The organism is Candidatus Saccharimonadales bacterium, assembly GCA_035945435.1.
In the GTDB taxonomy this organism is placed as follows: Bacteria; Patescibacteriota; Saccharimonadia; order Saccharimonadales; family DASZAF01; genus DASZAF01.
This window is the reverse complement of sequence record DASZAF010000026.1, coordinates 1-56,620: the sequence shown is the minus strand read 5'-3', so window position 1 is coordinate 56,620 and position 56,620 is coordinate 1. Positions and strand designations below refer to the sequence as shown.

Genomic DNA, 56,620 nt, shown 5'->3' with positions numbered 1-56,620 from the left:
CATACCAGCACCAGGCGCCACCCCAATAGCTATGACGTTTGGGGTTGGGTTACTTGGCTCAACAAGCCCAACAGCACAACGAACCGTCGTTGTACCTATATCTAATCCAACGGCATAGCGCCCTGATTCTTGCATATGCTAAAGTATAGCGCTTAGGTTGACGTCGTGGCAAGGGAGCCCGAGTCTAGGTCTTAGTCAGAATTTCTGAACCCTTTTTTGTCACTAAGACGGTGTGTTCAAACTGAGCAGCCAAGCTTCCATCTCTAGTGCGAAAGGTCCACTGGTCACGATCCAGAAAGACTTTATGAGTGCCAAGTGTCGCCATTGGCTCGATTGCAATGGTCATACCCTCCTTAAGAATGTCGCCAGTTCCAGCATCGCCATAGTTCGGAATAAACGGGTCTTCATGGACATAATGGCCGACTCCATGGCCCCCTAAATCTCGAACAATTCCATAACCATCTTTATCTAGCACAGCTTGAATAGCGGCTGAGATATCACCAATATGAGCGCCGTCTTTGACGGCAGCGATGCCAGCATAAAGCGACTTTTCGGTCATCTCGAGTAGCTTCATGGCCTTACCAGTGGATTCACCACCGACCGCCATTGTAAAAGCACTGTCAGTAATAAACCCATCATAGCCGACGCAGTAGTCAAAACCGACAAGATCACCTTTCTTAAAGGGGTTATCATCAGGGATACCGTGAACAATAGCATCGTTGATCGAGATGCAAATAACATCAGGGAAGCCTTCGTAACCAAGTAAGACCGTCTTGCCACCAAGTGCCTTCGTCTCACGGCGAACAAGGTCGGAGATGTCATGACCGGTACAACCCGGCTCAACAAAGTCACGAATCTCGCTAAAGACGCGGGCCAGAATCTGCCCACTCTTTCGCATCAGCTCAGCCTCGTGGGCATTCATTGCTTTTGCATACATCGCTTCAGTTCTTCGTTGATTACGTGATGGACCTCTTCAGGGCTACCAGAACCGTTTATTTCGACAACTGGTACGTGCCGAGACTTGAGATAGTCGATGATACTGCCGTTTCTACCCTCAAATTCATAGTAACGCTTCTCGACGACATCGCGCTCGTCATCAAAGCGACCGCGAACTTTTAAGCGGCGCTGTGATTCCTCGAGTGGCACATTCAGAATGATGGCAGCCTGAATCGATCGATTGTGGTCAGGCAATGCAGCCAGTAGCCATTCAGCCTGTTCAAGATCTCTTGGAAAGCCATCAATAATAACATGCTCAACGCTCTTTGATTTGTTAAGCGCCTCGATCAAAATCCGGTAGACAGTCTTGTAGTCGACGCCCTTGCCTTCTTGCATCTGGACGTTGGCCTCCTTGTCGTGAGCATCTCTCAGAAGCTGGCCGACGGATAGCCATCGCCAGTTATTGTGGGCAGCCAGTAGTTGCCCCTGCATACTCTTGCCAGCACCGGGTGGGCCAAAAAGTAGAATCATCTTTGTTTTCTCCTTACTGTGTCAGTTTTGCCTTGACCATTTGGGCAATGCGACCCCCATCAGCCTTACCTTCTGTCTCTGCACGCACCTGTTGGATAATCTTACCCATAGCCTGGGGGGTTAACTTACCTTGTGAAGCCACAATCTTGTCAACAACTGCTTGGAGTTCCTCATCGCTCATCTGCTCAGGAAGATATTCTTCTATAATCTTCTTTTCGGCTAGTTCGATGTCACGACGATCAGGAGCATTGCCTTTCTCGTAGAGATCAGCACTCTCCTGCCGCTTCTTGGCCTCTTTAGCCAGAACAGCCTGTACTTCCTCGTCAGTAAGTGGTTCTTTCTTATCGAGAGCAGCATACTGCAGAGTACTCTTAAGCATGCTAAGGACACTGCTCCGCTGCTTATCCTGGCTGAGGAGCGCCTGTTTCAGATCACTCTCAATACGTGCCTGAAGCATTATTTAGCGAATCCCAAGACGGGCTCGCTTAGCCTTATCGGCCTTGCGGGCACGGCGGAGAATAGCGTTACGTCGACGTTCAACCTTGCTTATCGGTTTGCTGTAGCGCTGGTTGGCTTTTGCGTGCGCAAGTACACCCGACTGTTGGACTTTGCGGTTAAACCGGCGGATCAGGTTTTCGAGTGCTTCCTTTTGATCTTTACGGGTCACTTGAATCATGGCTATATTCTATATCAACAGAGAGAAATCTGCAACAGATCAGGCTGGCATAATTTCCAGTAGTTGCACCTCGACTTTACGCCGGCCCATCCACTCGTTGATCATGAGATGAACAACGGCACTGATCGAGTCATTTTCTCTAGCTTTAGACTCACCCATCGAGAAGCCGATCCCGTCAAAAGGTTGACCCAAGCTATCGAGTAGACTTACCTTCAAATGTTGCCCGTCACTACCAACTCGTCTAAGCGAACGAATCGTCACTCCGTCTATCTTGAAGATTGGTTGTGGGTTACCGTGGCCAAATGGCTCGAGGTGAGCAAGCTGCTCCATGAATGACATGTCGAGTCCGTCAAAAGTTGGGCAACTCAGGTCGATCACCGGCTCCAAGTACTGCTCTTGATCGTGTAGCTTCAGACTATGGTAATAATCGTTAAGAGCTTTCCTAAAAGCCGGGATATTACCGACTTTCAGGGTTACACCTGCTGCATATTTATGACCGCCACCCTTTTCGAGAAGTGACATAGTCGAGTTGATTGCATCAACGGCGCTAAAGTCTCCGAATGAACGGGCCGAGCCTTTGGCCGTTTCACCAAGTTCCTGAAGAACAAAGGTTGGTTTCTTCGTCTTCTCCAAGATATTAGCGGCTACGATGCCGACAATGCCATGCGACCAATCACTATGTGATAGGAGTAGGACCGGGTCTTTCTCATAATCAGCCGCCTGGGCGGTAGCCTCTTTGTAGATCTTCTTCTGCATAGTCTGGCGCTCACGATTGGAACGATGCAGTTCGTTGGCTACCTCCTCGGCATGTCGCATATCTCTAGTCGTCAGTAGTTCCAGGCTGAGCATGGCCGTCTTGAGACGACCCGAGGCGTTAAGATGAGGACCTATGATAAAGCCAAGGCGACCTGAGTTAAGTTTATCGAGCTGGAGTCCAGTCACCTCAGCAAGTGCTTTAAGCCCAACTCGCCTACTCTTATGCAGGACTTGGATCCCCCAGAAAACGTTAGCCCTATTCTCATCAACCAGGCCGACTACATCGCAGACTGTACCCAGTGCAACGAGATCTAGCAACCACTTCTCCTGGCCAGGTTCTAGCCCTCTCATCTCGCTCTGCATGGCTCTCACTAACTTGAAAGCAACACCCACCCCGGCTAGGTCGCGAAACGGGTAGACATGATCGAGCCGCTTCGGGTTTATAACGGCTACAGCCGGTGGCATCACTTCGGCTACAGTGTGATGGTCAGTCACAATGACATCCATCTTCAAACTATTCGCCTTTTTGATTTCCTTGTCTGAGAGACTGCCACAGTCGACCGTGACCACCAATTTATAGCCATCCCCTGCCAGCTGTTCGATCGCTTTTTCAGACAAACCGTAACCCTCGATAAATCTGTTCGGAATAAACGTTGAGACATTGATCCCGAATGATTCGAACGCGTCTTTAAGAAGTGCCGTGGCCGTTAGCCCATCGACATCATAATCTCCATAGATAACGATTCGTTCACCCTTCTCTTGAGCTTTCTTCAGGCGATCGACTGCCGGTCGCATATCCGGGAGCAACCACGGGTCGTGATTAGCCCCATCGTAGTCAGGCTCAAGAAATAGTTCGCGAGCCTTTGCGTCTGTGAGGCCCCGTTTCTTAAGTAACTCTTCGAAGAGTGTATTCGAGTTACTCATAGCCAAGAGATCCTTACGGCTTCACTTTTGCTTGCTGATGACGCTGCGTCTTAAGAACAATGCTTTGTAGCTCTTTGAAGAAGAGAAACTGCTTATTGGTCGAGTAGATCTTGGTGTTTCCCTGCCTTTCGGAGTGCAGGAAACCAACCTTTTCGAGACGCTTAAGCTCGCGCTGAATGTTACCTGGGTCTTCTTTAATAAGTTTGGCGAGACCTCGAACGTGTGTCTTAAAAGCCGGATATTTGGCGTATACGACAACTATTTTTCGTCGGACTCTTGATGTGATGAATACGTCGAGCATTGTATATCTAATTATACCTCGCTTTTACAGCGCCTACTTTGAGTCATTGTACAGTCAACCCGCACGCTGCTCAAGCATAGCTTTGTTACTATTTCCAATTCAGGACACTCTGGCGTATCTTTGCCAGGATCTGTTTGTGATTGGGTAATTTATTGTTGTCATAGTAGTGATTGGTGTCGAGATAGTTATCGACGACGTTTAGACAGTGCAGTTCGTCTGCCAAAACGTGCATACGGTCGACGGCACCGACCGAAGCCAGCGGCGTGGCAATCACTAGCCTATGAAGACGGATTGGTTTGAGGAACTCGGCAGCCGCGTCGAGAGTAGCCCCAGTCTTTAAGCCGTCCGACACCAAGATTACATCGTGATCCTGAAGCATAGCTGGATCGACGGCCCCACCGTCGGTAACAAGACGATTTAGTTTCTGGAAGACTCGCAGCTTTTCTTCTTCGATGTAGTTGAAGAACTCGGTCTTATACTCATCCATCTCACCTTCGCTGATCTCAGAGTTTTCGGCATAGCCACCGTCTTGGTTAACGGTACCAACATACTGGTGCTCGCCGGGTATCTCGACTTGCTCCGCCAGTAGCATCGCCAGAGTGGCATGTAGATAGTGAGCAATCGGCTCAGCGACTAAGACTGCTCCATCTGTCAGCGCAACAACGACACAATTTTTATAACGGTAATCCTGCAGTTCCTCGGTGAGGGCTTCACCCGCCTGCGCGCGATTCGTAAAGTACATACGCTTATAGTGTAACAAAAATAGCCGTATAATAGAGGCAGCAATGTATTTTTACCAAGTCGCTGTCGCCTCACTCGCTCATAGCAAGACCGCCATCTTCACCTACCATAGCAATGAAAAGTTAAAGACCGGAACGATTGTCCACGTGCCCCTTGGGAAGAAGTGGGCAAATGGCTTTACGTTAGGCGAAGTCGATAAGCCACCGTTTGAGACCAGACCACTCGAGGTTCTCTACGGGGGCACTATTCTGCCAAAGGAACTGATTAGTTTAAGCCTCTGGTTGCGGGATTACTACATCGCTCACATCGGCACCGTTATCCAAACCGTCTTGCCGTCCGGCATCCACAAGAAACGACGAGGCTCGAAAGCACGGCAGCTTGTCGTGAAGCGGCCGAAGCAAAAGATTGAAGCCACAGACTCCCAGAAGCACGCGATAAAAATTATCAACAACACCATGGAAGGTGCATATCTTCTCAGAGGAGTGCCCGGATCAGGCAAGACACACGTCTACATCGAAGCCGCAAAGCATGTCATCGAAGAGGGGCGCTCGGTAATCATTCTCATACCCGAGATCGCCTTGACCAGCCAGCTCATCGCCGACTTCTCTCTCTATTTTGAGAACGTTCACGTAACCCACTCTTCAATGACGGAGGCCGAGCGACATCAAACCTGGGAAACATTACTTCTATCAGACAAGCCAGCAGTAGTGATCGGACCTCGTTCAGCCCTCTTCAGCCCGCTTAAGAACGTCGGTTTGGTGGTCGTGGACGAATGTCATGAACCCTCATTTAAGCAGGACCGTTCGCCGCGATATAACGCGCTCTATGCGGCTAGCGTGTTAACTAGACTACACCAAGCAAAACTGATCATGGGCAGTGCGACCCCGAATGTCACCGAGCTCTATCTGGCCCAGCAGAAGAAACTAAAGTTGCTGGAACTACCCGAGGCCATCTTCAGGCACCAGGATAACGAGATACTGATCATCAACCACCACGATAAAGACGCCTTTACCAAGCATCGCTTTCTATCGAACCAGCTCCTGGCTGCCATTGAGACCTCGCTCCAGAAAAAACAGCAGGTCCTACTCTTTCATAACCGACGTGGGACTGCTCCGGTCGTTATCTGCGAAGAGTGTGGCTGGCGAGCAGAGTGTCCGGTCTGTCATCTTCCGTTGACGTTCCATGCAGACTCATCGGAACTTAAGTGCCACTCGTGCAACTATCGGCAACCCCTCACCTATACCTGTCCCATCTGTCATCACCCGACCATCATCTTCAGGGGCATCGGCACCAAACTGATCACCCAAGAAATCAGTCGTCTATTCCCGAAAGCTAAAGTCGCCCGCTTTGATACCGATAACACCGACGACGAGAAGCTACACATCCGCTATCAGGAACTCTACGATAACAAGATCGACATCCTGGTCGGTACCCAAGTAGTAGCCAAGGGGCTTGATCTTCCCAAGATCACAACGGTTGGCGTCGTCCAAGCTGACGCCGGTCTCCACCTGCCAGACTATTCTGCAAGCGAGCGGACTTTCCAACTGCTCTACCAAGTTAGTGGTCGAACCGGTCGAAGCAAAGAACGTGGCACCGTTATCTTTCAAACCTATCTGCCCGATCACCCCATCATTCTTTGGGCGGCCGAGCGCAATGTCGAAGCTTTCACCGAGGCAGAGCTAACCAACCGCCAGAAAACTCGCTACCCCCCCTTCCGCTACCTACTCAAGCTCAACTTTGGGGCAAAGACCGAGGCAACTACCATCCGCACAATGGGTAAGACTGCCGACGATATTCGTACTCGTTTCCCTGACGTCGAAGTTTTGGGCCCAAGTCCTTCATTTTACGAGTATACAGGGGGTCAGTATAACTGGCAGCTAATCATAAAGAGTAAATCTCGTCAGGTTCTGCAGAAGATTGCTGGCGACTTGCCGACCACCTGGCAAATCGACATTGACCCCATCACTCTTCTCTAGTGACTCCCCAAAATAGGGATGTTCATCTATACTTAGCGCAGATGAAAACCCGTCACCACATCATTGCATTACCTAATCCGCATCTCCGCAAGTCTTCGAAAACGATCGAAAAGGTCACGCCCACGATTAAGAAACTGATCGCCGATATGGAATCGGCCACGCTTGATTGGGAAGATAGCCGACCTCATGAAGTTGGCGTTGCCTTGGCGGCCGTGCAGATCGACGAACTTGAGCGAGTTGTCATTATCCGAAATGACTTCGACAACAAGAAGGACCGCACCTTCTCAATACTTATCAACCCGAAAATCGTTAAGGCTTGGGGTAACATCACCTACGACTACGAAGGTTGCCTCAGCGTCAAAGACATTTACGGTTTCGTGCCGAGATATAACAAGGTTAAAGTGAAAGCTATGTCAGTCAAAGGTACTGAAGTAAGTCTGACTGCTGAAGGGTTTCTGGCTAGGATCTTGCAGCACGAGATCGACCACACTAACGGTATTATGTTTATAGACTACATTAAAGATAAGGATGCCTTTTACAGGTTGAATGAAGATGGTAAGCTCGCCAAGCTCGAACCCAAAGATATCAACGCCGCTCGTCTATTTCGGGACTGACGAATTAAGCCCGATAATTCTCAGTCAGCTGATCGAAGGCAGCTGGAATATTAAGGCTGTTGTCACCAAACCGGATGCCCCCAAGGGACGTACCCTCGAGATGTCTGAACCGGCGGTTAAGCAAATCGCAAAAGCCCACAACATTAAGGTTTTTCAGCCCGAAAAGCTACGTGACATCGAACCAGAACTAAAGGATCTACAAGCTCCAATCGGAGTTCTGGTCGCGTACGGAAAGATAATCCCTGAGTCTATTCTCAACCTCTTTCCGTATGGCATCATCAATGTTCACCCCTCCCTACTCCCCAAGTACAGAGGATCAAGCCCGATCGAACAGGCACTTCTGCACGGAGATTCAGAAACGGGTGTCACCATCATTCGGCTCATAAAAGAGATGGATGCCGGGCCAATCTACGCGACTGAGAAGTTCAAGTTGAGTGATGAAGACACCCAGCAGAACGTCTACCCGAGAATCGGCAAAGTCGGTGGCGAACTGCTCATCAAGACACTGCCGCGTATTCTGAGTGGCGAACTAGAGCCGTCTGAGCAAGATGAGAAAAGTGTCTCGTTAGCCCCGCTTATCAACAAACAGGATAGCCACATCGATTGGGCTAACGAGACAGCTGATGAGATTGCTCGAAAGGTACGTGCTTTCAACCGATGGCCACAATCCCGAGCCACCATCACTCTTCCCGAAGACCAATCTTTAGATGTAGTCATCACTTTAGCGAAGACACATAAGGGGACGGCTACGAGGAACTCATCTCCTGGCAGAGTTAGCTACTCAGATAAGCGCTTGCTTATCGAAGCTAAAGACGGTTTCGTTGAGATCCTTTCACTTAAGGTTCCGGGCAAGAAAGAGATTAGTGGGCAAGAGTTCGCAGCCGGCTACATTCCTAAAGTATGAGCATCAATAATAAAACCCCGGCTTCCGTAGTAGCCGGGGTTTTGGTGACCTCGCTGACTCGATCTACTCGGCAGGAGCAGCGCCAAGGATCTTATCTTTGTTTGCGCGAAGTTCGGTGGCCAGTTTCTCAAGCTCTTGCTGGACAACTTCCTTGTAATCTGGGCAGTTAGTCTCCAGCCAAGTAAAGGCAGCTTCCTCGTCACCTCGGTTGGTGATCTCTTCAAATTCTGCGAGCTGGGCGTCAGTCAGGTTCTCTGAGAGGCGCATGCCTACGCGAAGTTCAAGCTCACTGTAGAGGTGCTGGAGCAGTGATTGGGCGTCATCAGTGCTCAGTCCGGTAATACCTTGCTGGCTAAGCCATTTCTCGTCGAGTTGTATCATGATCTAAAGTTCCTTTTGTTGTATATATCTTTATTTAGTCTACACCATTATTGGCCGGCGAGAGGCCATTCTAGTCATGCTGAGCGCTTTACGGATGGCGTCGTGCGTGAGCATCTGCGGCGTGTCGAGCAGCTTCATCAACAGAGGCACCACCGTATGCACGCCGTAGGGCGCGTCGGCCAAGGCGGACGTGGCGGCGGCGAGCCTCAGGATTAACTCGTCTACCTTCTCCACCGAACATGACGCCGACAGCTTGGAGCATCTGGCGCTGTTCGTTGGTAAGCGCACCAGGATTGGCTCGGTAGACACCGAAAGCCTGGTTGAGTCTCCACGGGTCAGGAGTACTATCAAACTGACTCACGCGCTCGGCATCGGTCCTGAGACCGCCCCAGACGATTCGATCACGAACGTTCTCTTGCATGTACTCGAACCAGCGTTCAACAGTAGCGACTTCGGCATCGGTCAGACCAGATTCGGCTCGGCTCATTCGAGCCAGCCGTACGGCATCGACGAAGCTAAGCTGGTTGGCAGCTGCTTCAGTCGGGTTAGTGCTTCGTGAACGACGGTACATGGCAACAAGGTCAGCCCTATCGGTCGCGTCGGTCGGAGCATTAAAGAGACCAGCATCAATCTCGATTCGCGAACCAAGCGCATCATGGACTCCTGAGCGTCGAAGCTCAACCCTGGCTTGATCAGGAGTCATGTAGCCGGCGTGAACCATAGCCATGACCTCAGACTGGGTTAGTGGGTTGCCATCTGCCTTCTGGCGTCGTGCGTGAGCAAGCTTCTCGGTGTGCACTTCGATCATGCCGAAGTCCTGAGTACGACCAGCCTCTGCAGCTGCAGCAGCAGGATCACCCTCTGAGCTAGCGCCAATAAGAGCTTCACGGGCACGAGCGTTAACAGCCTGGCGTAGTACCATGCGGTGCTCTTCCTTTGCGTAGAGGCCGGTGCGAGTTCCATCAGCCTGTTCGATAGCATCAAAGCCTTGAATCTTAGCGCGTAGATCGTCTCTCTCTTGCCACAGTGTCTCTGCGTCAGCCATAAGAGTTGTGCGTCGGGTAACCTCTGCCTGATAAGCCTTGTAGCCAGCCTTACCCTTAGCAACTTTCTTGACCTTGCCAAAGCCGTGAGCACGACCACCTTCAACGACCTGATCGAGATCGTATCTAAGGTCAGTAATCTCAAGCTTAAGTGCGGCCATTCTGTCGCGGTCAGCAGCAGGGAAGCTGCCTGGGGCGGCTTTCTTAAGAGCTCTTAGTCGAGCAAGTTCAGCTTTCTTGTCCATCCAGCTACCGAATTCAGGTACCTGGCTGAATGGTGAAGCCTCGTATTTCTTACTTACCTTACGATACTTGTCAGCATCGTCAAGCATCTCACCGAAGATTGCATCTTTCTTAGCGGCTCGAGTTGCAAAGTCTTCGACGGCTCTCTCGCCAGTAGCGAGTGAAGCTGTGTAATAGGCCTGTGTAATACGTTCTGGGCGGCTTAAGACTCGGCGCATAGCTGCTCGTGCTAGCAGTCGAGCTGGATGGTTCTCGTCAGTGCGGTATGATTCGTACCGACCTGCATGAGGCATAGCCTCGTCGCCAAGCTGTTCTAGTGATGGTCTTGCCATTGTTGTAGGTGCTCCTTATGAAGAAATTGATTTATTTTATTTTTATTTTGTAAACATACATATTAATAGCAAATTATTGCGCTAATGTCAATATGTATTTCGCTTTAGCTTTATGAATACCGCGATATATTCGCGATACCTTTATATATAGCGATTAGATCATGTATGAGATCAACTGTTGGCTTACAGGGTCCGAGTCTGCATCTCACGCTTGAAGAACTCGATACGATCCCCTTCTTGAATAAGCAGCTTGCCGTGTGTCTTAAGCTGCAGACCGCACATCTCGCCTTCAAAGACCTCTTTGGCTTCTTGCATCTGTCGTTGGACACTAACGACATCTACTTCGGCAATCTGCTCTTTATCACGCAGGACTCTACCCAAAACGCCAGGTTCTGCTTTGCCCTTGGTAACTTCTCCGCCGCATATAATAGTATCTTTGGTGCTGCGAAAGACCCCTCTCACAATAAGACTACCCACCTCTGTTTCGACGACCTTTGGCGCCAGGAGAGCCGTCATAACTTCCTTAACGTCATCGAGTAGCTCATAGATAACTTTAAAGACCCTGATTGAGACACCCTCTCTGGCCGCCAAACGCTTGATATTGCTAGAGACTTCTATATTAAAGCCGTAGATGACAGCTTCACTGCCTGAAGCCAGTCGGACATCGTTCTCAGAGATATTACCAACTCCTGAGCCGATTACCCTGACTTCAACCTCTTTTGTGTTAACCATCTGGAGGCTATCAACTAGCGAGGTTAAAGAACCCTGGACATCTGCCTTGAGTACGACGTTTAGGAAGCTGACCTCTGCTTTCTTACTGATCATCTGTAGTAACTGAGCACTGGTCACATTCATATTAGCGCTATTACCGCTGCCTGCTCGTTGAGCGGTCTCAGCCTGAAACTTGGCATCTTTTTCGCTCTTAACGGCTGAGAAGTGGTCACCAAAACCAGGCATCTCCTTAAAGCCAGTTATAACGACAGGGGTAGAAGGGCCAGCATCTTTAATAGCATCACCTCTATAGTCACCGAGGGTTCGTATCTTACCATAGACCTTACCGGCCACTACATACTGACCAGGGCTCAGATGCCCGTGCTCGACCAAGAGAGAGGCCACCGGGCCACGCCCCAGTTCCATATGCGATTCAATAACTAGCCCTTCGGCTGGAACATCAACTTCAGCTTTTAGTTCATCAATGTCAGCAACCAGCAGAACCATATCGAGAAGCTTATCAATGTTCTCCTTGGTCTTAGCTGACACCTCCACCATGACAGTGTCGCCGCCCCACTCCTCTGGCATTAACTGCTGCTCAGAGAGTTCTTGTTTGACCCGGTTCACATCAGCCCCAGGTTTATCTATCTTATTAATAGCCACGACGATATGAGCATTGGCCTGTCTCGCAAATTTAATAGCCTCGATGGTTTGGGGCTTTACTCCGTCATCAGCAGCTACCACTATCAAGGCGACATCTGTTAGAGCCGCTCCATGCTGTCTGAGAGCACTGAAAGCCTCGTGACCAGGCGTATCAAGGAATGTAACCACCCTGTCCTTATGAGTCGCCTGGTAGGCCGAGATATGCTGTGTAATTCCACCTGACTCTCCGCTGGCTACCTTAGTATCTAAGATGGCGTCAAGAAGAGACGTCTTGCCGTGGTCAACGTGGCCCATAACAGCGACGATAGGTGGCCGCGTAACCGCCTTATCGCTCAAGGTACGCTCTTTGCGGCTTTCTATAGCCTCTGGAACCGTCTCGTCCTTCTCCTGAAGCTCAATGTCCTCAAGACCAAGCTCATCCACTATAATCTGAGCCGTATCGAAGTCGATCTTTTGGTTAACAGTAGCCGCAATACCGTTCTTAAAGAGCTCGCCAATTAGACGAGTAACAGGGATATCGAGCTGTGCGGCAAGCTCGCCGACAGTGATCGTTGCAGAAATAACGACGATTTTCTGTGCCATCGATACAGCTCCTTCCTTGACGCCACCTCGCGCCCCTTATTTACCTATAGCTTAGGCCTATTTCTTCTTTAAGCCAAGCGATATCTTGCGGTTCTCTTTGTCAATCTCTAAGATCACAAACTGCTTCTTCTCGTTCAGCTTGAAGATCTTCTCTGGATCAACACCGTTACTGCCACCTTCTCCAAGCTCGGTAACATGCACGAGAGCTTCGACGGCCGGGCTCAGCTGGATAAAGGCACCGAACGGCGTAATCCGGGTGACAGTCCCTTCGACAGACTCGCCTTTCTTGAAGTTATCAACCTCTTTCAGCCAGGGATCTTCTTGGAGTTGTTTGATCGACAATGAAAGTCGATCCTTATCGATAGCGATAATCTTAGCCTTAATCTTCTCGCCTATCTTGACGTAGTCTGATGGGTTGTTGACTCGCTCCCAAGAGATCTCAGAGATATGGACCAATCCTTCTATGCCGTCGACGTTGACGAAGGCACCGAAGTCAACGACCCCAGTTACCGTTCCCTCAACTTCGTCACCAACCTTGAGTTGCTCGAAGCGCTCTTTCATGTCCTCACGGATAGCCTCCTTCTCTGAGAAGATAAGCTTGTTCTCCTTGCGGTTGGCGTCGAGGACACGAACCTTAAGTGGCTTGTTAACCAGAGAGTGCAGGCGCTGCAGGATCTCATCCTTGTCGGCACCGGCTACCCGGGGGTAGTGCTCGGCAGAGAGCTGACTGACTGGCAGAAAGCCGCGAATACCTTCGAGTTCTATCAAGAGACCACCTCTGTTGGCATCATAGGCCGATACCTCGATCGTCTCTCCCGCTTCACAGATGCGGACAATCTCATCCCAACCCCGATCCTTAACTGCCTTGCGAAGACTGAGGAGGGCGTAGCCATCCTCAAACTCAGGATCGATGATGCTAACGGCGATCTTCTCGCCTTCCTTGATGTCCCGTGCCAGGCCGATCTCCCGACGAGGGATCATTCCCACTCCGTTCACCCCGAGATCTACCCAGATCTCGTGCTTGCGTACCGTTAAGATGGTACCTTCGGTGACCTCACCAGGGACAAACTTCGGAGCTGTCTCCTCCTGAAGTAAGTCATCCATAGAGATGCGTTGCTTAACCATTAATAATATTGGCTCCTTTCGATGGTCGTACTTTGGGCACACCTTAACTACCAGATGCACACAATGTTGCTCTTATTTAAGCTTATTCGTCTCCGATTGTAAAGAGGTCACTACCTGTTGGCTACTGGTACTGACGTTGCTGGCGAAGGCGTTCTACCAAATAGACAGCTGTTCCGACGGCGAAGAAGCCGAGGACAGCACTTCCTACATTAAAGCCAGTCGTCGGCAAGATAGTCTGATTTGACTGAGCGCCAGTCTGAGGCTGTGATGAGGATGGAGCAGGCGTCGGAGTCGACTGTTTGGACGTCTGAGAGCTACTAGGAGCCTTTTGAGTAGGAGTTGACGACTTGGGCTGCGTCTTGGCTGTTCTCGTTGATGTTGTCGACTTAGGCGAAGTCTGCTGAGGAGTCTTTGTGCTTGTCGAGGCAACCTGTTTACTTGTCTTCGATGACGGCGTTATCGTCTTTGAGGTGTTCGTGTGGTGAAATTCTGTAAAGTAGACGACATTGGCAATGACGAGAGCAAGCAGGATCAATAACCCCAAACGAAGAACTATCGGATTTGTCCTATTAAGTAATCTTGAAATAAATTCACGCACTATAGTTGTCCCCCAGTCTAGATTTCATTTTAACTAATATAAGCGCCGAGCACAATGAATATCTAACTGGGTATATGCTACACTACCTTACATATGGTGATTGCTGTCGATACCGGAGGGACTAAGACTCTGGTCGCTCTCTTTAGCGACACGGGTGAGATTATCAAGTCCGAAAAAATTCCGACCAATCCCGACCTCGATACTTTCCTGAGCGAGCTAACATCATTCATCGAAGAGAAGTTTTGGAGTGACAAGGTTAAGCAGATTGTCATGGCCGTACCAGGGGTAGTTAATCTTGAGACCCAGGAAGTCTTTCGGTTTGGCAACCTCCCCTGGGAGAACGTGCCGTTCGGCCATCTTATGAGCCAGAAGTTTAACGTGCCGATTACCATTGAAAATGATGCTAAGGTGGCCGCTTTCTCAGAGGCACGACTACTTGAATCAGCGGCTCCACTTGTGCTCTACCTCACAATTGGTACTGGTATTGGTACCGGTCTTGTCTTCAAAGGCGAACCGGATCTCGCCCTTAACAGAAGTGAGGCTGGCAAGCTGATACTCTGGCACGATGGAAGTTATCAGGCATGGGAGGATATCGCTTCGGGTCGCGCTATCCTACGTGACTATAAGAAGTATGCTCATGACATCCACGAAGACGCTACCTGGAAAGAGATTGCCCACAAGCTATCTCTTGGTCTGCTGGCCATCATACCCACTTTTTACCCTGACGTTATCATCTTCGGTGGTAGCATCGGTGCATACTTCGAAAGCTATAGTCGTTATGTATCCGAGGAGGTGTCGTCTCACTTGGCCCCAATTGTTAAGATGCCACGGTTGTTAAAAGCTCATCATCCTGAAGAGGCAGTAATCTACGGTTGTTATGAAATTGCTACAAATAACCCCCACCCTCATTCACATTCAAGCTGACTACCCGAGCATAAAGTTCTCCGAAGGAGACGACTTTATGTGGAGCCCTAAAAAAGGGGTGGTCTATCTTGGAGATGAATCTGTTGACGAAGAAGGTGCCCATTTCCTTCTCCATGAAGTCAGCCACGCCATCCTTGGTCACAAAGACTACGGGCTAGATGTTGATCTCCTGAGAATGGAAACTGAGGCATGGGACAAGACGGCCGAGATAGCCCCAAGGTACGGCATCGATTATAACGATCGTTACGCCTTAGAGGCCGTCAGGACATATAAGGAGTGGCTCCACGCTCGAAGCCGCTGCCCACAATGCACCCGATTAGGTCTCCAGAAAGCCAAAAACACCTACAACTGCTTTAACTGCGGGTGTTCTTGGCGTGTACCGAGATCTACTGAATGTATGATTCGTCGATACGTCGTGTGAGAAGACTACTACTTACTCGGCGTTCTTGGTAGAACGTCGGCGGCTCTTCTTGCCACCTTTTGCACCAGCGATACGTGCTAGGTCGCGGTTCACAGCAAATCCCTTAAGACCCGTTGCTTTACCGCCCTTAGCGCCAATGCGAGCGTAGAAGTTGTCACCGTACTTTGCTTTGTTGGTAGCCGCTGCGCGGCGACCGCCTTTAACTGTTCCAGGCATATAACTCACCTCTTCTGTTACATGTTGCTTATGTAAATATTGTATCATTTAGTACAATATACGTCAACGTTTACATAAAGTTTAATAGATTTTGACGTATTGTTTTGCTTATTTACAGATAGATAAACCCCCTCGCGTTAACGAGGGGGCCTATATAAAACGGCACCGTGCTATCTTCCCACTTGCGTAGTATTATCGCCGCTGCTGGGCTTAACTTCCGTGTTCGGGATGGGAACGGGTGTTTCCCCAGCGCCATGGGCACCGAGTAAGCTCTATCTGCAGAGGTAGGGCCATCTCGATGTCCAGACATCGTTGCTTAAGACTCTGATAAGGTAAAGGTCTGTAACTCCCACACACGAATTACTAGTCGAACATTATCCCATCCATAGCTTAGTGTCAAGCACTGAGCTTGGATGAGAGCATAAAAAGTCAATGGACCTATTAGTATACTTCGGCTCAGTATATTACTACACTTTCACCTTGCACCTATCAACCTGATCGTCTTTCAGGGGTCTCATAGAGAAATCTAATCTTGAAGTCAGTTTCGCGCTTAATATGCTTTCAGCGCTTATCTGGTCCATACGTAGCTACCCGGCCATGCTGTTGGTACAACAACCGGTACACCAGAGGTATGTTCATCCCGGTCCTCTCGTACTAGGGACAAATCTTCTCAAATTTCTTTGCGTCCACACCGGATATAAACCGAACTGTCTCACGACGTTCTGAACCCAGCTCGCGTACCACTTTAATCGGCGAACAGCCGAACCCTTGGGAGATGCTCCTCCCCCAGGATGTGATGAGCCGACATCGAGGTGCCAAACAGCGCCGTCTATGTGAACTATTGGGCGCTATAAGCCTGTTATCCCCGGGGTAACTTTTATCCGTTTGCGTCGTCGATCCCACGTTCATGTACAAAAGTACGAACGACGGGTCACTAACTCCCACTTTCGTGCCTGCTTGGATTGTAATCCTCACAGTCAAGCTGGCTTATGCGTTTGCACTATCACTTCGATTTCCATCCGAAGTTAGCCAACCTTTGAACGCCTCCGCTACTCTTTAGGAGGCAACCGCCCCAGTTAAACTACCCACCAGACACGGTCCACTGACCGGATAACGGCCAATGTAAGAATAAGATTACAACAAGGGTGGTATTTCACCGGCGGCTCCACAAATACTAGCGTATCTGCTTCAAAGCCTCCCACCTATGCTACACGTGTTATAACCCGATTCAATGTCAAGCTGTAGTAAAGCTCCACGGGGTCTTCTCGTCCTGGTGCGGACAGACGGCATCTTTACCGCCAATGCACTTTCACCGAGTCCTTCCTAGAGACAGTGTCCAGATCGTTGCGCCATTCGTGCAGGTCAGAACTTACCTGACAAGGAATTTCGCTTAGTGTCAAATGACAACGCTCTGTTAATATGCAGCACGCTTTCACTGCTCTCTATGTCGCCATAGAGCTCGGACTATATCTTCACTGAAGTTAATTCAGAGTTTGGCGTGTAGTCTCTGAGGATTCTAATCAATTCTTCTCTGGGTTTTTGGCGATTCATCGTCTGCGCGATTTTTGCAATTTCGATCAAGCCATCCCTAGTGAGATGCCTGCCCTCATTCACAATAGTCACACATGCCACAAACTTCTTAAAGTCGTTATCTTTAGAGGTTCTTAGCGCATATTGCTCAAAGAACGGAATGATAATTGTTAACAGATCACTTCGTTTTCTCACAACATACCGATATAGATGCTCTTTATGATTATCGTAACGTCGGTTGATTATCAGCTGTCCGACACCAAAAAATCTCTGAAGATCTTCTAGCGCCGCCAAACTCTTTTCACCTTGCGTTACGGCAAATTCATGAGCAACTTGATAGCCAGTCTTGTATCCTGTGCGCTTATCTCGATCTGGTTGTTTGATAAACCCTATCGAGAAGCAGCCCTCACCATCAACAAAACCTAGGACCCAACCTAAATTAATTAGCCTTTCCTGCTGATTGTCCGCATCTGGCACATTATCACCATGCTGGTACATAAGCTAATGCTTATTATACAACAGTACGGTAGTGCAGAATTCTACAGCCCTTTAAGGCACGGGGTTTCCAGCATTTAGCCAAATTTTCTTCTTAAACCTCTCGGCAGAGGGAAACAGAAGGGAGTCTCTCACTCCACTAAGGCAGCAATCCTACCTTAGGACGGTTATAGTTACCGCCGCCGTTCACCGGGGCTTCAGTTCGGAACGTAAATTCCTCCCCTTAACCTTCCGGCACCGGGCAGGCGTCAGCCCCTATACTTCCACTTTCGTGTTAGCAGAGACCTGTGTTTTTGGTAAACAGTCGCCTGGACTCTTTCGCTGCGGCCTTCCTGTGCGAGCACAGGCGAGGCAGACCTTATCCCGAAGTTACGGTCGCTGTATTGCCGAGTTCCTTTAGGAAGGTTCTCTCGTACGCCTTGGTCTACTCGACCTGAGTACCTGTGTTGGTTTGCGGTACGGGCGGCTATACCCACATGTTCACTTGCTTTTCTCGCCAGCTTGGGTCACTCGACTCGCTCCAAAAGGAGCTCGCATTCGCGCTTCACCAGCCAAAAGGCTGGCTAGACGCTTAGACGGATATAACCAAGAATCCGCTCAAGCTACCATGCCGTGCACAGTGTACAAAGATATAACCGGTACGGGAATATTAACCCGTTGTCCATCGCCTACGCTACGCGCCTCGGCTTAGGCCCGACTAACCCTAAGATGATTACCATGGCTTAGGAAACCTCACTCTTTCGGCGGACAGGATTCTCACCTGTCTTATGGTTACTCATTCCAGCATTCTCACTTCCTCACGCTCCACCAGACCTTACGATCTGACTTCACCGCAGAGAGGAACGCTCCTCTACCGCTGCAGTAAACTGCAGCCCATGTCTTCGGTAGTATGCTTAGCCCCGTTACATTTTCCACGCAAGATCTCTTGACGAGTGAGCTGTTACGCACTCTTTAAATGAATGGCTGCTTCCAAGCCAACATCCTCGCTGTTTAAGAAACCTCACCTTGTTTCCCACTGAGCATACATTTTGGGACCTTAGACGATGATCTGGGCTTTTTCCCTTTCGAGCGCCGAGCTTAGCCCCGACGTTCTAACTGCCGTGATACCACGACCGGTATTCGTAGTTTGTTAAGGGTGGGTACCGTTGCCAGCCCCAGTCCTTTACAGAGCTCTACCCCCGATCGCTATCACACGACGCTAGCCCTAAAGCTATTTCGAGGAGAACCAGCTATCTCCGAGTTCGATTAGCATTTCACCACTAACCACAGCTCATCCAAACATGTTGCAGAATGTCCTGGTGCGGCCCTCCACGTGGTTTTACCCACGCTTCAGCCTGGCCATGGTTAGGTCACTCGGTTTCGGGTCTACTCAGCAGTACTAAACGCCCTATTCAGGCTCGCTTTCACTATGGCTCCGCCAGATGGCTTAACCTTGCACTGCAAAGTAACTCGCTGGATCGTTCTACAAAAAGCACGCCGTCACCGGTAAACCGGCTCCGACTCCTTGTAAGCATGCGATTTCAGGGTCTATTTCACTCCCCTCCCGGGGTTCTTTTCACCTTTCCCTCACGGTACTAGTACGCTATCGATCACGCAGTGTATTTAGCCTTGGAAGGTGGTCCTCCCAGATTCAGACAGGGTTTCACGTGTCCCGTCCTACTCGAGAAAAAAATATAAGGCTAGCTTCGCTTTCGCGTACGAGACTATCACTCTCTGTGGTGCAGATTTCCAACTGCTTCTGCTAGCAAAGCTTCTTGTCGACCTTATGAGATGTTGACAGCAATCTCTCGCATATAAGAGTACTTGATAAATCAAGGCCTCTTATATGGTCGTTTTCTTCTCACAACCCCTTATAGATATTCGCCTGTCAGCTTATCTCGCGTGAGTTAACACGCAAAAAACCTAAAAGGTTTGGGCTGTTCCCATTTCGCTCGCCACTACTCTGAGAATCACTTGTTGTTTTCTATTCATCACCCTACTAAGATGTTTCAGTTCGGGCACTTGCCTCCTGACAGCCTATGAATTCAGCTGACGGCAACATGATATGACTCATGCTAGGTTTCCCCATTCGGAGATCTCCGGATCAAAGCTTGTAGACAGCTCCCCGAAGCTTATCGCAGTCTTCCACGTCCTTCTTAGGCACTACGTGTCAAGGCATCCATCGCATGCTCTTGAGTAACTTTTTATGCATTTGTATCGACTAGTAATTAGTATGCACTAATTACATGTCTGTCCTTTACCTTACCAAATTGTTAAGTTGCAAAACTCCCTTGAGAGTTACACAGAAATGAACCGTAGAAAACAACGATTAACTCGTGTGTATTCTCAAGATCCTTCATTCCTTCCTGAGTATAAAAGGAACAGGACATCCACCAAGATAGGCTTCGTGTCAGAGGTTAATCGGCTCCTTTGATGATGTGCTCGATTAACGATGACCTCACTAGCCTTAATTTTAGCACTTCTTACCCGTCAGTGCAATAAAAATAATGGAACAAAAAGGGCACCTATACGGTGTCCTTCTCTGCCACAGATGAGATAAACGATAAAACTCACTGCCGACAGATGACAGTGAGTTTATCATGCGATTCTGGTGGGCTTACCTGGACTCGAACCAGGGACCTCGTCATTATCAGTGACGCGCTCTGACCAGCTGAGCTATAAGCCCATATTCTCACCTATTATAACTATAAGTAAGAGAATCTTGGTGGAGCATGTGGGACTCGAACCCACGACCTCCTGCTTGCAAAGCAGGCGCTCTAGCCAGCTGAGCTAATGCCCCACATCTCAACGAGACAGGGGTATTGTACCTTATTAGGTTGTTATCAGACAAGTTATATCTTACTATGTGACTAAAGATAACCGGAAAACCTACATGTCTATAAAAGGCTTTATCATCGGCTTGATACTTATCGCCATCGGTACTCTCGGAGTCAAGTTCAATTATCAGATCTCCAACAACTTAGGCTCAATGCCAAGCTTAGAGGGTTTTCTGGGACCAGGACGACAGTATGCTATCTACAAGCTCCTTGCAGTTATTCTTATCATCTTCGGCTTCTTCGTTATGTTCGGCGTATTTCATGACGTTGCCAACTTCTTGCTCTCTCCCCTTCAAGGGATCTTCGGTGGCCACGGTTCACAACCCTAATGCTTGCCTGTTCTTTATCTGAATGATACGGTTGACTTCATTATGAGTGAAGCCGCAGACATTCTCTATGTCCACAACATGGGTGGAGCCCGTCCCTACGATCGTCTAAACGCCGCTTTGAAAGTTGAGGCTGCAAGGCGTGGCCAACGATTGGAAGACCCGATATTATACGGAGATCCTAGGGGTGATGGCAGTCTCGTGGTCGTTAGAACTCTCGGTCGCGAAGCCGCTATCCTCCAAGCCTCCCTTGCCAACCTCAGTGACACGGGGACTATAGTCACAAACTCTCGCGGCCTTCGTTCACTCGCTGAGTGTGGCTCAGGCAGTCTCAACCCCGGCGGACAACGAAAGATCCGTGCCTATGCCCCCGCATTCAAGGGGCTCGACCAGCGAACTAATCTGATTGCCGGTCTACAACCGGCCACAGATGAGGAAGAAGAGGCAGCCCAAGAGGACGGTGGTGCTCACGGTGTTCTGAGGATCCCGACGGGGAAAGATAGTCATATGTCCATTGTCATCTCACACGATGCCTGGCAGGAAGGGCTGGTTAGTGCCGACCCTCTCTATGAGGCTATCGTGACCCTAGACCAATTTGGTGATGCGATCGTCTATCAACCTGAGGCTGACACCTGGTTAGGCCCCCAAGAGGACGAATACGCGGTACTCCGACACACCAGCTCAGCAATAGTAGAGACGGTCCCGAGCACAGGCCACGTCTTATTGGGTAAGTTCCCGGCACTTATAGCAGACGCCGCACTCTCTGGGGTACAAATCGGGCCATTAGTGTCAGCAGGTCTAAGGGTCAATACGTAGAGTCTCTCCGCAACGAAAATTGATGTAATAAAAATAACAAGACCCCGTACAGAGACGGGGTCTTTCTTAACAATCTGGTAGTGCAAGCCAAGCGTCTGTCGATTTAAAGGTGACCTTGTCATGTCTCCGAAGAGACTAAAGTTGTTCAGCAGATCTAACTAAACAATATGACCGACCTCGCTATTGAATAGATCACTCTATTCAAGGCGTAAACTCCCTAGAAAGGAGGTAATCCATCCGCACCTTCCGGTACGGATACCTTGTTACGACTTAACCCCAATCATCGCCCCCACCTTAGGCCAAAACGAAGTTTGGACTTCGGGTGTTGGTGACTTTCGTGGCTTGACGGGCGGTGTGTACAAGACCCGGGAACGTATTCACCGCGGCATGCTGATCCGCGATTACTAGCGATTCCGGCTTCATGCAGGCGAGTTTCAGCCTACAATCCGAACTGAGACCGGTTTTGATGAGATTTGCTCCCCCTCGCGGGTTGGCTGCCCATTGTACCGGCCATTGTAGCGCGTTTCTAGCCCTGGATGTAAGGGAAATAAGGACCTGACATCATCCCCTCCTTCCTCCCCGTTGCCGGGGCGGTCTGGCTAGACATATCTAACTAGCCATAAGGGTTGCGCTCGTTACTGGACTTAACCATACATCTCACGACACGAGCTGACGACGGCCATGCATCACCTGTCACTGCGTTCCCGAAGGCACTTTCTGCTTTCGCAGAAATTCACAGGATGTCAAACCCAGGTAAGGTTCTTCGATTATCATCGAATTAAAGAACACGCTCCACCGCTTGTGCGGGTCCCCGTCAATTCCTTTATGTTTTAGTCTTGCGACCGTACTACACAGGCGGGATGCTTAACGCGTTAGCTTCGCTACTGAACGGGTCGATGCGCCCAACAGCTAGCATCCATAGTCTACGGCGTGGACTACCCGGGTATCTAATCCGGTTCGCTCCCCACGCTTTCGTGCCTTAGCGTCAGAAATGGACCAGTAGCCTGCCTACGCCATTGGTGTTCCTCCTAATATCTACGGATTTTACCCCTACACTAGGAATTCCAGCTACCTCTTCCATTCTCAAGTCTGTCAGTTCGGGAAATAGCCGTACGGTTGAGCCGTACGATTTCACTGCCCGCTTAACAGACCGCCTACGCAACTCTTTACGCCCAGTCACTCCGGATAACGCTCGCCTCCTCCGTCTGACCGCGGCTGCTGGCACGGAGTTAGCCGAGGCTTATTCCTCTGCTACTGTCATATTCATCACAAAGAAAAGCAGTTTACGACCCGAAAGCCTTCATCCTGCACGCGGCGTTGCTCCATCAGGCTTGCGCCCATTGTGGAAGATTCCTTACTGCTGCCTCCCGTAGGAGTCTGGACCGTGTCTCAGTTCCAGTCTGGCTGATCATCCTCTCAGACCAGCTATCGATCGTAGCCTTGGTGGGCTGTTATCTCACCAACTAGCTAATCGAACGCAGGCTTCTCCCAAAGCGCCGAAGCTTTACTCCGAAGAGCACATGCGGCATTAGCTACCCTTTCGGGCAGTTATTCCTCACTTTGGGGCAAATTCCTACGCGTTACTCAGCCGTCCGCCGCTCGTCAGCATCTAGTAAACTAGACCTGTTACCGCACGACTTGCATGTATTAGGCACGCCGCCAGCGTTCATCCTGAGCCAGGATCAAACTCTCCATAAAAGTGAGGTGATTTTCACACCTCTGGACTGACGATGACTTGCACTACCAAATTGTTAAAATACACCTCACACTGCGACCTCCTGATCGCGTGCAGCACTAGACATATTACCTGTTAAAAACAGGGATGTCAATGATCTTTAATGCACCAAGTAGACAATGAGACCGACCACAAAACCCACAAGAACACCGGCAGCAGTCTGCGTAAGCGTATGACCGTGGACGACATAGAGAGAGTCGGCTTCTTTACGAAGCTCTTTATCGTGCTCGATTATCTTCTTGAGAAGCTCCCCCTGGACTCCGACGCTGTAGCGGACATTCATAGCGTCATAGATAACGATGGCCGCAAAGAGAGCACTGACACCGAAGATGGCAGAGTTAACCCCGCTAGTGAAACCGACGACTGTGACCACCGAGGCGACGATAGCAGAGTGAGTACTTGGCATACCCCCAGCTCGGTACATATATCTCAGGTTGTTTTTGAGGCCTATGACATGACGGTGATCGATACCGTACTTCATCCCCTGAGCGGCTATCCACCCTAACAGCGGAGCAACTAGATACTCAGGGAAATGCATCTTTAGCCTCTATTCCTTTTCACTCTTCTTATCCAATTCAAGTTCGTCATCTGTACCGACATCATTAGCACTCAGGATCCCGAATGAAGCAACGGCGTCTTTGTCATCAAGCCTCATCAGTCGTACACCCTGGGTAGCTCGACCCAGTAGCGAGACGTCTTTAAGGGCTAGTCTGATGGTTTGACCTTGGCTGGAGATGATTATCACCTCCGTTGATTCAGGTGGCAGAGAGCGTACGGTTACCAATTCTCCTGTCTTACTATTTACAACAGCAGCCTTGATTCCGATGCCTCCTCTCTTATGAGTTGGGAAGTGAACTACTTTCGTTAGTTTACCATAACCATGGACGCTTAAGACAAGTACTTTTCGCTTCTCATCGACAATATCCATACCGACTACTCTATCGTTTGGTCGCAGGCGAATACCTCTGACGCCCCTGGCAGCACGACCCATCGGTCGGATATCCTTTTCACTAAAGCGAATAGCCTGACCGAAAGCGGTCGAAATGATGATCTCATCGTTGCCCGTACTGAGATGGCTCCACTTCAACTCATCTTTGTCATCGAGCTTAATAGCAATAAGGCCAGTCGTTCTAATGTTATTGTAATCTGACAGTGACGTCTTTTTGACTACACCGTGAGTTGTGGCCATAAGTAGGTAGCCCTCGGATTGACTGGTGCCGTTCGGGACTCGGACGATAGAGCTGACCGTCTCATCCGGCTGTAGCTGTAAGAGGTTAACAACAGCGATACCCTTTGCAGTTAGGCTGGCTGGTGGTACTTCATACGCTTTAAGTCTGAAGACACGCCCTTTATTGGTAAAGAAGAGCAGCCAGTCGTGAGTGGTCGCCAAGATTAACTGATCAATGACGTCTTCTTCCTTGGTGGTTATACCGCGTTTGCCTTTACCACCTCTGTGTTGCTGGCGATACTCAGTTAGCAGAGTCCGCTTGATGTAGTTGCCAGACGTAAGAACAACAGCCACCTGCTCGTCAGGGATCAACTCTTCATCAGTAAACTTATCGAGTTCTTGAGAGATTACCTTCGTCCGGCGTTCGTCTCCATACTGTTCTTTGACCTCCTCGAGCTCCTTGCGAACAACGGCAAGAACCTTCTTCTCATCGGCCAGGATAGATTCAAGTTTAGCGATCAATTTGCGGAGTTCTTCGAGTTCATCTTCGATCTTCTTGCGCTCAAGACCAGCTAGGCGTCGAAGCTGCATCTGAAGAATAGCTTCAGCCTGGAGGTCGCTCAACTTGAACTTCTTCATCAAGTTATCGTGGGCTTCTTCAGTCGTCTGGCTGGAGCGGATTGTGCTGATGACCTCGTCTATATGATCAAGCGCAATCTTGAGACCCTCTAGAATATGAGCACGCTCTTTGGCTTTACGAAGTTCATACTCTGTTCGGCGACGAACAACTATCTGTCGATGCTTAAGATATTCCCTAAGGATCTCCTCAAGGCCTAAGACACGTGGCTGGATACCATCGATAAGAGCCAGCATGTTGTAATGAAAGGCTGTCTGGAGGGCGGTTAGCTTGAAGAGTTGGTTAAGAATCTTCTTCGGGTATGTGTCTTTCTTAAGCTCAATGACAATCCGGACCTTGCCTCTTGCAGTCTCGTCACGGAGATCGGAGATGCCATTGATCTTCTTCTCTCGAGCTAGTTCGCCGATACGTTCGACCAGATTAGCCTTGTTAACTGCGTACGGCACCTCTGTGACAACAATTCGATGACGTCCCTTATTAGTCTCCTCGATCTCAGCAACGGCCCTGATAACCACACTCCCCTTTCCAGTCGCATAAGCCTGTTGCATAGACTGACCGCCATAAACGATAGCTCCTGTCGGAAAGTCGGGACCCTTAATGTGTTTGAGTAGGTCCTCAATGGTCGCTTCGGGCTTATCGATCAGTTCAATGACTGCATCAGCTACCTCATTAAGGTTGTGTGGAGGGATGTTGGTTGCCATACCAACGGCGATACCTATCTGACCGTTTAGAAGTAGGTTCGGTACTTTCGCCGGCAAAACAACTGGTTCCTGTTCTGAACCGTCGTAGTTGTCCCTAAAGGGTACCGTCTCTTTATCCAGATCGGTTAGTAGCGACTCACCTACCTTAGCCATGCGGGCCTCGGTGTAACGTTGGGCAGCTGGCGGGTCACCATCCATGGTACCGAAGTTACCTTGACCATCCACTAACATGTAACGAGTTGAAAAGTCTTGAGCTAATCTTGCCATGGCATCATAGATAGCTACATCACCATGCGGGTGGTACTTACCCATGACATCACCCGTGATACGTGCGCTTTTAACGTACTTTGTACCAGGACGCCAGCCATTGCGCTCCATTGAGTAGAGTATTCGACGGTGAACCGGCTTGAGTCCGTCACGGACATCAGGTAGAGCGCGCTCGACAATGACGCTCATTGAATATTTAAGATAGCTGTCCTCCATGACGTCTTCAACTGTCTGGAGTTCAAGGGTCTTTGAATGAGAGACATCCATAACCTCTCCCTCTAAAGGCATCTCTTCATCATTGATGTTTGGTTCGTCTGCCATGACTAGATATCCAATTCCGCCAGATCAATGAACTTCGCCCTACTCTGTATGAAAGTCTTGCGAAGTTCAACCTCGGTGCCCATTAGTTTATTAAATATAGCGTCCGCTTTCTCTGCGTCTTCGACATTAACCTGAATGAGAACTCGGTTTTCGGGGTTCATAGTTGTATCCCAGAGTTGTTCAGCATTCATCTCACCAAGACCCTTGTAGCGTTGCATCTGGACGATACCTGCTTGTTTAATTCTGTCATCTGTATCGTTGACTTTTGTACCACGCTTCTTGCGCTCTTCTATAAGATCGCTGACAATCTTGTCACGCTCGCCATCACTATACGCATATAACTTCTTAGCAGCACTCGGTCGGATCAAATAGAGTGGCGGTTTAGCAAGATATAAGTGGCCACCGTCAATCAGATCCCTCATATATCTAAAGAAGAGGGTCATAAGAAGGGTTGAGATGTGACTGCCATCAACATCGGCATCAGTCATGATGATAATTCGATCATAGCGGAGGTTGCGTACATCGAACTGTTCATCAATACCCACTCCGAGGGCCCTAATAAGACTGACTATCTCGTTGTTGCTGAGCATCTTGTCGAGACGAGCCCGCTCGACATTTAAGACCTTACCTCTTAATGGCAGGATAGCCTGAGTGCGACTATCTCGACCGTTCTTGGCAGAGCCACCGGCCGAGTTACCCTCAACGATATAGAGCTCAGAGTCACGAGGGTCTTTCGACGAACAGTCGGCTAGCTTACCAGGCAGTGAAGTACTCTCGAGCGCCCCTTTCCTGATGACGTTCTCCCGGGCAGCACGGGCAGCCTTTCGGGCACGAGCCGAGAGAATGGCCTTGCCGATAATCTTCCGAGCAGTTGCCGGATTTTCCTCCAGATAATACGCAAACCACTCGTTCATAACTGATTCGACGTAGCGTCTGACCTCAGGGTTACCTAACTTATTCTTGGTCTGACCCTCGAATTGAGGGTCTGGAAGTTTAACAAGGATAACAGCGGTTACACCTTCGCGGCAGTCTTCACCGCTCAGGTTCTCCTCTTTCTCTTTAAGGAGTCCGTTCTTACGAGCATAGTCGTTAATAACACGGGTAAGAGCAGTTCTGAAGCCTACAAGGTGAGATCCCCCATCAGGGTTAAAGACGTTGTTGGCAAATGCCTTTACGGTCTCAACATAGCCATCGGTATACTGGAGCGCAATTTCTACCCCGCTGTCATCAACCTGACGTTCAACATAGAAGATGTCATCGCTCAGGACGTCTTTCCCGAAGTTGAGGTGCTTAACGTAAGATCGAATACCTCCTTCAAAATAGAACGTATATCGATCACCAGTTAGTTCATTGATGGCCGTATTGCGGATGCCCTTGGTGAGATAGGCCTGGTGTCGGAGATAGTCAAGCAGCCAGTCATAGTCGAACTCGGTATTTTCGAAGATGTCGGCGTCTGGGTAGAAAGTCACACTAGTACCAGTCTTATCGCTGTCAGTTGTACCGATGACTTTTACCTCTTCAAGAGGTACTCCCCTTTCGTAATCTTGACCGTAAATCTTACCGTCACGATAGACTTCAGCGTGCAGTCTTGTCGAGAGAGCGTTCACAACGCTCACACCGACACCGTGCAAACCGCTAGAAACTTTGTAGCCCCCGGCACCGAATTTACCTCCAGCATGCAAGACAGTTAAAACGGTCTCCAGAGCACTCTTGCCAGTCTTAGCCACCTTATCAACTGGTATACCGCGACCGTTATCCGTGACACGAACACCGCCATCGCTCAGAAGAGTTACGTTGACGTCAGTAGCAAAACCAGCAATTGCTTCATCGACAGAGTTGTCGGCTAGTTCTTTGATTAGATGATGCAGCCCTTCCTTACCGGTGCTACCGATGTACATGCCAGGTCTTTTGCGTACAGGCTCCAAGCCCTCAAGGACCTGGATCTGGCTCGCATCGTATTGCTGCGTTTTTTGTTTAGCCATATCCCTCACTCCAACTTCGGGTACTGATTTGATGTTTTACAACCCTTCTATTATATCGGTTAATTGTTGCTCATTCAACCTATTGCACTGAACATAATCCTTATGCTATTCTAGATACATCACTTGAGGTGAAAAACAAAAATGTTATTTCGGAAACTGGTGTCAGGTCTGCCATTTAGCCCGACCCTTCTCGGCCAACTGGGACTGTACGCAAGCAAGTTGCAGAGCCGACTAACTATTCGCCGGCTAGGTTTGCTCTTCATTGTCCTAGCCATAATCGTGCAGTTATTCGTCGTTCTAAAGCCATCTCGCGTGACTTACGCACCAAACCTACAAAGTATTACGCCTACGCTTGACGCGGCTCATCACGGGCTTCTGAAAGCCCCGGGTGACTTGGCGGGCTATAGCTTTCCGGCAGGTGTGTCCGGTTCATTCACTATCAACAACCTGACAAACACAACTCACAACACCATCCAACCTGGCGACCGTCTCCAGTACAATCTTGCTATCCATAATGCCACTTCCTCAGCGATCAAACTTAACTTCGCCTGGGCTATGGGCGGCCTACTTGACTACAGCACCATCTATGGATCACCTGCCGACACTAGTCTTGATCAAGCTAACCAGACGTTAAGCTGGAAAGATCTGACTGTCGGTGCTAAAAAGACAGCTATCTCGCAAGTTGTCATTCTTGTAGATAATAGGACGCCTAGCTATCCTCGCTCTGGTGGTCTCTATAACTGTTCCTTGACTGTTTCATTCGACATGACAAGCTCTAATCTGCCACTTGCCTGTTCCGACACCAAGAAGGCCGAGAACTTCGTCAACAACCTGCCGGTTGTCAGCAAGAACACCAATTTGGTTATCTTGGGTGTTATTTTTATCCTGACGCTTTACTTTGAATTCAGAGACCAGCAGATACGTCAGGAGCTCAAGCTGATCCGGAAGGAGTTTAATAATGGAGCAATCTAAAAAGTCCGTCCATAAAACAAGGGGGGCGGAGACGAGTTCGACCGTCTCGCACGAGTCTCAAATGCTTTCACTCCGAAAAGAAACTTCTTTTAGCATGACTATGAGTTCCATCCAAAAAGAGATGGGACCTATTAGCAGAAGCTTCAGCCGCTTCATTCACATCGGACCAGTAGAGATTCTCAGCGACATCACCAGTAGATCGCTGGCACGACCTACTGCACTTCTTATCGGAGGCATTACTGCGTTCTTTGGCCTCTTCTCACTCTATCTGGCCGCTAGAGATAATGGTTTTGCACTGAGAGGTTCTGAGTTTTACGTTCTTTTCGCCGCAGGTTGGATCGTTGGTATAGCCATAGATCTTGGACGCATCCTGCTGGGGAAGACTAGATCTGACGCTTAGACAATCCTATGAAGACTTGTTTTGGTTGTTATTCTTAGTTCTCTGAATAACTAGTTCGCCAGCAAACCCGTCTTCTTCGGCAGGTTTTGGTTTAGGTACCGACAGTACTTGCTCCTGAGGCTGTTCTTGTGCCGGCTGGCTCGGCTGCTGGCTCTGTTGACTACCGAGTAACTTGTTCTCTGCCTGAGCGTTAATCTCGCTTTCTAGCTCGCTGAGTTCATCCTTTTCGTCTTCAGCCTCAGCTAAGGGGTCGACCTTGGGCTGAGGCTTTGGTGCTGGATTCATACTTGTAGTTGTATTTTCTGCAACCTTAGACTGAGATGTAGCTGCTGCTGGGGCAGGTTTTTGTACTGGTCGTTTGGCCAACCAGTCATCCAAGAACGACGTACCAGTAGCATCACTTGCGGGCATGGTAGAAGAGCCAAAACCACCACCTGCGGGCAAAGCGTTAGTACCCGTTCGCGAACCGTATGAAGGATACGTCCCTCCCCCTGCAGGAGGCGGGCCAAATGGGCTTGTGGATTTGCCAAGAGGTGAAGGAGTGCCAGACGGTGGTGACGCAAGACGATCAAAGATCTCTTTTTCGACTGTTGCCCGAGGACGACCATATTTTGCGCTGGAAAGCTTCTTGAGAGCATTCCCAAGGTTGGGGTTGGGGTGGCCCAGTCGTGGTATAAGGGACATACTGAAAGATACTGAGGGGACGTTGTGGATCATGACCTGAGCAATCGCCTCGAAGTTCGGCAAGTGCACGAGATCTTGTATGTCAAATACCGGTGCAAACTTCTTTACTATCTGTTCCGCATCAGTCGTACCGAGCCTCAAGGCGATGACGGTGCCGACGTTACCTATAACTGCCTCTCTAACCTGGTCGGTCAATTGGGTCATGAACTGGTTAGCAACAACGAGGCTTAGCCGGAACTTTCGAGCCTCAGCAAATATCTCTGCGAAGGAGTCAGTAGCAAAGTTCTGAAACTCGTCGACGTAGAGAGTGAAATCCTGACGATCCTCTTCCATCGTGTCGACACGACTCATAGCGGCTACTTGGAATTTCATGACGAAGATCATACCGAGTAGTTTCTGGTTGAGATCGCCCAGCTTACCTTTACTGAGATTGACCAGTAAAATCTTCTTATTGTCCATAATGTCGCGCAGGTTGAAAGCGCTCTTAGTCTGACCGATGATATTACGCATCATCTCGTTCGATAAGAAGGCGCCGAACTTACTAACGAACCACCCCATGACTTCACTCTTGTGGTAGTCGTTTGTCTGAGCCATTTCCTTATTCCAGAAGTCGAGAACGGTTTGATCGGTGACATGCTTCATCTTCTCTTTCTGGTAGTCCTTATCCGTAAAGACTTTCGGGATATCTATAAATGATGAGCCTGCTGGGTCAGCCATAACAGTTAGGGCGACGTTCCTAAAGAGACTCTCATATCGTGGACCCATGATACCGGTGTGCTGCGGATCATACAGCTTATAGAGCATGTTGATTGCCTCTTGGACGAGAAAGTCTCGCTCATCAGAGCTCTTGAACTCAAAAAGATTAAGACCCATTGGATATTCCATATCACCTGGTGAGAAGTAGATGACGTCTTCGATCCTCTCCTTTGGCACCATATTCAGTAGTGCCTCAGCGACGTCGCCATGAGGGTCAATGAAAGCAAAGCCTTTACCATCGAGCATATCCTGGAGAGCGAGATTCTCTAGTAGGCTTGATTTACCCGTACCAGTCTGCCCGACGATGTATACATGTCGACGGCGATCAAGCTCATCAATTCTGATCTCTTTCTTGGTCCCACGGTAAATGTTGTAGCCAAGTAGAAGCCCTTCTTTCGGAACGTTCTGAGGTCCGTCAACCTGTTTTGAATTCTGACGTTGTAATTGTGACGTCTTTGTATTTCGTTGATCTGGCAGATGAAAGATAGTAGCCAGCTCGACACTATTAAGGATATTCTGCTTAATTTCGGGTGGGAAGAACCTGAAGATAAAGGCCGTTACGAATTCCTCAATACTCTTGGCCGAACTGAACTTAAAGCCGTTTCTACCGGGAGCGTCGAAGAGTGCAAACGCCGCAATGATGTTCTTTAGGATAGTCTGAGAACGTTGTGCGGTATTTGATGAGGCAATGACCCGTATAAGCACTTCATAGCCGGGATGCCGAGTCTTCTCTTCAATAGAGTCCACGTGTGCTTGCTCAAGTGATGAGAGTTGTTTGTCCTCCGGTTTAGCTTCTTTAGCCTCTGGTGCTTTAAATGGGGCCTGAGCGACCTCTTTCAGAAGGCCAGTAAAGGTGATATTTCCTTTGGCACCCTTATCCTTCTTCTTCTTAGAGGCAACCGCTAGGGCTGACTTAGTCCACGTCTCGCCCGCTGGACGTAACAGAATTTGGACACCCGCTCCATCCTCTTCACTGAGCGCCGAGAGAGCGTTCAGGAGCGCCTGCATAGTGTCACGCTTGGTCTCCTGGTAGGTAGCGATCGGATATGCAAACGACTTCTTTAGACTGAGCTCTCCTCCTATCGTGCCGGTGATTTTGCCGACAGGACTGAAAATGTTGTGCTCGCTTGCCTCTTCGAGACGAGCTGTCGGGTATGCGGCAACTACAGCTTGTTTGACAACATCAATCAAGCCGATTGGTACCGCAACGTAGTAGTGAATGAGTCCTTTATTGGCAACTATTTCGAAAGCCAGGTGTCTCTGACCATAGAAGTTACTTTTGAAACCTTTAGTCGCTGTGCTAGATACAATATTATAGAGGACCTGGGCATGCGATATTGTCTCTTCAACAACGTCTCTTGTATCGCGACCACCTACTTCCAGGTCGTCACTAGCTGGTGGAAGATGAATCAGGAGAGGAATCATCTTAAGACCGCGTTCGTAGTTCTTTGCCTCCCTAAGAATCTTGCGATAATACCAGAAGACACCCAGACCACTTCCGAAAAGGAAGAGAATGACGATAGCTAATGTAGTTAGTAGTCCCACGATAGCTCTCTTATCACGTTATACCTTCTCTACTTTCAGCTCCTTGCCATATCGCTTCCTGAGATAGTCCGACTGCATTTCTGCTACCTTTTGCTCTTGCATATAAGGATCTGAGCGGGTCTTCTCAACGATTGCCTTTGCTCTCTCGACCCACTCTTTCTCAATCACATCAACATCGTTCGCGACTGTAGGATTCTGACTGGTATCATCTTGGGAAGAGTTATCAAGCGGCACAGCACCGGGCACAAGGCCTTGTGGTTGGACGATGGGTTGCTGAGCCATAGGCATTGCTTGTGACGGTCCCTGAGGAGCCCCGACACGTTCACCCGGCATAATCTGCTCTCCGCCCTGCATTGGCTGTCTACCGGCTTCTGCTGGGCTACCAGCCATGTAAGGATACGGCGATGTTTCTTGCTGTCCGGACTGGCGAGGAGCCTCTGGCATCGGCGGCAGAACCCCCGGCGTATTTCGTTGCTCTTCCATCAGTGGCGATTATAGCATAATAGCCTCTATAAATCGCTGGGTTAAGATTTGCTGCGTCTTATGTTCGACGCTGTATGTAAAAAAGCGCAATCACCTCAAAGACTGCAACCAAAATAATGTCGAGGGTTTCAAGTTGTCCGAGAGTGTTAAGAGCGATAAGCATGACAGGAGCGAGAGCAATGATGCTCGAGAGGTATATCCGCTTAGCCCTTGTCGGCTTCCAGCCAGCACGGCCGCCAAATCGTGTAAATTTGATAGTCAACCTCATCAGAATCACTACTGTTACAAGAATAGTCAGATACATAAGGGCGAAGAATAACAGAATACCATCTGGGCCAAGATTATTAGGGTTGAGTGAGTTCATAACGAATACGACTGAGCCAAAGAGCACAATCCAAGAGCCGATCAGGAAAGACCACCGAAACGATATCTTCCGAAGGACTGATTCGCCGAATATGGAATGTAGATAATCTGGTAGCATAAGCTTCTAGAGATTATAAGTGACCGCGACCAAAATGATAAGGATAGCAAAAGAGCAGCAAATCCGCTCATGTATATAGACTATTTAGCGCTTGCTGCTCAATCGCAGTGAAACTGACCGTTCTCTCTAAAGTCTAGGGAGAACTTCGCCCCGCTATTAGCAGAGCACAGTAGCATTAAAACCCCAAGATATGCTATTGCACTCTGTTAATCGCTCTCGCCTCTACCAAAGAGATGTGAATTGGTTTTTGTTTTGAAGTACTCTCAGAACTCAGGTTAGCATAAACGTTTTTGAATGTCAATGGTAGATAGAAGAATTGATTAGTTCAAACCCGCCCCTGTTATAAATCACATCATTCCTCTCTTAGTCGATCTCACTCCTCTACCACCAGACAAGGTGCTAGAATTGAACAAGTAATGTCAGGTAGGTCATCGACATGAAAGTAGTAGCGAAGAACAGACGAGCCCGGTTTGATTATGAGATCCAGCGCATTATTAGCGCAGGTATTGTGTTGTATGGCCCCGAGGTTAAGAGCGTCAGAGCAGGTTTGGTGAGTCTCAAAGGGGCATTTGCGCGAGTCAAAGACAATGAACTTTGGCTTTACAATATGCAGGTCACCGCCTACCCCCTGGCTAAAGGTCAGACACTGCCCGACCCCGATCGACCGCGTAAGCTGCTTGTGTCAAAGCATGAGCTCGCGTTGCTCGACCAAAAACGTGGTGAAAGCCTAACAATTGTGCCACTAACTGTGCTAGCCGGTCGATACATAAAGATCGAACTTGGAGTTGGTCGTGGTAAGAAAAAATATGACAAACGTGAAGTCATTAAGAAGCGTGATATGGAACGTGCCGCAGCACAGGCGGGCTTACAAAAGCATCGTTTCTAAATAAATCGTTTTCCACAAGTTATACACAGTTAAAAAATATTCCGAAAAAAGCATTGACACTGCTTACGCTGGTAGATATTATGGGCGTAGCACTGAATAAATAAAGTGCTCAAAAACAAAAACTGAAACACAACAAACAACGGCTACTCGCAGGCCGTTGTTTTTAATTTCTACAGATACAAATCGAACAATTTTGAGTACACTTTTTTGTCTATCTAAAGCTTTGGGTTGGTTCGCGTTTTGTAGTCACAGAATGCTCATCCACACGTTTTGAAACCGCAAAAGTTTTTTAAAAATCGCGACTTAGCGGAATGTAATCCAGCTACAAATAAAGTCCGCGCGTTATTGTATTTTGGGTGATCAAAATCGTTAATTTGGTCATCCACCAACTCACTTCGGATATGCCTGCTAGTGAAACTTTTGGTTCTTAAATTACGAACAAAAATAAAAAGACTCCACAAAGATGCGAGTCTAAATATTGGTGGAGCTGCGGGGAATCGCACCCCGGTCCGAAAGGTTACTGGCTATCCTACTACAAGCTTAGGTCATTTGGGCTTTGAAACAGCGATGTCTAGAAATAACCAAAATGACAAAGCTGCCTACCAAGTAAATGTCGTTCTATCCCCTTGGTGATGAATAGAACCAAGTCAGATGATATATGACACCGGCCTTCTTTATCTGACGTCAATGAGCCGATGCTTACCAGATAAGATTAAATGGTAAGTTAGGCAACCTGGAACGCAGGCACACGCATAAGGTCGGCAAAGCCTTCCCTAATTGTAGCTACAGCGTTAACAAGCTTGCTTGAAAGTGTGTTTGCACTTAATTTTGTACGTTAACGTCGTACAGTCGGCTTGCAAGATAACTTGTAAAGGTCCTCACGTCGAAGCTTGTCAGCCCCATGACGTTATTATATAAACTTATGCGCAATCAGTCAATCCGTAGGTGCTCCAAAAGACACTCTCAAAGCCTAAGATTATTCACCTCTGTTGCGATTTGAAATGATATCTGCTACAATACTTCCCCGAAGGCTATCAACTAATAATATCTACTCTGGGAGAGAGACGTATCAGTAAACCATATGTTCGCCTCAATGAAGCGATAAGAGCACCCCAGCTACGAGTCATCGACGCTGATGGGCAGCAGATCGGGATCATGAGTCGCACAGAGGCCTTGCAGAGAGCGGAACAAGCAGAACTTGACCTAGTTGAGATCTCCCCTCTTGCAGACCCACCTGTCGCTCGGATTGTCGACTGGGGCAAGTACAATTACCAAAAGATGAAAGAGCAGCAACGCAGCAAGCGTAGCGCCAAGGTAAGTGAACTTAAACAGATACGGTTTGGTCTTAAGATAGGTACAAACGACCTCAACATTAAGACTCGCAAGATACGTGAATTCCTAGAGGAAGGCCACAAAGTAAAGATCAGTCTTCTCTTCCGCGGTCGCGAGATGGCCCACCAAGAACTTGGTTTCGCCCTGATCCGCAGGGTTATCGAATCCCTAGAGGACGTTGCAGTCGTAGACCAAGAGCCACAGCTAGCGGGAAGAAATCTATCAGCAGTAATTAGGAGTAGCGGCAATGCCAAAGCAAAAAGCACACCGCGGGACAGCCAAGAGAATCAAGCTTAGCGCTACCGGAAAGCTTATACGACGACGCCAGAATGGGAACCACTTTCTTGAAAAGAAAAGCGGCGGACGTAAGCGCCACATCGTTACTCCGGCCACTGTCTCGGGTGGTGAAAATCGCAATATCAAGCGAGCATTAGGAGTTTAGAAATGAGAGTTAAGAGAGGCGTTACCGCCCATCGTAAGCACAAGAAGATCCTTAAGCAGACTAAGGGGATGCAACACGCTAGACGATCTTCATATCGCCTAGCCAAACAAGCCGTCATTCGTGCCCTGCAGTACTCTTACAGAGACCGTCGCACACGAAAACGAGATTTGCGCCAGTTGTGGGTTATCCGTATAAACGCCGCCGCACATGAACACGACACAACCTATAGCAAGCTCATGTCAGGCCTTAAGAAAGCCGATATTAGGCTTAACCGTAAAGTATTGAGTGAGCTAGCCGTTAACGAGCCTAAGGCTTTTGAGGCTGTCCTAAAGACCGCCAAATAAGGGCCGCTCTCCATTCAAATAGGTTTGGAATAAAAAATACACCTTAGCGATAAGGTGTATTTTAGTCGACAAGATTGTCTGTAAGCCGGGTTCTGTCTGGGGTAATCATCTATCTAGCCACGCGATTGCTCACATGGTCCACGCGGATCAATCGGTTCGTTTGGCGGGCACCAACATATCAAATATGCGATAACGAACCTCCCTTGCAGCAGACAGGGTTTACCTTCCAACCATGTCACCACAGTTGGCTGTGGGCTCTTACCCCACTCGTTTCACCCTTACTTTACTTCAAAGAAGCAAAGCGGTTTCGTTTCTGTGGCACTTTCCCTAGGGTTGCCCCCGGTCGCCGTTAACGACTGCCTTGCCCTATGCTGCCCGGACTTTCCTCTTAACGTACATTGTTAAGCGATTACCCAACAATCTTATACAAAGACTATTTTAGCATAAACAGAAATAACGTCAACTTCTCTAAAGAACCCGATGTGCATCGAGAATTTGGTTAACTTTGGCATCAGCTAGCTTATTAAACTCCCGACGCACGTGCTCGTAGGTAACCTTGGTGAACTCTTGGGCCGTCTCTTTGATGAATGAGTGGATTGGCCAGAGATCGCGATTCTTAATTTTGTAGACACCGTTCATCTGTTTGACGACAAGTTCGCTGTCCATCTTAAACCGTATAACTGTTGGGTGGTACTTCTTGGCTGCTATAAGAGCTAACTTAACAGCTTGATACTCTGCTTGATTATTCGTAGTGACCCCTAGGTATTCGCCTCCATCCTCTAGAACTTCTTCGTCTGCTGTCATAATGACAAACCCTGAAGCAGCTGGACCCGGATTTCCTCTTGCTCCGCCGTCAGTGTATATAACGAGCTCATCAACTGGGTTGTTCACAATATTTATTCCTTATTTACAGATAAACTCGTTGCTATTTTCTCATCGACTTCGTTGTCATTGTGTCTTCATTATATTAATGGTCGGGGTGACAGGACTCGAACCTGCGACCTCACGGCCCCCAGCCGTACGCGCTAGCCAACTGCGCTACACCCCGAAGTCGAAAGGCTATAGATATGAAAGAACCCCACTTGAAGAAGTAGATCGGGGTCTGAACATTCCCTTAAAAGTAAGGTGGGTGTCCGCAACCCTGCTCCACGGAGCAAAGCCATATGAGACTCCCTAGTTCGTTGTTAACCGAAAGTTCATTCCCTCCTCTACAACTTGGCTCAAGTAGGGCACTTCCAATTATATCATCTGGGGAAGAGGGCTCATACTATGACCTGAAGAATATAGCTAATGACCTGTTCGCAGAAAGTACCGACTGGTGTAAAGAAGAAGAGCATCATAACGATAATGATCGAGACCACCCCCATCGCTTCTATCCTCTCCATCAAGGTCCTGAGGGCATCGGGAGCAACGGCGTAGAGAGCTCGGGAGCCGTCAAGTGGAGGAAACGGAATCATGTTGAAGACGAATATCGCCGTGTTAGCGATTGCGAAGATATAGAGGCATTCGAAGATGAGACCGTTGATATCTGGCATGATGAGTCTGATTAAGATGCCGGCTATAGCAGCTAAGACGAGGTTAGTTAGAGGCCCGGCCAGACCAACCAACGCAACACCGTACTCCCGATACCTGAGTCTATGGGGGTTAAACGGAACAGGTCTTGCAGCAAGAAATGGTACATGTAGGACCAAGAGGGAGATGATGGGCATTAGAATGGTCGTGTAGGGATCGATGTGGCGCAGAGGGTTAAGAGTCAAACGACCGCTATCCTCTGCGCTTGTGTCACCTAGCCAGCGAGCTGCGAAGGCGTGCATCGCCTCATGCATCGTCAAGCCAATGATTAAAGAGACAGCGTATATCAGCAACTGACTCGTTGTAAGACCACCGAACATCACTACATAGTATACCAAAGATAACTGAGGGGACCGAAGTGGTACCAATGATTGACCCTTGACCCTACCTCTTAAAACAGCTATAATCTTCCTGATCAATTACAACTCGAGCGAGAACATGGCACAGGTATGCGCAATCACCGGTAAAGGCAAACAGTATGGCAGCAATGTCAGCTTTTCGCAGCGCCACACCAAGAAGGTATGGAAGCCTAATCTACAGAAGAAAACATTCATCGTTGACGGTCGTAAAGTAACCATGAAGGTTAGCACCCAGGCCATTCGAACTATGAAAAAGAAGGGGATTCTATCTAGCTCCCCTGCCGCCAGAGAGATCAAAACAGATAGCCCCACACCTCAAACGACTTAGATCCTTTTGAGCTCTACCAAGGTGAGGCTCTCCGGAAGAGAGTCTCCTTTTATCTTGTACTTTTCTTCGACGCTAGCAGTAAGCCCAAGATCCTTGGCAAACTCGTCTATGCCAGCTTGTTCGACGGGATATTTAAGATGAGCGTCGGCGTAATGTGTAGGGATAACCACTTTGGGCGAGATAAGACGAACAAGCTTCGAGGCTTGGGCTGCGTCGAGCGTATAGCCATTGCCACCTACGGGTACAACAAGTATATCAATGACTCCTATCCCCTCCAGTTGTGATTCGGTTAATTCAGGGAAGATGTGGCCTAGGATGAGAACGTTGATCGTCCCCACGTGGACTCTATAGATAATCGCACTATGTTTATCCGCCTCGTCAGAGTAGGCGCGAGCCGCCACACCTTGGATTGCAAACTCCTTTAGTTCATACTCTCCGGGAGTCTCGATGACGAATGCCTTCTCGAGTTTTGTGAGAGGCTTGAACTGATCCTGGGTGAGCAACAGGACATCGGCTTTCCCCGACACAGTATCTTTCAGGCCCAATGACTCAAGATTAGGGTCCGTTAGTAGCGTGCCTCCCTTGCTAGCAATTTGAATACAATTAGCCCCTCTATACGTAAACTCCATCCGTCAGGTCTCCTTATCCCTCTTTGGTTAAAACATGTTCAGTATCAAGCAGAATGATCTTCTTATCACTCACTATAGAGGTGACGAAGAGGTCCTTAATACTAAGCCGGTAATAAAAGTCCTCATAGGACATTACAGTATAGTTTAGTGCGGCGCTTTCTTCTTGCTCGAGATCTTTGACAAACTTCTTAACCTGCGTTTTGTTCACATCTCCGGCGATCAGAAGGTCAACGCCACTCTTTGAGTTCTGAACAAACCTTCCACCTAAGACGGCAAACTTAACAGCTCCAAGTGGCTTGAGGCGCTTGGCCCATTCATTCTCCGTCCCACCTGAGGTCGATGCGGAAGCTTTCTCGAACGTCTCATCAACAAAAATGTCACGAAGTGGTTTGTAGTAGCGATACTTCTGGTTAACGGTGTAATAAAGCCTGTTATTGGCACTATCACTCTTGATGACACCTACGTTGAGAAGGTTGGCGAGTTCACGTCGTACAGAGTTGATCTGTTCATCGATCTTTCGGGTTATTTCACGAACATAAAAGGAGCGGTCGGGGTTACTCAGAAAGAGATGAAGAAGCTTTACTCTCGTCTTTGAGCCGAAAAGTTGAATCATATTTGTTCTATTATTACACCTCTGCCGTTATTGTAGCAGGTTTTATGACTTAGACCTACCGAGGGAGTTCGAGCGCAATTGCAGCTGCTTTATTCTCTTCCCTATCATCAAGTTCGACAAGTTCATCTGAAAAACCATATTTGCGCTTCAAGGCACGTCGGATAAGTTCGTCAGCAAGCTTTGGGTTCTTGGGGAGTATGGGCCCGTGTAGATATGTGCCGAATGCATTCTTAGATATAGCTCCTTCATCACCCGTCTGGCCGTTGTTACCCGCCCCTTTAAGAACCTTGCCGAGTGGCTGTTGATCATCGTCAAGATATGTAAGCCCACTGTGGTTTTCAAACCCTACAAGAGTGCCGAATGGTGAGTCAACAACAATGTTGCCAATGAGCCGCTCACTCGAACCCTTTGTCTGCAGGTTGAACACCCCAAGACCAGTAATGTCATCCCCACTATGCGTCGTAAATCGGTGGCCAAGTAACTGATATGTACCACATATTGTTAGGAAAACAACACCGTCGTCATGGAGAGAGAGAATCTCCTTCTTACGTTTGTGCAGATCACTTTTAACATGTAGCTGACCGGAATCCTGGCCACCGCCAGCAACAATAATATCCACCTCATGAGATATTTTGTCGCCAATATCTGCCTTCAGAACATTTACCTTAAATCCCCGAGCTACTAGCCTATACTCCAAAGTGCGCATGTTGCCAGTGTCACCATAGATGTTCATGCTGTATGGATAGAGGTGACAGAGTGTAATTTCCATCTCTTTTACCATAAGTCCCTCACTCCTTTCTGGTCTGCGAGCCATTTTCGCGCAGATAGCATGGCTGTGTACGTCGGCATAATGAGGAGATGGGCTTCACCCTTCGTATCTACAAGTGTCCTAAGCCCTTCTGCTGCGTCCGAAGTCTCAATGACGTGATGAGTTATGCCCTCGTATTTTAGGCGTAGTGCAATGTCGTACCGACGCCTTCCAGCCAAGTAAATCTCACCCTTAAAGTTGCGCAGATTGCTTACATCAGTATCCCAGAGCCAAGAGACATCCCTACCGTCAGCATAACGATCGTTGATGATGATCAGAATTTTATCGACAGTCGGATCAACGAATGTGCGTAAGTTCTGCATAAAGCCACTGGGGTTCTTGATAAGCGCCACGGTTACTTTATGGCCTTTGACGGTTAGCGACTCACCTCTCCCAAATGCAGGCTTGAAGTCTGCAAGGACTGCCGAGGCATCAGCGAGGTTAACTTTAGGAAGCACAATCTTTAAACCTGCTAGCGCAGCAAGAGCGTTAAATGCGTTGTGAACTCCTAACAGAGGTAACGTAACATGAACATGATCGCCTCCAACTACACCGTCAAAGACTTGCCGCCCCTGCTGCTTCTTGGTGCTACCGGTGAGCTGCGCAAAGGACGTCATTACCATTCGATGCACCTGCTTCTTCGCGATGTTGAAGGTGTCTTCTGTGACTAGGGTCGCCCGAAGCTCTGTGGACATCGTAAACTCTAAGATCTTCGACTCTGGGCGGGTATGTTTTATTTGTTCGACCAATAGATCATCTTCACCGTTGACTAACACCTTAGAGGCATGACTAGCTGCTCGAGCAATAAGAGAGGCGGCGCTATCTATCTCCCCGTAGCGATCTAACTGGTCACGATGAACGTTTAGCGCGATCAATAACTTGGGTCTGGCTATCTTTGTAAAGTGAGGCGAGAATGCCTCATCTAGTTCAAAGACAGCTACATCGTATTCAAGCCTACCAGCTAGAGTTGAGTGTTCTATTATCGTACTTACTACTCCCCGAGTCAGATTACTACCGGATGGGTTACTTAGTACCCTGAGACCTTGCCCACTGAGAAGATGGGTTAGCAATCTAGTAGTTGTCGTCTTGCCATTCGTACCTGTCACAACGACAACCCCCAGCGGCAGGCGACCGCACATCTGTTCGAGAAAGTCTGGGCTGATCTTTTCAACCACGAGACCTGGCAGCGCCGATCCGCTGTTCCTACCTGTTAAGCGAACTGCGACCCGGAGGAATTTGGCAAGCCAGATGGTGGGAAGGCGCGTCATGGTAGTTATTATATCCCTATTCCGCCTGTAGAAAGTCGTTTACTTTGGAGGAGGCCTCTTCGTAGCTATCTACCCATTCGATGTATGGATCCCGCTTGAACCAAGTGCGCTGATGCTTTGCCAGCTTGAGTGTGTCTTGGACAATCTCTCGTTTAACTTCGCTCATTGAGGCACGTCCTTCATAGTTTGTTCGGAATTCGCGGTAACCAATACCCGTCAATGCCTCATTCCTCCAACCATAACGACCCACCAAGCCATCTACCTCTCTGCGAAGTCCCTTTCTAAACATTTGCTCAACTCGAACCTCAACCCTCTTTCTTAGGACAGAGTTCTCGCAACTTACGCCGAGGACCAAAGTGCTTGGTCTGAGCTGTTGACGATCGGTGTGGCCACCGCCACCTCTCTCAAGAGTCCTGATAAGATAGCGCCTGTTCTTCTCGTTTTCAGGTATAGGTATATGATGCTCATCGAGGGCAGCTAGCAACTCCTTAATGCTATAGCCTACCAAATCTTCTCTCTTAAAGCCTAGCTCATTTACCGTTGAAAAGGCATAGTCAAATATAACTGAATCGACATAAAGACCCGTACCACCTATAAGCAAAGGTAGCTTACCGCGCCTACTGATATCTGAGATCACCTCAAGAGCGTGTAGCTTGAAATCAGCAGCGGTAAAACGATCACCTGGCTCAACCATATCTAGTAGGTGATGTGGGACTTGCGACTGATCAGCCAGTGTCGGTTTTGCAGTACCGATATCCATACCTCTATAGATCGTCCTGGAGTCAGCACAGATAATCTCACCATCGTATTCTTCTGCTAGCTGCATCCCGAGTTGGCTCTTACCGCTCGCTGTAACTCCAACAACAGCAACGACTTTAGAATACTCTCTATCTTGGGACGAAGTAATCTGCATACCTAACTAAGGGCTTCGAGATAACTCTTGAGAGAATCGAGCTTAACCGAGACTTCTTTGTTATCATGACGAACTACTACTTCGCCCTTCTCTTCATCCTGGGGACCAACAACAATCACCACCGGGATTTTCATATCAAGAGCCTCATGAATTTTCTTACCAAGAGATTCGTTACGCTCATCGAGAGTATATCTCAGCGGGTTGTATTTGAGCGGTTTATTAAGAACAACCTCTTGCAACACAGATTTAACACTTTGGACGTATTCATGAACTCGTTCGTTAACTGTCAAAACACGCACTTGTTCAGGGGCAAGCCAGAGTGGAAGGTGGCCGGCAGTCTGTTCAAGCAAGAATGCCGTAAAACGCTCAAATGAGCCAAGAATCGCACGATGAATAACGATTGGCGCCTGAGTCTTACCCTCTGAGTCGACATACTTCAGCCCCATTCGCTGCGGCACGAGGATGTCTACTTGATTTGTCGATATAGAGTCTTCTTTCCCGAGAACATTACGAACCTGCACATCGAGTTTGGGGCCATAGAATGCAGCTTCACCCTCAGCCTCGACGAACTTAGCACCAACGTCAACGAGGGCATCACGTATAGCTTGGCCGGCTTCATCCCAGATTTTTCTATCTCCACCGTATTTATCCTTATCAAAGTTGGGCAAACTGAGCCTATACCAGTAATCTTTGATCCCTGTTTCTCTGTAGACTTCCTCGAAAAGAGAGAGAACCTTAACAAATTCTTTCCTGACGTCTTTCGGTTCTACGTATATATGAGCATCGTTTTGCGTAATGGCACCTCTCACGCGTATCAAGCCGTTCAAGGTACCACTTAACTCATTTCTGTAAACCGTTCCTGGTTCAGCAAGAGCTAATGGAAGGTCACGATAGCTCTGCACCAGTTGCTCGTAAATCATGTGATGATGCGGGCAACTCATAGCCTTAATGTAGAACTTGTTCCCCTCATTGTCCTCTAGGGAATACATGTCATCAGCGTAATATTGAGCGTGACCTGAGCGCTTATAGAGCTCCTCATGAGCCAAGACTGGAGAGACGACATATTGATAACCTTTTTCGATATCCTTCTGTCGCATATATTCGATCAACGTGTGTCTGGTCTTCTCGCCGGCAGGCATCCATAGAGGCAGCCCAGAGCCCACCAGGTCGCTGAACATGAAGATCTTAAGATCCTTACCTATGATCCTGTGGTCGCGCTTCTTTGCCTCCTCGAGTAAGTCGAGGTACTTCTTCAAATCTTCCTCAGTGTCAAAGGCGACACCATAGATACGCTGCATCTGAGGATTCTTTTCGCTACCCCGCCAGTATGCGCCGGAGACCTTCATCAGCTTGAATGCGCCAACCTTCCCGGTTGATTCGACATGGGGCCCGCGACATAGATCCGTAAAATCACCATTCGTATAAAATGAGACCTCTTGTACCTTGCTCTCGCTATCAGAAGGTAGGCCTAACTCGGTTGCGTCGATGTCCTTAGCTGCAGTGGTTCCTGAGCGCTTGAGGTCATTTAAGAGTTCTTCCTTATAGGGCTGGTGCGTGTCTTTAGCCCAATCAATCGCTTCCTCTATTCCCTTATGCGACTGTTTGAATGGCTGATCTTCAGAGATGATTTTGCGCATCTCTTTCTCGATTTTGGAGAAATCAACGTCCGATATTGTCTGCTTTCCTAGATCAATATCGTAATAGAAGCCGTTTTCAATGACCGGGCCAACGCCGAGTTTAGCGTCTGGCCAGATATGCATGATTGCGGCAGCCATAATATGCGCAAGTGAATGACGCATGGCATGCAGATGATCATCTTGATTCATAGAAGTAATTACTTTCCTTATTCTACTTAAGACTAACCTAAATCTAATAGAGTATCAAAGTTACGCCCTGGCGGGCGTTGTCGTGCGGCTAGTCCAGTAGCAGGAACTGTTACACATTTGCTGGTAATTATACGGTCCCGACTCTCTCTTGTCGATAGATGCCAGGTTAGATATAATGTTGGGGTCGTTTGGGCTCTTAGCTCAGTTGGCTAGAGCGCTTCCTTGACGTGGAAGAGGTCAGAGGTTCGAGTCCTCTAGAGCCCACCAGAGTCGCAAAATAACATCACATCACACGTGATGTTTATTTTTTTCTAAGTATGATTTATTTCACAATCTTTCTCTAGCAAAAACAACTTTAGCATAAGCAGGTTATTGACTATACACACAACATGTGCTACTATATTCAACGCTATGAAAAGTAGCCACAAACCACAGGGTAAGTCCGCACTAGAGCGCTTCAAGCTTTACTACGAAGACCTCCCTATTAGTGAACTGCGTTAAGCCGTCACTATAATCTACGAAAAAGATCGTAAACACTGCCTCTCATGAGGTAGTGTTTTACGTTTCCCACACATTTCGCAGCTTTTCCACTAGCATTATCCCCTCCTGCATGACAATATATAGTCATGATTTGCCCAAAATGCCTTCACAAGAAAACACGGATTTACAACTCAAGATTTACCAAACACAATAACCAAACTTGGCGCCGGCGAACCTGCGACGCTTGTGGCTATAGCTTTACTACACGAGAACTCGTTGAAGCCGATAAGCTACTAAGCGTTGTAACGCGCTCTGGCGAACGAAAACCCTATTCGCGATCAAGAATATTCCTCGACATTGCAACGGCCTGCATGCATCTTCAGGACACGTCAGAATGCGCCCAGTTGCTTGCTGAAACTGTCGAAGCCAGATTACTGAAGCAGGCTCATGATGGCGTAGTCTATACATCTGAAATCGCCAAAGTGATTGCCAAGGCCTTGAAGGCTTTTGACATAAAAGCCTACCTCCGCTATGCCTCGGAATATGAAGCAATCCAAGATAATCGAGACCTCAAGAATATCTTAAGAGACTAGAGCTCGAGCTTATTCTGTTTGCTAGTATTGACGATTGCTTTGTCGGTAACATTGAAGACATTCAAGTACTTCCCTAGCGCTAGGTGAAACTGGGCGTTGATGGCTGCAGTTGAGTTATAGAAGACACCGATGACTGGCGTATAGACCCATTGAAGAATCATCCAGAAACTACGATGCCGCTTGTACCTCTCAGGCCGAGGTGGAAGCAGCTTCCATGCAAAGTAGATGCTGATGATAAGACCGATCATAGCGAAGCGCTGAGCCCAGCTGGCCATAACTGGCAGCTCGTGGGCAACGATGCTTCTGTCGGCATTGTTGCCGAAATAGAGTGGAGCCCAAGCACCGAACAGGGTTATGATGGCGACCGTGGACCAACTGACGTGGTTATAGGTCAACCGTGCCAACTTACCGAGACAGTCGGTAAAAGGCACTTTGTTTTTCTTATCAAAGCAATGCGTGGCAACATATGGTATATCTGATGCCCCATAAGCCCATCTCCGAAGCTGGAAAAACTGTGCTTTAAGGGTTTTACGGAGAGTGTCTGAGATCATTGCATCCTGATAGATGGGTAATGTGATCCCGACAACGGAGTAATCCCCCTTGAAACTGAAGTAGCTACGCCAATATTGGTGACCGTCTTCGACGATCGACCGCCCACTCCAGAAGTTGGTTTTCAGAAGTCCAGCAAAGCTTTGGGAATGAGCGGAAAAGTTACGAAGCACATGGGGTCTCTGACCTAAGATCAAGTTATAGAAACTGTTACCTGTGGCAATAACCCTCATCGGTGCTGGCACATCCCAAATATTATTGGTGTAGACTGCAACAGGCTGGAAGGATTTTCGATGAGGATCGGGTGTGGTTATGAAGTAGTAAGTCAAAGCAGCCAGATATTTCTTGTGAGCCCTGTTATCAGAATCGAGCACGGTCACCATCACCTGCTCCGGCTTAACCTTACGCTGTTTCTTAATCCAATCTTCAAAGAAGCGTCCAGCATAGTTTGCATTAGATCCTTTACCTTTAATCTCGTCGGGGAGGTTATTGGGGTGCTTGACTGCGAAAGCGGCATAGAACTTGGAGCCGTATTTCTTGATGAGAGCCTTTGAGGTCTTTTCGATCTCTGGGCCACCTCTCTCCTCATATGCCAAGATAAAGATAAGATTGCGCTTAACATCATAGTCACTGTCTACGAGAGCCTGGATTGATGGTTCTAGAATTAGGCGAGATTCGTTGTAAGTCGGGATGATTACGAGATTATACGTCTCACTTGGCTTCATCACGTCTTGTTGGGTAGCCAGATAACATAGCTTCTTGTAGTGATGCAGAGCTGAGTTGTTAAGTGGCATCTCCCCTTTTAGACGATCGATTGAGGCATCGATGTCCTCGAGATCATCAAGGCGCTTCTTCCAATCTATCCTCTGGATCCTGCCAAGTCTGTTATAGCCCTGGATGGTTCGATAGGCCATCCCAACCGCTTGGACAAGCCAAGACATAATATAAACAATCACAAAGAGGGCACCCCACAAGGGGTTAATGAGACTTAAGACTATTGGCAGAGCCAAGATGATAACGGTCATAGCAGCCGGTGCTATTTCCCAGAACCGATACCATGGAGTGCGCTTATCGAGAGGTAGTTCAAGATCGGTCATGTAGTTGTCGCACTTAGCCCAATTAATGCTCTACTGACTAGAAAAGCTATCACACAGATAATAACAGTAAGCATCAAGACTCCGATAGCATAGGCCCGTCTAACCTTATGAATCCTGATGGCCAACATGGCATTGATGATCGTACAGATAAGCGTAAAGAGGGCAAGCTCATAGAGAGTCATCCAGTTGCCTTGCTGAATATTCAGAGAATACTCGCTGTACCTCACCGGCACCTGTAAGACATTGCTATGGATGTCGAGAGTGATGATCAGTATATCGACGAGGGTCAGAAGAGAGACAGACCCGAGAACAAGTAGGGCAACCCTATCGCGGATGAAAGCACGGAGTTCTTTTTTAGTTGGAAGAAGCATAAATCTATAGATAAAAGCATGCACTCAGCTTCAGTCAAAGTATACAGGAAAAACAGAGGGATAGAAAACGTGGTGCGAGATACGAGAATCGAACTCGTGTCTCTTGCTTGGGAAGCAAGCATACTGCCATTGTACTAATCTCGCATATTGGAGCCGATGGGCGGATTTGAACCGCCGACCTTTGCTTTACGAAAGCACTGCTCTGCCAGCTGAGCTACATCGGCACTTAGCGGCTATATTATAACAGATGTAATTGAGCTCGGACCATCTTGTCATAGAGGGTGAAAATTGCTATTATCGTGTGGTCTAAGATCTTGGGCTCGTGGTGTAGCTGGCCTAACACGCCTCCCTGTCACGGAGGAGATCGCCGGTTCGAATCCGGTCGAGCCCGCCAGTTGTTATCTGACTAAATACTACTTTCATGGTAGTATTTTTTATATCAACGAGTTGCAAATCAAAAAACAAAAATGTCACCCAAGGAAGACGATCGAATAGTAGAGAGAACTGGGGACAATATGAACCCAGTCAACAGTCTTGCTACTACTCTTTATGAGGCTTCCCTGATACTTGGCTCTTCGAGAGAAATTGGCAGAAAGAGAATACGTCTTGAAGGGACAAATCTAAGAGAACTCTTCCCCAAGATACCTGCGGATGCAGAGTATGTTGATATGCAGACTATCGAGGATTCTGACTACTCTGTTCTGGAACGACAGACACCTCAAGCAGGGTTGACCATTACAATTGCCCATAGAGATCGCTATCCATACGGAATGAGTATGGAACAGCTCGAACCTCTACGTCTTGGGGTAAGTATCGAGAATGAGAGTGGTTCGCTCTTCGCAAGCTTCGAAGTACCTATGCCATGGGACGAAAATGATACACGTGATCGCAAGCGAGGAGAAAGTCAGCCTCCTCCAAGGCTTACTGTAACCATAACTCCAGGGGCAGAAGTAAGTAGGATAATTGCTAGCTCCAAGCTAATGCTACAGACAGCTGCGATGGAGCCTGAGGGACATGTTCTGACGGATGAGAGAGCAATCCAGATTCGTCAGTCTCTCGACTTTTTTGAAGGCCTACTAAGAGAGACTGGTATACATGGTGAAGACATGTCGCTTTCTGAGGACTCGTCAAGGCATCTTGAGGAGTGGGCTAATCTCTATCTCTACAACATGCAGCCAACGACAGACCCTTCTCAGCTTCAGCCACACGAAAGCATCGGTGGCCTGACAGATGAAGAGGAAGCAAGGTACCAAGAGATAGTCAGAGGACTTGGTAGACTTAGCGGCGTGCGCTATGAGTCTGAACGGCTTGGGCAACCCGAGAAAATTGGACGCCTTGGCAAATTCTCTAGAAGGGATAGATACGTCATGGGCTGTGCTGTCGATGACGAACTCCGTAAAGGTGCCCGGGCGGTCTCCATGACAGTCCTGGATAGTGAGCTCGGCGTTAGGTATCGGGTCGCCATAGCACCCGCACCTAAAAGCGGCAAAACTATCCCAAGAGCGGGACGTCCCGATGACTACGTTCTTCGCATATCGTCCGTAGGTCCCGATGGCGTCAGTCATACCCGACCGGTCTATCGTTACCTTGCCCCTGGTGAAACACACGCCGCCTTAGCCGTTGGAGGTGAGTTCAGACTTCCTGGTCGAGGGTTTCATGTTCAGGGGACTATACAGGAATTAGATAGATATAAATAGTTTATGATGGTTAACAGAATGGCAAGAAGGACAAAACTACCGAAAACACGACGAGGAGCATGGTTCGTACCTGTAAGAGGCAGCTATCTCCCCGCAAGCGCAGCAGGCTGGTGGACATATGCCCCCTTCGTTGCCTATCTCATCGCCAGCTTGATTATCGGCGTCAGGGATGAGAGCTCACCACTCCTCGCTTTTTTGTTTATCATCCCAAACTGGATAGCAGCCGGCGCGATCATGACATACATTGCGGCCCGGAAAAGCTAGTCGCGAATACTCTAGTTTTGCGAGACGTTCGAGCTGAGATCCGGCTTTACAGGGATGTAAACATCGATCTTATGCTCAGATTGAAGTTGGTTGAGCATGTTCTGAAAGGCTGTGTATTGGAAGAAGATATCTGCCGCCTCTGTTTGGTCTCCATTCACCGCAACCGCATCGAGGATAAACAGTCCTTGTTGACTGGCGATTATATTTGAGTACTGACCTTGCTTGAGAGAGAAGAGCGCCGATTCGAGTTCGGGTGGGAGATCAGCCTTACCTTTTTGCAGAGTCCCTATTACACCCCCCGACGCCTTGTGTGTAATATCATCAGAGTATTTCTGAGCTAGAGTCGCAAATGACCCTCCAGCCAACAGCTGGCTCAGTACGCTTCTTGCCCTCTGTTGAGCATTCATATCGATTGCAGCATAGACTTTGTTCTCGAGAAGTTGAAGGCGAAGTGAGTGTTCCCATTGGCTAAATGTCAGGCCATAATACTGCGATATCACATTAGCGTACAGTTGCTGTGAGCCAGAGTATGCCTGCTGGTTAATGATCTGATTTACCTCTTGATTTACTTCTTGGTCGCTCACTGTTATATGGTCTTGTGAAGCCAGCTTCTGTACATAGGCATACTGGATAGATTGCCCAAGAGCACGAGTGCGCAAGTTGTCTAATTGACGCTGACCATCTGTTGTCTGAAAGTCTACGCCTTCTTGAGTGACTAAGTAATGCATGCTACTTCTCAGCAGGGTTAAATAGTCACCGTAGTTTACCCAGGTACCGTCTACACGTGCCACGGGGAATGGGGCCAGAGAGGCAACCCTGTAGATAAAGGTTCCGGTAGCCTGACTCTTGTAAAGTTCCCACCACGTAAAGAAACTGAACAGAACCGTGCCGGCGACAATGATGAGGATTGAGACAGTGACAATCTTGCGCTTCGAATGTTGGAGAGGATACTTAAAACGTTTCCCGGCACTTAGGACCTGCTCTCGGTGTTGCGCGACTGTATCGTTAGTAATGCGCCCGACTTCATCAAGGGACGCCTCCCCTTTTACAGCCCGCTTCTGGAGCTTTTTCTTTAAACCGGAAAGTTTACTTTTGGAAAGCATCATTCTCAGACTGATCAGCGTCTCTCTCTTTTATTATTCGATGGAGTGTCTCATACAGTTTATCGGGATGTGGCACTTTATCGAGTGCAAGATCACCAACATAGGTCTGTATGACCAGGGTTCCAAAACCGAACACAGAACCCGTAAACCCAGGTATATTATAGCTTATATTCTGGATCTTATTGAGGCCAATATCTATCACTGACTTCTGGAAGAAGCCACCATAGGTCAACTGCCTAAAGCGCAAGTTCGTAACCACGAATGCGCTGAAGTACCATCCGACCCAGTGATAGAAGAATCCGCAGAGACCAATTATAAAGACGCCAATAAATATAAAGAACGGCGTATTCGAAGTTGGTGCGATAAGTACGGGTATTGTCCCTATAATTGTTGCGATCAGCACAATATAGAGACCTTTTCTGAGAGCAATAATATGTCGTCTGAAGACTAATAATACCTCTTCATCGTCGTACTGGCCTTCGAACTGTTGCAGACTACCCATATTCTTAACCTTACATCACCCTGGTACCCTGGGAGGGACTCGAACCCCCGACACCCTCCTTAGGACGGAGGTGCTCTATCCAGCTGAGCTACCAGGGCATATAAGCGCCCCTCGCGTCGCTTCCCATCGATTATACCTTATCCCCTATAAATGGGTAACGCCCACTTACGAGTAGTAGGGCTCGTACATGATATCTTCGCCAGAACGTAGATAATCGTGTATCTCTTCATCCGTAAACCAGAGCTTGATCTCGTTAGCTGCCTCTTTGGGGTTTTCGCTGGCATGCATGACGTTATGGATAGCTCTCCGCTGAGTATTGGCAATCGATGGGCTGTCTACAGAGTAGTCACCCCTTATAGTGCCAGCGTCAGCCTTGAAGGGCAACGTATGGCCCGCTAACTTTCGTACCATGTCTATAGACTCGATCCCCTCAACAACCATACAAACAACCGGCCCAGAAGTGAGATATCCTAAGATTCCTTCGACAACTATCTGACCAAGTTCGCTGGGCTCTTCGGTACCAAGAACTTCTTTAGGCGTAACATCCAGATTTTCAAAACCGCTCATAGTTTTCGTGCCCAACCGTGCAACCCAAGCTTCGTCACTTGCCGGTATGTGTTGCTCTATCTGTTCCTTAGTGGGAATGAGCATCTTCATAGCTACAATTTTAAGACCCGCTCGTTCCATCCGGGCGATGATATCACCTATGATTCCCCTCTTTACCCCGTCCGGCTTTACCATGCAAAAGGTTCGTTGGAATCTCACCGGCTTAAGTGCTGGGTGTAGTTCTGCCATGCTACGTAGTACTCCTTGTGTTCTCCTTATTTTACCTGTTAATAAGCACCATCGCAATGAACACAGTTATAATAGAATTATGTACATTTCAGAATTCATCAATGACTTTCTGGAATACCTGGAGGTTGAGAAGAACCGGTCCGAACGGACTAGCGTGAACTATCATCTATATTTGATGAGGTTTGTTGAATTTGCCGGAGATATAAAAGTAGCACAGATCAGCGATGAAATGATCAGACGCTACCGTCTCTGGCTTACTCGCTATAGGAACGAGCACGGTGAATCTCTCTCCAAATCTACTCAGTCTTATCACCTTATCGCTCTACGGCATTTTCTAAAATATTGTGCAAGACGCAACATTAAAACTCTCACGGCCGACAAAGTCGATCTACCGAACGTAAAACGACCTCAGATGACTTTCTTAGACCAAAAAGAGATGGAGCGTCTTTTACAACAACCTGATATCTCTACGCTAGCTGGTAAACGCGATCGGGCCATACTCTCACTTCTCTATGCCAGTGGTCTGCGCATTTCCGAGTTGGTCAATCTCGACCGATCACACATTAACCTCGAGCAAAGAGAGTTCATGGTAAGGGGTAAGGGCCAAAAAGACAGGCCTATCTTTATCAGTAAGGAGGCAGCGGCAGATGTGAGAGAATATCTCGACAGCCGTACTGACAACCTATCTCCCCTTTTTCTCAGAATCCGTGGTACACAGGTTATCGATCAGAGTGGAGACTTTAAGAGATTAACGGCCCGTAGTATCCAGAGGATGGTTGGCCGCTATGCTAAGCTTGCCGGCATAACCAAGAAAGTAAGTCCGCACTCGCTTCGCCATGCTTTCGCAACCGGGCTACTCTCCCGAGGGGCCGACCTTCGTTCAGTACAGGCGATGCTCGGCCATAGCAATATCTCAACTACCCAAGTCTACACACACGTTACCGATCCGCACCTCAAGAGAGTTTATGAGGACTTTCACCCAGAGATTAACCCAAATAGCGAGCCAGCAGCAGATTCTATCTGACCGTACAGCCTCCGTCGGAGACTTCATTGGTCGGCGATAGCTCTAGATATTTACAGATGTCACTCCCTGACTCGAGCGCGAATTCCGGCAGCAGTTCTGCATTGTTGAGCCCTGGCAGTGTCACCTGAGCACGGATACGACTGAAGACGGTACCGGCGTATCCTGTTACATCGACGTTTGCCACTGTGTTATTAGTGTTAACAACGTTTCCCCCCTGAAGCATTTCGATTTCGGCATTGGTCCCATTGGGATCATAGAGGGATTTTAGCCGTAGATACAGGTTATTGCCACCACCGGCAGTCAGTGGTGCGACATTAATAGTTGCCTGACAGGCATATCCATCGTACGAAGCTGGTGCACCACTGGTGTAACATTTGGCATCAACTGGGGTGCCCGGGTCAAGACTACCTACAGGGATGTTGCCTGCACCACCACTTGTCGGGTTTAAGAAACCGACGTTATCGAGGTTTAGAAGGTCATTGGTTGTGAAAGAACCTGCGTTCGGATAGCCGAAGATCTCGACCCTAAGCATAGCTGGGTAGCCGTTAGTGTCCCAGTTGTTATATGTTGGTAACGAACGTGCCCCTGGAGCTCGAACGGCTGCTGGATAGCCCTCGCTTGAGATCTTATGCCAACTGATCTGAATCTTATTAAATCCACCAGGCCCACCTTGAGGTGAAAGGGGCCACTGTGATGTGACATTATCGCCTAGCGAGACGTCGATTGCCTGAGGATTAAGATCGATCAGTTTACAAGAGTAACCAATCTGCAGCTGCGAGCCCGCTGGAGCAATGTTCCCGCTGAAACCCGTCGGGGGCGTGCAAACGTTGGTGTTCAATGCTGGTATATTACCTGGATAGTCCTGCTCAAGCGCAAGCTTAGTATCCTCGAGGCCTGACTGTGCCGCGTAGTACGAACTCGCACTCAGGTTGTTCTGACTCGATTGTCCCTGTTCTGTGTTGGTAATCTCAATAAAACCAACGATTAATATGCTGATCATAATCGTGAAGAACAGTACAGTGAAGAGTGATACAACCCCTGCTTCGCTCGCTTGTTCTTTAAAACGCATATGCATATTATATGTCCTATTCGTTAAGCAGACCAGTTACTTGAGACAGATTTACTTGAGCACAGTACTGGGCGCCAGGCGCACTGCCAAGGTACTTGCACTTACCAGAGGCATTTAGATAAACACCGTTATTCGTCGTAGCAGTCAGATTTACCTTATAAAGGTTCTGCACCCCGTTTAACTGGGTAAGTGTTAGGGTTTGGATGCCGACTTGGCTGTTAAATATGCTGGTCACTGTTCCAGATGTTATAACGTTATTACCGGGAGTTATGCAGGCCTGACCTGCATCGTTGGTGATCTTGTCTACGTTAACGGCCTTGCCATTGACCTTATTATTCATACCAGCCCCTACCGCATTCCAGACGTAGCTTGTGCCGCCAATACAGAGCCTGCCGTTACCCAGATCGCCCGTGTTGACGACTGAAGGCGAGCTGACTTCCCTGAGAACAGTCGTTATGTCCCCGACCATTGCCCGCGCATTGTCGTTGACGGTTTTACGATAGATAGCGGTATTGTAGCTGGCAAAGATCTGGATGAACGCAACAGTGATGGTGATAAGCACAAATGAAAAGACGGCGAGCGAGATTAGCAGCTCTACAATGGTAAACCCACTGTCATCTGCAACTTGTCTGTCTGATTGTGCTCGACTCATCTTCATCATCTTCTCACTAATCAACGATCAATCTTTCAATAACTACTACTACCTGAATTGGCTGGTTAGTACTCCCTCCTAGTGGCTCCCAGCAGCCGCGAATGTCGAAGTCGATATACTTAGGGCTCGTCTGATATGCCTCTACCCAGTAGCTCTCTCCGATGGTTGCATTAGTCTTCTTACCTGCCGACAGAGAGACTGGAGTCGGGGCAGCTGGAGTGTTGATAGTCATCGGGTTCGAACCTGCGGTTGGTGTACAGCCTTGTGCTCTAGTTGGCGCGCTGTTGGCAGTATAGTTACTCGGGACTGTTGAGGTTGCATAGTTGTTGAGAATATTGGTCCAGATCCCGGCTGCGACAGCGTTATAGTCAGGTGACCCCGCTTGGCTTTCATCTCGTATCGTACGGAGTGCCTCTGCTTGGGTCTGAAGAATACCAGACAACTGGGTGCGCTCAATCGACGATTGTTCTGCGTTCAGACCAAAGTCAGTCAAGCTGTAGGCGGTTGTGAAAACAATACCCAGAATAACGACCGAGAAAAGCACCTCAATAATGGTGTCTCCTCTTTGAAAGAAGTGGCGCTTCTGTTTGTTATGGTGTCGTTTGATTATTGTACGCATTGGGTATTCGGGTTAGGGTTATACGAAATGTTGATCGATCCGCCCTGGGTGTTGTTGCCTAGCTGGATCATTGAATACTTTTCGGGAACTGCGCCAAAATAGAGGCAGTACCCAGCATCGTTCGTGTCGAGACTGTTGCCAATGACGGCGGGCGGAATCGTGTAGCTCGCTCCTGGTGAAAGATTGCCGTTATTGATGTCTACATTGTTGAAAGCAAAAGTGAGGATATTAGAGCTACTCGGGCTTCGTAAGAACGCAAATGATTCCGAGAGACCGCTCGGCGGTACGCTCCCCGGTTGATAGAAGGTTAATCCACCTGAAATATTAGTGGTAGTTGCGTCGATCGGACTGATGGTTGGCTGGCTGTTCTTAATATCGGTCAGATCGTCCCCCGTGAGACTAGTGAACGGCGCATTATAGCCAACGACATAGTAGACATTGACAGTACTACTCCCTGGCGTAAACTGAACCAGTTTGCCCAGCAGGATACACTCATCTGCGTTACCCCCAGTTGGGTTCGGGCTGCCAGTCCCAAACGAAGGCGGCTGAGCCCCCGTAGCCGTACACGTCTCGGTCGCTTCTCGAGGATTCGTACCACTTTGCACGCTATTGTATTGCTCCTGGATATAACTATTAAGGTTGCGGGCAGCATCGCTATAGCGAAATTGATTGACTTGTCCCTCTGTCCCCCAAAAGGCGATCAGGAAAAGCATGGCTGCCACCCCTAAGTAGAGCATGACTTCGATAATAGTGAAACCAGCCTGCTTATGAA

55 protein-coding genes, 8 tRNA genes, 3 rRNA genes and 2 other RNA genes (1 of these 68 cut by a window edge) are annotated in these 56,620 nt (G+C 48.5%); 20 read left to right on the top strand and 48 right to left on the bottom strand.

Annotated features, from left to right (window positions below; all coding sequences use genetic code 11):
• From ftsA to VGS28_03910, 8 genes are all read right to left on the bottom strand, one after another.
• Window positions 1-135, bottom strand: partial view of a cell division protein FtsA gene (gene ftsA, locus VGS28_03945; GenBank protein ID HEV2412921.1) — the beginning only. 1,107 nt of this gene lie to the left of the window's left edge; only the first 135 of its 1,242 coding nucleotides appear in the window; it begins with the start codon at window positions 133-135; its stop codon lies off the left edge, out of view.
• Between the two features lie 49 nt (window positions 136-184).
• Window positions 185-922, bottom strand: a complete 738-nt coding sequence (gene map / locus VGS28_03940; GenBank protein ID HEV2412920.1) for a type I methionyl aminopeptidase — start codon at window positions 920-922, stop codon at window positions 185-187.
• Window positions 919-1,467: a nucleoside monophosphate kinase gene (locus VGS28_03935; protein ID HEV2412919.1), complete on the bottom strand. Its 549-nt coding sequence runs from the start codon at window positions 1,465-1,467 to the stop codon at window positions 919-921. Before VGS28_03935 ends, map begins: the two co-directional genes overlap by 4 nt.
• A gap of 13 nt (window positions 1,468-1,480) precedes the next feature.
• Entirely contained in the window at window positions 1,481-1,924 is a 444-nt protein-coding gene (locus tag VGS28_03930; GenBank protein ID HEV2412918.1) for a GatB/YqeY domain-containing protein, read from the bottom strand.
• A gap of 3 nt (window positions 1,925-1,927) precedes the next feature.
• Window positions 1,928-2,143 carry a 30S ribosomal protein S21 gene (locus VGS28_03925; protein HEV2412917.1) on the bottom strand — a complete coding sequence of 72 codons (216 nt, stop codon included), beginning with the start codon at window positions 2,141-2,143 and terminating at the stop codon, window positions 1,928-1,930.
• A gap of 39 nt (window positions 2,144-2,182) precedes the next feature.
• Entirely contained in the window at window positions 2,183-3,823 is a 1,641-nt protein-coding gene (gene recJ, locus VGS28_03920) for a single-stranded-DNA-specific exonuclease RecJ (protein ID HEV2412916.1), read from the bottom strand.
• Window positions 3,824-3,836: 13 nt separating this feature from the next.
• The gene (locus VGS28_03915; protein HEV2412915.1) at window positions 3,837-4,124 is read right to left on the bottom strand and encodes a winged helix-turn-helix domain-containing protein; all 288 of its coding nucleotides are present in this window, start codon (window positions 4,122-4,124) and stop codon (window positions 3,837-3,839) included.
• An 88-nt stretch (window positions 4,125-4,212) separates the two neighbouring features.
• Window positions 4,213-4,866 carry a phosphoribosyltransferase family protein gene (locus VGS28_03910; protein ID HEV2412914.1) on the bottom strand — a complete coding sequence of 218 codons (654 nt, stop codon included), beginning with the start codon at window positions 4,864-4,866 and terminating at the stop codon, window positions 4,213-4,215.
• 43 nt (window positions 4,867-4,909) lie between these two features.
• Between VGS28_03910 and priA the strand changes: the two genes are divergently transcribed.
• Genes priA through fmt form a run of 3 tightly spaced genes read left to right on the top strand, consistent with a single transcriptional unit; the run spans window position 4,910 to window position 8,359 of the window.
• The gene (gene priA, locus VGS28_03905) at window positions 4,910-6,841 is read left to right on the top strand and encodes a primosomal protein N' (protein ID HEV2412913.1); all 1,932 of its coding nucleotides are present in this window, start codon (window positions 4,910-4,912) and stop codon (window positions 6,839-6,841) included.
• A gap of 41 nt (window positions 6,842-6,882) precedes the next feature.
• Complete coding sequence (gene def / locus VGS28_03900) at window positions 6,883-7,455, top strand: peptide deformylase (GenBank protein HEV2412912.1); 573 nt, start codon at window positions 6,883-6,885, stop codon at window positions 7,453-7,455.
• Window positions 7,394-8,359, top strand: a complete 966-nt coding sequence (gene fmt / locus VGS28_03895; GenBank protein HEV2412911.1) for a methionyl-tRNA formyltransferase — start codon at window positions 7,394-7,396, stop codon at window positions 8,357-8,359. The genes def and fmt overlap by 62 nt, the downstream gene beginning before the upstream one ends.
• Window positions 8,360-8,422: 63 nt before the next feature.
• Here fmt and VGS28_03890 read toward each other — a convergent pair whose 3' ends face one another.
• The 5 genes from VGS28_03890 to VGS28_03870 all read right to left on the bottom strand — a co-directional run bounded on the left by VGS28_03890 (window position 8,423) and on the right by VGS28_03870 (window position 13,983).
• Window positions 8,423-8,740 (bottom strand): DUF5663 domain-containing protein, encoded by a 318-nt coding sequence (locus VGS28_03890; GenBank protein ID HEV2412910.1) that lies wholly within the window; start codon window positions 8,738-8,740, stop codon window positions 8,423-8,425.
• Window positions 8,741-8,828: 88 nt separating this feature from the next.
• Window positions 8,829-10,358: a hypothetical protein gene (locus VGS28_03885; GenBank protein HEV2412909.1), complete on the bottom strand. Its 1,530-nt coding sequence runs from the start codon at window positions 10,356-10,358 to the stop codon at window positions 8,829-8,831.
• A 183-nt stretch (window positions 10,359-10,541) separates the two neighbouring features.
• Entirely contained in the window at window positions 10,542-12,314 is a 1,773-nt protein-coding gene (infB, locus tag VGS28_03880; protein HEV2412908.1) for a translation initiation factor IF-2, read from the bottom strand.
• 57 nt (window positions 12,315-12,371) lie between these two features.
• Window positions 12,372-13,418 carry a S1 RNA-binding domain-containing protein gene (locus VGS28_03875; GenBank protein ID HEV2412907.1) on the bottom strand — a complete coding sequence of 349 codons (1,047 nt, stop codon included), beginning with the start codon at window positions 13,416-13,418 and terminating at the stop codon, window positions 12,372-12,374.
• 142 nt (window positions 13,419-13,560) lie between these two features.
• A complete protein-coding gene (locus VGS28_03870; protein ID HEV2412906.1) occupies window positions 13,561-13,983 on the bottom strand; it encodes a hypothetical protein in 423 nt (140 codons plus the stop codon).
• A gap of 147 nt (window positions 13,984-14,130) precedes the next feature.
• Here VGS28_03870 and VGS28_03865 point away from each other — a divergent pair, with 147 nt between their 5' ends.
• Together VGS28_03865 and VGS28_03860 are read left to right on the top strand one after the other, a co-directional pair.
• Window positions 14,131-14,961 (top strand): ROK family protein, encoded by an 831-nt coding sequence (locus VGS28_03865; protein HEV2412905.1) that lies wholly within the window; start codon window positions 14,131-14,133, stop codon window positions 14,959-14,961.
• Window positions 14,915-15,382: a hypothetical protein gene (locus VGS28_03860; protein HEV2412904.1), complete on the top strand. Its 468-nt coding sequence runs from the start codon at window positions 14,915-14,917 to the stop codon at window positions 15,380-15,382. The genes VGS28_03865 and VGS28_03860 overlap by 47 nt, the downstream gene beginning before the upstream one ends.
• Window positions 15,383-15,394: 12 nt before the next feature.
• Here VGS28_03860 and VGS28_03855 read toward each other — a convergent pair whose 3' ends face one another.
• The 5 genes from VGS28_03855 to VGS28_03835 all read right to left on the bottom strand — a co-directional run bounded on the left by VGS28_03855 (window position 15,395) and on the right by VGS28_03835 (window position 20,402).
• Window positions 15,395-15,598, bottom strand: a complete 204-nt coding sequence (locus VGS28_03855) for a hypothetical protein (protein ID HEV2412903.1) — start codon at window positions 15,596-15,598, stop codon at window positions 15,395-15,397.
• A 157-nt stretch (window positions 15,599-15,755) separates the two neighbouring features.
• Window positions 15,756-15,864: ribosomal RNA gene (rrf, locus tag VGS28_03850) — 5S ribosomal RNA — on the bottom strand.
• Between the two features lie 154 nt (window positions 15,865-16,018).
• A 23S ribosomal RNA gene (locus VGS28_03845) occupies window positions 16,019-19,809 on the bottom strand.
• 402 nt (window positions 19,810-20,211) lie between these two features.
• A tRNA-Ile gene (locus VGS28_03840) sits at window positions 20,212-20,288 on the bottom strand.
• A gap of 37 nt (window positions 20,289-20,325) precedes the next feature.
• Window positions 20,326-20,402: transfer RNA gene (locus VGS28_03835), tRNA-Ala, on the bottom strand.
• Between the two features lie 66 nt (window positions 20,403-20,468).
• Between VGS28_03835 and VGS28_03830 the strand changes: the two genes are divergently transcribed.
• Both VGS28_03830 and VGS28_03825 read left to right on the top strand, forming a co-directional pair.
• A complete protein-coding gene (locus VGS28_03830; GenBank protein HEV2412902.1) occupies window positions 20,469-20,768 on the top strand; it encodes a hypothetical protein in 300 nt (99 codons plus the stop codon).
• Window positions 20,769-20,810: 42 nt separating this feature from the next.
• On the top strand, window positions 20,811-21,581 hold the full coding sequence (locus VGS28_03825; protein ID HEV2412901.1) for a hypothetical protein: 771 nt from the start codon (window positions 20,811-20,813) through the stop codon (window positions 21,579-21,581).
• 221 nt (window positions 21,582-21,802) lie between these two features.
• Here VGS28_03825 and VGS28_03820 read toward each other — a convergent pair.
• The 4 genes from VGS28_03820 to gyrB all read right to left on the bottom strand — a co-directional run bounded on the left by VGS28_03820 (window position 21,803) and on the right by gyrB (window position 28,392).
• A 16S ribosomal RNA gene (locus VGS28_03820) occupies window positions 21,803-23,279 on the bottom strand.
• The 16S, 23S and 5S rRNA genes sit together here with 2 tRNA genes alongside, the layout of an rRNA operon.
• Before the next feature lie 137 nt (window positions 23,280-23,416).
• Window positions 23,417-23,854 (bottom strand): divergent PAP2 family protein, encoded by a 438-nt coding sequence (locus tag VGS28_03815; protein HEV2412900.1) that lies wholly within the window; start codon window positions 23,852-23,854, stop codon window positions 23,417-23,419.
• Window positions 23,855-23,863: 9 nt separating this feature from the next.
• Window positions 23,864-26,410, bottom strand: coding sequence for a DNA gyrase subunit A (gyrA, locus tag VGS28_03810; protein ID HEV2412899.1), 2,547 nt, complete (start codon window positions 26,408-26,410; stop codon window positions 23,864-23,866).
• 2 nt (window positions 26,411-26,412) lie between these two features.
• On the bottom strand, window positions 26,413-28,392 hold the full coding sequence (gene gyrB, locus VGS28_03805; GenBank protein ID HEV2412898.1) for a DNA topoisomerase (ATP-hydrolyzing) subunit B: 1,980 nt from the start codon (window positions 28,390-28,392) through the stop codon (window positions 26,413-26,415).
• A 141-nt stretch (window positions 28,393-28,533) separates the two neighbouring features.
• Here gyrB and VGS28_03800 point away from each other — a divergent pair, with 141 nt between their 5' ends.
• Complete coding sequence (locus VGS28_03800) at window positions 28,534-29,364, top strand: hypothetical protein (protein ID HEV2412897.1); 831 nt, start codon at window positions 28,534-28,536, stop codon at window positions 29,362-29,364.
• A gap of 100 nt (window positions 29,365-29,464) precedes the next feature.
• Window positions 29,465-29,764 carry a hypothetical protein gene (locus VGS28_03795; protein ID HEV2412896.1) on the top strand — a complete coding sequence of 100 codons (300 nt, stop codon included), beginning with the start codon at window positions 29,465-29,467 and terminating at the stop codon, window positions 29,762-29,764.
• A gap of 6 nt (window positions 29,765-29,770) precedes the next feature.
• On the opposite strand, the gene VGS28_03790 is transcribed toward VGS28_03795, so the two are convergent.
• From VGS28_03790 to VGS28_03780, 3 genes are read right to left on the bottom strand one after another with little or no spacing between them, the layout of a single operon-like run.
• A complete protein-coding gene (locus tag VGS28_03790; GenBank protein HEV2412895.1) occupies window positions 29,771-32,749 on the bottom strand; it encodes an ATP-binding protein in 2,979 nt (992 codons plus the stop codon).
• A gap of 18 nt (window positions 32,750-32,767) precedes the next feature.
• Window positions 32,768-33,232, bottom strand: a complete 465-nt coding sequence (locus VGS28_03785) for a hypothetical protein (protein HEV2412894.1) — start codon at window positions 33,230-33,232, stop codon at window positions 32,768-32,770.
• Between the two features lie 58 nt (window positions 33,233-33,290).
• Window positions 33,291-33,713, bottom strand: a complete 423-nt coding sequence (locus VGS28_03780) for a hypothetical protein (protein HEV2412893.1) — start codon at window positions 33,711-33,713, stop codon at window positions 33,291-33,293.
• A 436-nt stretch (window positions 33,714-34,149) separates the two neighbouring features.
• Here VGS28_03780 and smpB point away from each other — a divergent pair, with 436 nt between their 5' ends.
• Window positions 34,150-34,599, top strand: a complete 450-nt coding sequence (gene smpB, locus VGS28_03775; protein HEV2412892.1) for an SsrA-binding protein SmpB — start codon at window positions 34,150-34,152, stop codon at window positions 34,597-34,599.
• A gap of 479 nt (window positions 34,600-35,078) precedes the next feature.
• Here the strand turns inward: smpB and ssrA are convergent.
• Window positions 35,079-35,500: a transfer-messenger RNA gene (gene ssrA, locus VGS28_03770) on the bottom strand.
• Window positions 35,501-35,607: 107 nt separating this feature from the next.
• On the opposite strand from ssrA, the gene infC reads away from it, so the two are divergent.
• The 3 genes from infC to rplT are packed head-to-tail and all read left to right on the top strand — an operon-like array spanning window position 35,608 to window position 36,717.
• A complete protein-coding gene (gene infC, locus VGS28_03765; GenBank protein ID HEV2412891.1) occupies window positions 35,608-36,228 on the top strand; it encodes a translation initiation factor IF-3 in 621 nt (206 codons plus the stop codon).
• A complete protein-coding gene (rpmI, locus tag VGS28_03760) occupies window positions 36,179-36,373 on the top strand; it encodes a 50S ribosomal protein L35 (protein ID HEV2412890.1) in 195 nt (64 codons plus the stop codon). Before infC ends, rpmI begins: the two co-directional genes overlap by 50 nt.
• Before the next feature lie 2 nt (window positions 36,374-36,375).
• Window positions 36,376-36,717 carry a 50S ribosomal protein L20 gene (gene rplT, locus VGS28_03755; GenBank protein ID HEV2412889.1) on the top strand — a complete coding sequence of 114 codons (342 nt, stop codon included), beginning with the start codon at window positions 36,376-36,378 and terminating at the stop codon, window positions 36,715-36,717.
• Window positions 36,718-36,782: 65 nt separating this feature from the next.
• Here rplT and rnpB read toward each other — a convergent pair.
• From rnpB to VGS28_03735, 4 genes are all read right to left on the bottom strand, one after another.
• Window positions 36,783-37,142, bottom strand: an RNA gene (gene rnpB, locus VGS28_03750) — RNase P RNA component class A.
• Between the two features lie 43 nt (window positions 37,143-37,185).
• Entirely contained in the window at window positions 37,186-37,608 is a 423-nt protein-coding gene (locus tag VGS28_03745; GenBank protein ID HEV2412888.1) for a ribonuclease HI family protein, read from the bottom strand.
• Window positions 37,609-37,688: 80 nt separating this feature from the next.
• Window positions 37,689-37,765, bottom strand: a tRNA-Pro gene (locus tag VGS28_03740).
• 214 nt (window positions 37,766-37,979) lie between these two features.
• Window positions 37,980-38,609, bottom strand: coding sequence for a site-2 protease family protein (locus tag VGS28_03735; protein ID HEV2412887.1), 630 nt, complete (start codon window positions 38,607-38,609; stop codon window positions 37,980-37,982).
• 58 nt (window positions 38,610-38,667) lie between these two features.
• Between VGS28_03735 and rpmB the strand changes: the two genes are divergently transcribed.
• Entirely contained in the window at window positions 38,668-38,976 is a 309-nt protein-coding gene (gene rpmB / locus VGS28_03730; GenBank protein HEV2412886.1) for a 50S ribosomal protein L28, read from the top strand.
• On the opposite strand, the gene VGS28_03725 is transcribed toward rpmB, so the two are convergent.
• Genes VGS28_03725 through thrS form a run of 6 tightly spaced genes read right to left on the bottom strand, consistent with a single transcriptional unit; the run spans window position 38,973 to window position 45,033 of the window.
• Window positions 38,973-39,605 carry an MBL fold metallo-hydrolase gene (locus tag VGS28_03725; GenBank protein ID HEV2412885.1) on the bottom strand — a complete coding sequence of 211 codons (633 nt, stop codon included), beginning with the start codon at window positions 39,603-39,605 and terminating at the stop codon, window positions 38,973-38,975. The two genes, rpmB and VGS28_03725, sit on opposite strands and share 4 nt — an antisense overlap.
• Window positions 39,606-39,618: 13 nt before the next feature.
• Entirely contained in the window at window positions 39,619-40,218 is a 600-nt protein-coding gene (locus VGS28_03720; protein ID HEV2412884.1) for a transcriptional regulator, read from the bottom strand.
• Window positions 40,219-40,273: 55 nt separating this feature from the next.
• Complete coding sequence (locus VGS28_03715; protein HEV2412883.1) at window positions 40,274-40,987, bottom strand: glutamine amidotransferase; 714 nt, start codon at window positions 40,985-40,987, stop codon at window positions 40,274-40,276.
• A 5-nt stretch (window positions 40,988-40,992) separates the two neighbouring features.
• Window positions 40,993-42,294 (bottom strand): MurT ligase domain-containing protein, encoded by a 1,302-nt coding sequence (locus VGS28_03710; GenBank protein HEV2412882.1) that lies wholly within the window; start codon window positions 42,292-42,294, stop codon window positions 40,993-40,995.
• 16 nt (window positions 42,295-42,310) lie between these two features.
• Window positions 42,311-43,207: a tRNA (adenosine(37)-N6)-dimethylallyltransferase MiaA gene (gene miaA, locus VGS28_03705; protein HEV2412881.1), complete on the bottom strand. Its 897-nt coding sequence runs from the start codon at window positions 43,205-43,207 to the stop codon at window positions 42,311-42,313.
• A gap of 2 nt (window positions 43,208-43,209) precedes the next feature.
• Window positions 43,210-45,033, bottom strand: a complete 1,824-nt coding sequence (thrS, locus tag VGS28_03700; protein HEV2412880.1) for a threonine--tRNA ligase — start codon at window positions 45,031-45,033, stop codon at window positions 43,210-43,212.
• A 190-nt stretch (window positions 45,034-45,223) separates the two neighbouring features.
• Here thrS and VGS28_03695 point away from each other — a divergent pair.
• Window positions 45,224-45,300 (top strand) — tRNA-Val (locus VGS28_03695).
• 359 nt (window positions 45,301-45,659) lie between these two features.
• Window positions 45,660-46,106 carry an ATP cone domain-containing protein gene (locus VGS28_03690; protein ID HEV2412879.1) on the top strand — a complete coding sequence of 149 codons (447 nt, stop codon included), beginning with the start codon at window positions 45,660-45,662 and terminating at the stop codon, window positions 46,104-46,106.
• Here the strand turns inward: VGS28_03690 and VGS28_03685 are convergent.
• The 4 genes from VGS28_03685 to VGS28_03670 form a co-directional block, all read right to left on the bottom strand.
• The gene (locus tag VGS28_03685; GenBank protein ID HEV2412878.1) at window positions 46,103-47,752 is read right to left on the bottom strand and encodes a glycosyltransferase family 2 protein; all 1,650 of its coding nucleotides are present in this window, start codon (window positions 47,750-47,752) and stop codon (window positions 46,103-46,105) included. The two genes, VGS28_03690 and VGS28_03685, sit on opposite strands and share 4 nt — an antisense overlap.
• On the bottom strand, window positions 47,749-48,123 hold the full coding sequence (locus VGS28_03680; GenBank protein HEV2412877.1) for a hypothetical protein: 375 nt from the start codon (window positions 48,121-48,123) through the stop codon (window positions 47,749-47,751). Before VGS28_03680 ends, VGS28_03685 begins: the two co-directional genes overlap by 4 nt.
• A 70-nt stretch (window positions 48,124-48,193) precedes the next feature.
• A tRNA-Gly gene (locus VGS28_03675) sits at window positions 48,194-48,267 on the bottom strand.
• Between the two features lie 4 nt (window positions 48,268-48,271).
• Window positions 48,272-48,347 (bottom strand) — tRNA-Thr (locus tag VGS28_03670).
• 92 nt (window positions 48,348-48,439) lie between these two features.
• Here VGS28_03670 and VGS28_03665 point away from each other — a divergent pair.
• The 3 genes from VGS28_03665 (at window position 48,440) to VGS28_03655 (ending at window position 50,084) form a co-directional block, all read left to right on the top strand.
• A tRNA-Asp gene (locus VGS28_03665) sits at window positions 48,440-48,517 on the top strand.
• A 73-nt stretch (window positions 48,518-48,590) separates the two neighbouring features.
• The gene (locus tag VGS28_03660) at window positions 48,591-49,820 is read left to right on the top strand and encodes a hypothetical protein (GenBank protein ID HEV2412876.1); all 1,230 of its coding nucleotides are present in this window, start codon (window positions 48,591-48,593) and stop codon (window positions 49,818-49,820) included.
• A gap of 18 nt (window positions 49,821-49,838) precedes the next feature.
• On the top strand, window positions 49,839-50,084 hold the full coding sequence (locus tag VGS28_03655) for a hypothetical protein (protein HEV2412875.1): 246 nt from the start codon (window positions 49,839-49,841) through the stop codon (window positions 50,082-50,084).
• Between the two features lie 11 nt (window positions 50,085-50,095).
• On the opposite strand, the gene VGS28_03650 is transcribed toward VGS28_03655, so the two are convergent.
• The 4 genes from VGS28_03650 to VGS28_03635 form a co-directional block, all read right to left on the bottom strand.
• Window positions 50,096-51,190: a peptidylprolyl isomerase gene (locus tag VGS28_03650; protein HEV2412874.1), complete on the bottom strand. Its 1,095-nt coding sequence runs from the start codon at window positions 51,188-51,190 to the stop codon at window positions 50,096-50,098.
• Window positions 51,171-51,689: a PH domain-containing protein gene (locus VGS28_03645; protein HEV2412873.1), complete on the bottom strand. Its 519-nt coding sequence runs from the start codon at window positions 51,687-51,689 to the stop codon at window positions 51,171-51,173. Before VGS28_03645 ends, VGS28_03650 begins: the two co-directional genes overlap by 20 nt.
• A 21-nt stretch (window positions 51,690-51,710) precedes the next feature.
• Window positions 51,711-51,787, bottom strand: a tRNA-Arg gene (locus VGS28_03640).
• A 67-nt stretch (window positions 51,788-51,854) separates the two neighbouring features.
• A complete protein-coding gene (locus tag VGS28_03635) occupies window positions 51,855-52,484 on the bottom strand; it encodes a nucleoside-diphosphate kinase (protein ID HEV2412872.1) in 630 nt (209 codons plus the stop codon).
• Between the two features lie 79 nt (window positions 52,485-52,563).
• Between VGS28_03635 and xerA the strand changes: the two genes are divergently transcribed.
• On the top strand, window positions 52,564-53,508 hold the full coding sequence (gene xerA, locus VGS28_03630) for a site-specific tyrosine recombinase/integron integrase (GenBank protein ID HEV2412871.1): 945 nt from the start codon (window positions 52,564-52,566) through the stop codon (window positions 53,506-53,508).
• Here the strand turns inward: xerA and VGS28_03625 are convergent.
• The 4 genes from VGS28_03625 to VGS28_03610 all read right to left on the bottom strand — a co-directional run.
• Complete coding sequence (locus VGS28_03625; GenBank protein HEV2412870.1) at window positions 53,501-54,577, bottom strand: hypothetical protein; 1,077 nt, start codon at window positions 54,575-54,577, stop codon at window positions 53,501-53,503. The two genes, xerA and VGS28_03625, sit on opposite strands and share 8 nt — an antisense overlap.
• A 16-nt stretch (window positions 54,578-54,593) precedes the next feature.
• Window positions 54,594-55,229, bottom strand: a complete 636-nt coding sequence (locus VGS28_03620; protein ID HEV2412869.1) for a prepilin-type N-terminal cleavage/methylation domain-containing protein — start codon at window positions 55,227-55,229, stop codon at window positions 54,594-54,596.
• Window positions 55,230-55,245: 16 nt separating this feature from the next.
• Window positions 55,246-55,848, bottom strand: coding sequence for a hypothetical protein (locus VGS28_03615; GenBank protein HEV2412868.1), 603 nt, complete (start codon window positions 55,846-55,848; stop codon window positions 55,246-55,248).
• Window positions 55,836-56,620: prepilin-type N-terminal cleavage/methylation domain-containing protein (locus tag VGS28_03610; protein HEV2412867.1), on the bottom strand; the 785-nt coding region annotated here is incomplete at its 5' end. The genes VGS28_03610 and VGS28_03615, both read right to left, overlap by 13 nt.

Bases quoted from the DNA above. Each gene is read 5' to 3' on its own strand.
- VGS28_03885 (HEV2412909.1), bottom strand. From the start codon at position 10,358: ATGGCAAGACCATCACTAGAACAGCTTGGCGACGAGGCTATGCCTCAT.
- VGS28_03660 (HEV2412876.1), top strand. From the start codon at position 48,591: ATGTCACCCAAGGAAGACGATCGAATAGTAGAGAGAACTGGGGACAAT.
- VGS28_03865 (HEV2412905.1), top strand. From the start codon at position 14,131: ATGGTGATTGCTGTCGATACCGGAGGGACTAAGACTCTGGTCGCTCTC.
- VGS28_03890 (HEV2412910.1), bottom strand. From the start codon at position 8,740: ATGATACAACTCGACGAGAAATGGCTTAGCCAGCAAGGTATTACCGGA.
- fmt (HEV2412911.1), top strand. From the start codon at position 7,394: ATGGTAAGCTCGCCAAGCTCGAACCCAAAGATATCAACGCCGCTCGTC.
- miaA (HEV2412881.1), bottom strand. From the start codon at position 43,207: ATGCAGATTACTTCGTCCCAAGATAGAGAGTATTCTAAAGTCGTTGCT.
- VGS28_03620 (HEV2412869.1), bottom strand. From the start codon at position 55,229: ATGAGTCGAGCACAATCAGACAGACAAGTTGCAGATGACAGTGGGTTT.
- VGS28_03680 (HEV2412877.1), bottom strand. From the start codon at position 48,123: ATGCTTCTTCCAACTAAAAAAGAACTCCGTGCTTTCATCCGCGATAGG.
- VGS28_03855 (HEV2412903.1), bottom strand. From the start codon at position 15,598: ATGCCTGGAACAGTTAAAGGCGGTCGCCGCGCAGCGGCTACCAACAAA.
- VGS28_03875 (HEV2412907.1), bottom strand. From the start codon at position 13,418: ATGGATGACTTACTTCAGGAGGAGACAGCTCCGAAGTTTGTCCCTGGT.
- infB (HEV2412908.1), bottom strand. From the start codon at position 12,314: ATGGCACAGAAAATCGTCGTTATTTCTGCAACGATCACTGTCGGCGAG.
- VGS28_03935 (HEV2412919.1), bottom strand. From the start codon at position 1,467: ATGATTCTACTTTTTGGCCCACCCGGTGCTGGCAAGAGTATGCAGGGG.
- VGS28_03635 (HEV2412872.1), bottom strand. From the start codon at position 52,484: ATGGCAGAACTACACCCAGCACTTAAGCCGGTGAGATTCCAACGAACC.
- VGS28_03715 (HEV2412883.1), bottom strand. From the start codon at position 40,987: ATGGAAATTACACTCTGTCACCTCTATCCATACAGCATGAACATCTAT.
- gyrB (HEV2412898.1), bottom strand. From the start codon at position 28,392: ATGGCTAAACAAAAAACGCAGCAATACGATGCGAGCCAGATCCAGGTC.
- VGS28_03825 (HEV2412901.1), top strand. From the start codon at position 20,811: ATGAGTGAAGCCGCAGACATTCTCTATGTCCACAACATGGGTGGAGCC.
- VGS28_03615 (HEV2412868.1), bottom strand. From the start codon at position 55,848: ATGCGTACAATAATCAAACGACACCATAACAAACAGAAGCGCCACTTC.
- VGS28_03685 (HEV2412878.1), bottom strand. From the start codon at position 47,752: ATGACCGATCTTGAACTACCTCTCGATAAGCGCACTCCATGGTATCGG.
- VGS28_03690 (HEV2412879.1), top strand. From the start codon at position 45,660: ATGATTTGCCCAAAATGCCTTCACAAGAAAACACGGATTTACAACTCA.
- def (HEV2412912.1), top strand. From the start codon at position 6,883: ATGAAAACCCGTCACCACATCATTGCATTACCTAATCCGCATCTCCGC.
- VGS28_03645 (HEV2412873.1), bottom strand. From the start codon at position 51,689: ATGGGTAGTCTGCAACAGTTCGAAGGCCAGTACGACGATGAAGAGGTA.
- gyrA (HEV2412899.1), bottom strand. From the start codon at position 26,410: ATGGCAGACGAACCAAACATCAATGATGAAGAGATGCCTTTAGAGGGA.
- VGS28_03815 (HEV2412900.1), bottom strand. From the start codon at position 23,854: ATGCATTTCCCTGAGTATCTAGTTGCTCCGCTGTTAGGGTGGATAGCC.
- VGS28_03650 (HEV2412874.1), bottom strand. From the start codon at position 51,190: ATGATGCTTTCCAAAAGTAAACTTTCCGGTTTAAAGAAAAAGCTCCAG.
- VGS28_03910 (HEV2412914.1), bottom strand. From the start codon at position 4,866: ATGTACTTTACGAATCGCGCGCAGGCGGGTGAAGCCCTCACCGAGGAA.
- VGS28_03930 (HEV2412918.1), bottom strand. From the start codon at position 1,924: ATGCTTCAGGCACGTATTGAGAGTGATCTGAAACAGGCGCTCCTCAGC.
- VGS28_03710 (HEV2412882.1), bottom strand. From the start codon at position 42,294: ATGACGCGCCTTCCCACCATCTGGCTTGCCAAATTCCTCCGGGTCGCA.
- map (HEV2412920.1), bottom strand. From the start codon at position 922: ATGAATGCCCACGAGGCTGAGCTGATGCGAAAGAGTGGGCAGATTCTG.
- VGS28_03800 (HEV2412897.1), top strand. From the start codon at position 28,534: ATGTTATTTCGGAAACTGGTGTCAGGTCTGCCATTTAGCCCGACCCTT.
- VGS28_03725 (HEV2412885.1), bottom strand. From the start codon at position 39,605: ATGGAGTTTACGTATAGAGGGGCTAATTGTATTCAAATTGCTAGCAAG.
- VGS28_03720 (HEV2412884.1), bottom strand. From the start codon at position 40,218: ATGATTCAACTTTTCGGCTCAAAGACGAGAGTAAAGCTTCTTCATCTC.
- smpB (HEV2412892.1), top strand. From the start codon at position 34,150: ATGAAAGTAGTAGCGAAGAACAGACGAGCCCGGTTTGATTATGAGATC.
- recJ (HEV2412916.1), bottom strand. From the start codon at position 3,823: ATGAGTAACTCGAATACACTCTTCGAAGAGTTACTTAAGAAACGGGGC.
- VGS28_03655 (HEV2412875.1), top strand. From the start codon at position 49,839: ATGGCAAGAAGGACAAAACTACCGAAAACACGACGAGGAGCATGGTTC.
- VGS28_03625 (HEV2412870.1), bottom strand. From the start codon at position 54,577: ATGCGTTTTAAAGAACAAGCGAGCGAAGCAGGGGTTGTATCACTCTTC.
- VGS28_03785 (HEV2412894.1), bottom strand. From the start codon at position 33,232: ATGGAAGAGCAACGAAATACGCCGGGGGTTCTGCCGCCGATGCCAGAG.
- VGS28_03925 (HEV2412917.1), bottom strand. From the start codon at position 2,143: ATGATTCAAGTGACCCGTAAAGATCAAAAGGAAGCACTCGAAAACCTG.
- xerA (HEV2412871.1), top strand. From the start codon at position 52,564: ATGTACATTTCAGAATTCATCAATGACTTTCTGGAATACCTGGAGGTT.
- VGS28_03795 (HEV2412896.1), top strand. From the start codon at position 29,465: ATGAGTTCCATCCAAAAAGAGATGGGACCTATTAGCAGAAGCTTCAGC.
- VGS28_03780 (HEV2412893.1), bottom strand. From the start codon at position 33,713: ATGCTACCAGATTATCTACATTCCATATTCGGCGAATCAGTCCTTCGG.
- VGS28_03915 (HEV2412915.1), bottom strand. From the start codon at position 4,124: ATGCTCGACGTATTCATCACATCAAGAGTCCGACGAAAAATAGTTGTC.
- VGS28_03860 (HEV2412904.1), top strand. From the start codon at position 14,915: ATGAAATTGCTACAAATAACCCCCACCCTCATTCACATTCAAGCTGAC.
- priA (HEV2412913.1), top strand. From the start codon at position 4,910: ATGTATTTTTACCAAGTCGCTGTCGCCTCACTCGCTCATAGCAAGACC.
- thrS (HEV2412880.1), bottom strand. From the start codon at position 45,033: ATGAATCAAGATGATCATCTGCATGCCATGCGTCATTCACTTGCGCAT.
- VGS28_03735 (HEV2412887.1), bottom strand. From the start codon at position 38,609: ATGTTCGGTGGTCTTACAACGAGTCAGTTGCTGATATACGCTGTCTCT.
- rpmI (HEV2412890.1), top strand. From the start codon at position 36,179: ATGCCAAAGCAAAAAGCACACCGCGGGACAGCCAAGAGAATCAAGCTT.
- rplT (HEV2412889.1), top strand. From the start codon at position 36,376: ATGAGAGTTAAGAGAGGCGTTACCGCCCATCGTAAGCACAAGAAGATC.